The 57,671-nt window shown below is 36.0% G+C and carries 67 protein-coding genes and 1 riboswitch (1 of these 68 running past the window's edge); of the genes, 63 read left to right on the top strand and 4 right to left on the bottom strand.

What is annotated here, in order from left to right; genetic code table 11:
- The 21 genes from rplX to rplQ form a co-directional block, all read left to right on the top strand.
- Positions 1 to 18 carry the final stretch of a 50S ribosomal protein L24 gene (rplX, locus tag KBF89_04245; GenBank protein MBP9115533.1) on the top strand. Its footprint begins 297 nt before the window's first position, so only the last 18 of its 315 coding nucleotides appear in the window; its start codon lies beyond the left edge, outside the window; it ends in the stop codon at positions 16 to 18.
- Complete coding sequence (rplE, locus tag KBF89_04240) at positions 18 to 575, top strand: 50S ribosomal protein L5 (protein ID MBP9115532.1); 558 nt, start codon at positions 18 to 20, stop codon at positions 573 to 575. The genes rplX and rplE overlap by 1 nt, the downstream gene beginning before the upstream one ends.
- A 16-nt stretch (positions 576 to 591) precedes the next feature.
- Entirely contained in the window at positions 592 to 777 is a 186-nt protein-coding gene (locus tag KBF89_04235; GenBank protein MBP9115531.1) for a type Z 30S ribosomal protein S14, read from the top strand.
- Between the two features lie 12 nt (positions 778 to 789).
- Positions 790 to 1,194 (top strand): 30S ribosomal protein S8, encoded by a 405-nt coding sequence (gene rpsH / locus KBF89_04230; GenBank protein ID MBP9115530.1) that lies wholly within the window; start codon positions 790 to 792, stop codon positions 1,192 to 1,194.
- A gap of 2 nt (positions 1,195 to 1,196) precedes the next feature.
- Positions 1,197 to 1,736: a 50S ribosomal protein L6 gene (rplF, locus tag KBF89_04225; protein ID MBP9115529.1), complete on the top strand. Its 540-nt coding sequence runs from the start codon at positions 1,197 to 1,199 to the stop codon at positions 1,734 to 1,736.
- Positions 1,737 to 1,795: 59 nt separating this feature from the next.
- Positions 1,796 to 2,149 carry a 50S ribosomal protein L18 gene (gene rplR / locus KBF89_04220; GenBank protein MBP9115528.1) on the top strand — a complete coding sequence of 118 codons (354 nt, stop codon included), beginning with the start codon at positions 1,796 to 1,798 and terminating at the stop codon, positions 2,147 to 2,149.
- Between the two features lie 32 nt (positions 2,150 to 2,181).
- Entirely contained in the window at positions 2,182 to 2,895 is a 714-nt protein-coding gene (rpsE, locus tag KBF89_04215) for a 30S ribosomal protein S5 (GenBank protein ID MBP9115527.1), read from the top strand.
- A 31-nt stretch (positions 2,896 to 2,926) separates the two neighbouring features.
- A complete protein-coding gene (rpmD, locus tag KBF89_04210; GenBank protein ID MBP9115526.1) occupies positions 2,927 to 3,166 on the top strand; it encodes a 50S ribosomal protein L30 in 240 nt (79 codons plus the stop codon).
- Positions 3,167 to 3,229: 63 nt separating this feature from the next.
- Positions 3,230 to 3,724: a 50S ribosomal protein L15 gene (gene rplO / locus KBF89_04205; GenBank protein MBP9115525.1), complete on the top strand. Its 495-nt coding sequence runs from the start codon at positions 3,230 to 3,232 to the stop codon at positions 3,722 to 3,724.
- A 39-nt stretch (positions 3,725 to 3,763) separates the two neighbouring features.
- Positions 3,764 to 4,423, top strand: a complete 660-nt coding sequence (locus KBF89_04200; GenBank protein MBP9115524.1) for a hypothetical protein — start codon at positions 3,764 to 3,766, stop codon at positions 4,421 to 4,423.
- Between the two features lie 9 nt (positions 4,424 to 4,432).
- Positions 4,433 to 4,542, top strand: a riboswitch (TPP riboswitch).
- A complete protein-coding gene (locus KBF89_04195) occupies positions 4,530 to 5,312 on the top strand; it encodes an HAD hydrolase-like protein (protein ID MBP9115523.1) in 783 nt (260 codons plus the stop codon). (Overlaps the previous riboswitch by 13 nt.)
- 132 nt (positions 5,313 to 5,444) lie before the next feature.
- On the top strand, positions 5,445 to 6,755 hold the full coding sequence (secY, locus tag KBF89_04190) for a preprotein translocase subunit SecY (protein MBP9115522.1): 1,311 nt from the start codon (positions 5,445 to 5,447) through the stop codon (positions 6,753 to 6,755).
- A gap of 18 nt (positions 6,756 to 6,773) precedes the next feature.
- Entirely contained in the window at positions 6,774 to 7,439 is a 666-nt protein-coding gene (locus KBF89_04185) for an adenylate kinase (GenBank protein MBP9115521.1), read from the top strand.
- Positions 7,440 to 7,506: 67 nt separating this feature from the next.
- Positions 7,507 to 8,730, top strand: a complete 1,224-nt coding sequence (locus tag KBF89_04180; protein MBP9115520.1) for a hypothetical protein — start codon at positions 7,507 to 7,509, stop codon at positions 8,728 to 8,730.
- A 138-nt stretch (positions 8,731 to 8,868) separates the two neighbouring features.
- The gene (gene infA, locus KBF89_04175) at positions 8,869 to 9,093 is read left to right on the top strand and encodes a translation initiation factor IF-1 (protein ID MBP9115519.1); all 225 of its coding nucleotides are present in this window, start codon (positions 8,869 to 8,871) and stop codon (positions 9,091 to 9,093) included.
- A gap of 41 nt (positions 9,094 to 9,134) precedes the next feature.
- Positions 9,135 to 9,248 carry a 50S ribosomal protein L36 gene (gene rpmJ / locus KBF89_04170; GenBank protein ID MBP9115518.1) on the top strand — a complete coding sequence of 38 codons (114 nt, stop codon included), beginning with the start codon at positions 9,135 to 9,137 and terminating at the stop codon, positions 9,246 to 9,248.
- A 37-nt stretch (positions 9,249 to 9,285) separates the two neighbouring features.
- On the top strand, positions 9,286 to 9,663 hold the full coding sequence (gene rpsM / locus KBF89_04165) for a 30S ribosomal protein S13 (GenBank protein MBP9115517.1): 378 nt from the start codon (positions 9,286 to 9,288) through the stop codon (positions 9,661 to 9,663).
- Positions 9,663 to 10,058 carry a 30S ribosomal protein S11 gene (gene rpsK / locus KBF89_04160; protein ID MBP9115516.1) on the top strand — a complete coding sequence of 132 codons (396 nt, stop codon included), beginning with the start codon at positions 9,663 to 9,665 and terminating at the stop codon, positions 10,056 to 10,058. The genes rpsM and rpsK overlap by 1 nt, the downstream gene beginning before the upstream one ends.
- Positions 10,059 to 10,061: 3 nt before the next feature.
- Positions 10,062 to 10,685, top strand: a complete 624-nt coding sequence (gene rpsD / locus KBF89_04155; GenBank protein MBP9115515.1) for a 30S ribosomal protein S4 — start codon at positions 10,062 to 10,064, stop codon at positions 10,683 to 10,685.
- Positions 10,686 to 10,720: 35 nt separating this feature from the next.
- Positions 10,721 to 11,656, top strand: coding sequence for a DNA-directed RNA polymerase subunit alpha (locus KBF89_04150; GenBank protein MBP9115514.1), 936 nt, complete (start codon positions 10,721 to 10,723; stop codon positions 11,654 to 11,656).
- 92 nt (positions 11,657 to 11,748) lie between these two features.
- Positions 11,749 to 12,102, top strand: a complete 354-nt coding sequence (gene rplQ, locus KBF89_04145; GenBank protein ID MBP9115513.1) for a 50S ribosomal protein L17 — start codon at positions 11,749 to 11,751, stop codon at positions 12,100 to 12,102.
- A gap of 252 nt (positions 12,103 to 12,354) precedes the next feature.
- On the opposite strand, the gene KBF89_04140 is transcribed toward rplQ, so the two are convergent.
- Positions 12,355 to 12,939, bottom strand: a complete 585-nt coding sequence (locus KBF89_04140) for a GNAT family N-acetyltransferase (GenBank protein MBP9115512.1) — start codon at positions 12,937 to 12,939, stop codon at positions 12,355 to 12,357.
- 141 nt (positions 12,940 to 13,080) lie between these two features.
- On the opposite strand from KBF89_04140, the gene KBF89_04135 reads away from it, so the two are divergent.
- The 31 genes from KBF89_04135 to KBF89_03985 all read left to right on the top strand — a co-directional run bounded on the left by KBF89_04135 (position 13,081) and on the right by KBF89_03985 (position 47,131).
- Positions 13,081 to 14,205, top strand: a complete 1,125-nt coding sequence (locus KBF89_04135; protein MBP9115511.1) for a 6-bladed beta-propeller — start codon at positions 13,081 to 13,083, stop codon at positions 14,203 to 14,205.
- 114 nt (positions 14,206 to 14,319) lie between these two features.
- The gene (locus KBF89_04130) at positions 14,320 to 17,055 is read left to right on the top strand and encodes a 6-bladed beta-propeller (protein MBP9115510.1); all 2,736 of its coding nucleotides are present in this window, start codon (positions 14,320 to 14,322) and stop codon (positions 17,053 to 17,055) included.
- Between the two features lie 70 nt (positions 17,056 to 17,125).
- Positions 17,126 to 19,234, top strand: a complete 2,109-nt coding sequence (locus KBF89_04125; protein ID MBP9115509.1) for a glycosyltransferase family 39 protein — start codon at positions 17,126 to 17,128, stop codon at positions 19,232 to 19,234.
- 59 nt (positions 19,235 to 19,293) lie between these two features.
- Complete coding sequence (locus KBF89_04120) at positions 19,294 to 19,737, top strand: hypothetical protein (GenBank protein ID MBP9115508.1); 444 nt, start codon at positions 19,294 to 19,296, stop codon at positions 19,735 to 19,737.
- Between the two features lie 116 nt (positions 19,738 to 19,853).
- Positions 19,854 to 20,645 (top strand): tRNA pseudouridine(38-40) synthase TruA, encoded by a 792-nt coding sequence (gene truA, locus KBF89_04115; GenBank protein ID MBP9115507.1) that lies wholly within the window; start codon positions 19,854 to 19,856, stop codon positions 20,643 to 20,645.
- Positions 20,646 to 20,700: 55 nt separating this feature from the next.
- The gene (locus KBF89_04110) at positions 20,701 to 21,411 is read left to right on the top strand and encodes a hypothetical protein (GenBank protein MBP9115506.1); all 711 of its coding nucleotides are present in this window, start codon (positions 20,701 to 20,703) and stop codon (positions 21,409 to 21,411) included.
- 292 nt (positions 21,412 to 21,703) lie between these two features.
- Positions 21,704 to 22,168 carry a 50S ribosomal protein L13 gene (gene rplM, locus KBF89_04105; GenBank protein ID MBP9115505.1) on the top strand — a complete coding sequence of 155 codons (465 nt, stop codon included), beginning with the start codon at positions 21,704 to 21,706 and terminating at the stop codon, positions 22,166 to 22,168.
- Between the two features lie 22 nt (positions 22,169 to 22,190).
- Positions 22,191 to 22,586, top strand: coding sequence for a 30S ribosomal protein S9 (gene rpsI / locus KBF89_04100; GenBank protein ID MBP9115504.1), 396 nt, complete (start codon positions 22,191 to 22,193; stop codon positions 22,584 to 22,586).
- An 85-nt stretch (positions 22,587 to 22,671) separates the two neighbouring features.
- On the top strand, positions 22,672 to 24,045 hold the full coding sequence (locus KBF89_04095) for a hypothetical protein (GenBank protein ID MBP9115503.1): 1,374 nt from the start codon (positions 22,672 to 22,674) through the stop codon (positions 24,043 to 24,045).
- Between the two features lies 1 nt (position 24,046).
- Positions 24,047 to 27,457 carry an SIS domain-containing protein gene (locus KBF89_04090; GenBank protein MBP9115502.1) on the top strand — a complete coding sequence of 1,137 codons (3,411 nt, stop codon included), beginning with the start codon at positions 24,047 to 24,049 and terminating at the stop codon, positions 27,455 to 27,457.
- Positions 27,442 to 27,855: a holo-ACP synthase gene (gene acpS, locus KBF89_04085; protein ID MBP9115501.1), complete on the top strand. Its 414-nt coding sequence runs from the start codon at positions 27,442 to 27,444 to the stop codon at positions 27,853 to 27,855. Before KBF89_04090 ends, acpS begins: the two co-directional genes overlap by 16 nt.
- A gap of 15 nt (positions 27,856 to 27,870) precedes the next feature.
- On the top strand, positions 27,871 to 28,977 hold the full coding sequence (gene alr / locus KBF89_04080; protein MBP9115500.1) for an alanine racemase: 1,107 nt from the start codon (positions 27,871 to 27,873) through the stop codon (positions 28,975 to 28,977).
- A 14-nt stretch (positions 28,978 to 28,991) separates the two neighbouring features.
- Entirely contained in the window at positions 28,992 to 29,984 is a 993-nt protein-coding gene (locus KBF89_04075; GenBank protein MBP9115499.1) for an alpha/beta hydrolase, read from the top strand.
- A gap of 3 nt (positions 29,985 to 29,987) precedes the next feature.
- Positions 29,988 to 30,578: a uracil-DNA glycosylase gene (locus tag KBF89_04070; GenBank protein ID MBP9115498.1), complete on the top strand. Its 591-nt coding sequence runs from the start codon at positions 29,988 to 29,990 to the stop codon at positions 30,576 to 30,578.
- A complete protein-coding gene (tsaE, locus tag KBF89_04065) occupies positions 30,575 to 31,024 on the top strand; it encodes a tRNA (adenosine(37)-N6)-threonylcarbamoyltransferase complex ATPase subunit type 1 TsaE (GenBank protein MBP9115497.1) in 450 nt (149 codons plus the stop codon). The genes KBF89_04070 and tsaE overlap by 4 nt, the downstream gene beginning before the upstream one ends.
- Positions 31,021 to 31,695, top strand: a complete 675-nt coding sequence (gene tsaB / locus KBF89_04060) for a tRNA (adenosine(37)-N6)-threonylcarbamoyltransferase complex dimerization subunit type 1 TsaB (protein ID MBP9115496.1) — start codon at positions 31,021 to 31,023, stop codon at positions 31,693 to 31,695. Before tsaE ends, tsaB begins: the two co-directional genes overlap by 4 nt.
- Positions 31,696 to 31,700: 5 nt before the next feature.
- The gene (gene rimI, locus KBF89_04055; GenBank protein MBP9115495.1) at positions 31,701 to 32,198 is read left to right on the top strand and encodes a ribosomal protein S18-alanine N-acetyltransferase; all 498 of its coding nucleotides are present in this window, start codon (positions 31,701 to 31,703) and stop codon (positions 32,196 to 32,198) included.
- Positions 32,185 to 33,219, top strand: coding sequence for a tRNA (adenosine(37)-N6)-threonylcarbamoyltransferase complex transferase subunit TsaD (tsaD, locus tag KBF89_04050; protein ID MBP9115494.1), 1,035 nt, complete (start codon positions 32,185 to 32,187; stop codon positions 33,217 to 33,219). Before rimI ends, tsaD begins: the two co-directional genes overlap by 14 nt.
- A gap of 143 nt (positions 33,220 to 33,362) precedes the next feature.
- Positions 33,363 to 33,653 (top strand): co-chaperone GroES, encoded by a 291-nt coding sequence (groES, locus tag KBF89_04045; protein ID MBP9115493.1) that lies wholly within the window; start codon positions 33,363 to 33,365, stop codon positions 33,651 to 33,653.
- Positions 33,654 to 33,765: 112 nt separating this feature from the next.
- Entirely contained in the window at positions 33,766 to 34,482 is a 717-nt protein-coding gene (locus KBF89_04040; GenBank protein ID MBP9115492.1) for a CoA pyrophosphatase, read from the top strand.
- A gap of 118 nt (positions 34,483 to 34,600) precedes the next feature.
- Positions 34,601 to 35,764, top strand: a complete 1,164-nt coding sequence (locus tag KBF89_04035) for a GuaB3 family IMP dehydrogenase-related protein (GenBank protein ID MBP9115491.1) — start codon at positions 34,601 to 34,603, stop codon at positions 35,762 to 35,764.
- Between the two features lie 18 nt (positions 35,765 to 35,782).
- On the top strand, positions 35,783 to 37,327 hold the full coding sequence (gene guaA, locus KBF89_04030; protein MBP9115490.1) for a glutamine-hydrolyzing GMP synthase: 1,545 nt from the start codon (positions 35,783 to 35,785) through the stop codon (positions 37,325 to 37,327).
- Between the two features lie 24 nt (positions 37,328 to 37,351).
- On the top strand, positions 37,352 to 37,927 hold the full coding sequence (locus KBF89_04025) for a hypothetical protein (protein ID MBP9115489.1): 576 nt from the start codon (positions 37,352 to 37,354) through the stop codon (positions 37,925 to 37,927).
- A gap of 54 nt (positions 37,928 to 37,981) precedes the next feature.
- Positions 37,982 to 40,519, top strand: coding sequence for a UvrD-helicase domain-containing protein (locus KBF89_04020; GenBank protein ID MBP9115488.1), 2,538 nt, complete (start codon positions 37,982 to 37,984; stop codon positions 40,517 to 40,519).
- 13 nt (positions 40,520 to 40,532) lie between these two features.
- Positions 40,533 to 41,036 (top strand): hypothetical protein, encoded by a 504-nt coding sequence (locus KBF89_04015; protein ID MBP9115487.1) that lies wholly within the window; start codon positions 40,533 to 40,535, stop codon positions 41,034 to 41,036.
- A 122-nt stretch (positions 41,037 to 41,158) separates the two neighbouring features.
- Positions 41,159 to 42,301, top strand: a complete 1,143-nt coding sequence (sucC, locus tag KBF89_04010) for an ADP-forming succinate--CoA ligase subunit beta (protein MBP9115486.1) — start codon at positions 41,159 to 41,161, stop codon at positions 42,299 to 42,301.
- Between the two features lie 73 nt (positions 42,302 to 42,374).
- Positions 42,375 to 43,256, top strand: a complete 882-nt coding sequence (sucD, locus tag KBF89_04005) for a succinate--CoA ligase subunit alpha (protein MBP9115485.1) — start codon at positions 42,375 to 42,377, stop codon at positions 43,254 to 43,256.
- Between the two features lie 144 nt (positions 43,257 to 43,400).
- Entirely contained in the window at positions 43,401 to 43,943 is a 543-nt protein-coding gene (locus tag KBF89_04000) for a DUF4190 domain-containing protein (GenBank protein ID MBP9115484.1), read from the top strand.
- A gap of 120 nt (positions 43,944 to 44,063) precedes the next feature.
- A complete protein-coding gene (locus KBF89_03995) occupies positions 44,064 to 44,612 on the top strand; it encodes a phosphoribosylglycinamide formyltransferase (protein MBP9115483.1) in 549 nt (182 codons plus the stop codon).
- Between the two features lie 67 nt (positions 44,613 to 44,679).
- Entirely contained in the window at positions 44,680 to 46,209 is a 1,530-nt protein-coding gene (gene purH, locus KBF89_03990) for a bifunctional phosphoribosylaminoimidazolecarboxamide formyltransferase/IMP cyclohydrolase (protein ID MBP9115482.1), read from the top strand.
- Between the two features lie 67 nt (positions 46,210 to 46,276).
- The gene (locus tag KBF89_03985; protein ID MBP9115481.1) at positions 46,277 to 47,131 is read left to right on the top strand and encodes a bifunctional 5,10-methylenetetrahydrofolate dehydrogenase/5,10-methenyltetrahydrofolate cyclohydrolase; all 855 of its coding nucleotides are present in this window, start codon (positions 46,277 to 46,279) and stop codon (positions 47,129 to 47,131) included.
- Here KBF89_03985 and KBF89_03980 read toward each other — a convergent pair.
- A complete protein-coding gene (locus KBF89_03980; GenBank protein ID MBP9115480.1) occupies positions 47,128 to 47,697 on the bottom strand; it encodes a hypothetical protein in 570 nt (189 codons plus the stop codon). The genes KBF89_03985 and KBF89_03980 overlap by 4 nt on opposite strands.
- Before the next feature lie 149 nt (positions 47,698 to 47,846).
- Here KBF89_03980 and KBF89_03975 point away from each other — a divergent pair, with 149 nt between their 5' ends.
- The 5 genes from KBF89_03975 (at position 47,847) to KBF89_03955 (ending at position 51,434) form a co-directional block, all read left to right on the top strand.
- Entirely contained in the window at positions 47,847 to 48,101 is a 255-nt protein-coding gene (locus KBF89_03975; GenBank protein MBP9115479.1) for a hypothetical protein, read from the top strand.
- Between the two features lie 38 nt (positions 48,102 to 48,139).
- A complete protein-coding gene (gene icd / locus KBF89_03970; protein ID MBP9115478.1) occupies positions 48,140 to 49,345 on the top strand; it encodes an NADP-dependent isocitrate dehydrogenase in 1,206 nt (401 codons plus the stop codon).
- A gap of 83 nt (positions 49,346 to 49,428) precedes the next feature.
- Positions 49,429 to 49,944 carry a hypothetical protein gene (locus KBF89_03965; protein MBP9115477.1) on the top strand — a complete coding sequence of 172 codons (516 nt, stop codon included), beginning with the start codon at positions 49,429 to 49,431 and terminating at the stop codon, positions 49,942 to 49,944.
- 35 nt (positions 49,945 to 49,979) lie between these two features.
- Complete coding sequence (gene mdh / locus KBF89_03960; protein MBP9115476.1) at positions 49,980 to 50,909, top strand: malate dehydrogenase; 930 nt, start codon at positions 49,980 to 49,982, stop codon at positions 50,907 to 50,909.
- Positions 50,910 to 50,987: 78 nt separating this feature from the next.
- Positions 50,988 to 51,434, top strand: a complete 447-nt coding sequence (locus tag KBF89_03955; protein ID MBP9115475.1) for an MGMT family protein — start codon at positions 50,988 to 50,990, stop codon at positions 51,432 to 51,434.
- A gap of 17 nt (positions 51,435 to 51,451) precedes the next feature.
- On the opposite strand, the gene KBF89_03950 is transcribed toward KBF89_03955, so the two are convergent.
- Positions 51,452 to 51,805: a rhodanese-like domain-containing protein gene (locus KBF89_03950; GenBank protein ID MBP9115474.1), complete on the bottom strand. Its 354-nt coding sequence runs from the start codon at positions 51,803 to 51,805 to the stop codon at positions 51,452 to 51,454.
- Between the two features lie 22 nt (positions 51,806 to 51,827).
- A complete protein-coding gene (locus tag KBF89_03945) occupies positions 51,828 to 52,592 on the bottom strand; it encodes a PIG-L family deacetylase (GenBank protein ID MBP9115473.1) in 765 nt (254 codons plus the stop codon).
- Positions 52,593 to 52,651: 59 nt separating this feature from the next.
- Between KBF89_03945 and xseA the strand changes: the two genes are divergently transcribed.
- From xseA to KBF89_03915, 6 genes are read left to right on the top strand one after another with little or no spacing between them, the layout of a single operon-like run.
- A complete protein-coding gene (xseA, locus tag KBF89_03940) occupies positions 52,652 to 53,932 on the top strand; it encodes an exodeoxyribonuclease VII large subunit (GenBank protein ID MBP9115472.1) in 1,281 nt (426 codons plus the stop codon).
- Positions 53,932 to 54,219 (top strand): exodeoxyribonuclease VII small subunit, encoded by a 288-nt coding sequence (gene xseB / locus KBF89_03935; protein ID MBP9115471.1) that lies wholly within the window; start codon positions 53,932 to 53,934, stop codon positions 54,217 to 54,219. The genes xseA and xseB overlap by 1 nt, the downstream gene beginning before the upstream one ends.
- 12 nt (positions 54,220 to 54,231) lie before the next feature.
- Entirely contained in the window at positions 54,232 to 54,612 is a 381-nt protein-coding gene (locus KBF89_03930) for a tRNA-binding protein (GenBank protein MBP9115470.1), read from the top strand.
- 23 nt (positions 54,613 to 54,635) lie between these two features.
- Positions 54,636 to 55,814, top strand: a complete 1,179-nt coding sequence (locus KBF89_03925) for an MFS transporter (GenBank protein MBP9115469.1) — start codon at positions 54,636 to 54,638, stop codon at positions 55,812 to 55,814.
- 37 nt (positions 55,815 to 55,851) lie between these two features.
- Positions 55,852 to 56,793, top strand: a complete 942-nt coding sequence (locus tag KBF89_03920; GenBank protein ID MBP9115468.1) for a hypothetical protein — start codon at positions 55,852 to 55,854, stop codon at positions 56,791 to 56,793.
- A gap of 4 nt (positions 56,794 to 56,797) precedes the next feature.
- Complete coding sequence (locus tag KBF89_03915) at positions 56,798 to 57,610, top strand: GNAT family N-acetyltransferase (protein ID MBP9115467.1); 813 nt, start codon at positions 56,798 to 56,800, stop codon at positions 57,608 to 57,610.
- Positions 57,611 to 57,671: the final 61 nt, after the last annotated feature.

Here is a 57,671-nt window from a genome sequence, read left to right as displayed (position 1 = left end):
ACGGGGAGCGCACTATAATGGCACCACGATTAAAAGAAAAATATACAAAAGAAATTGCCTCAAAGCTTCAAAACGATTTATCTTTGAAGAACAAAATGCAAATTCCACAATTACAAAAAATTGTTATTAACTCTGGTGTAGGTAAAGCTACACAACAAGGTAACTTGATAGAAGGAGCTGTTAAAGACTTAACTGCTATTTCTGGTCAAAAAGCTATGATCACTCGTGCTCGCAAATCAATTGCTGGTTTTAAGCTTCGCGAAGGTCAAGCTATTGGTGCAAAAGTAACTTTGCGTGGAGATCAAATGTGGGAATTCTTCGATAGGCTAGTTACATTGTCGATACCTCGTATCCGGGACTTTCGTGGACTGAGCCCTAAGAGTTTTGATGGAAGAGGAAATTATACTTTTGGTATTAATGATCAATTAATTTTCCCTGAAATTCAATATGATGATATTGATACTGCTCGCGGTATGGATATCACTATATGTACATCCGCAAAAACAGACGACGAAGGTCGTGCACTTTTGGCAGCGTTCGGTTTTCCGTTCAGACAACCACAACAGAGCGCGTAAGGTTAGGGAAATATAGATGGCAAAAAAAGCTTTAGTAAACAAACAACAACGTGAACCAAAATTTGCGGTACGAAAATATACTCGTTGCCGTAAATGTGGAAGAGCGCGTTCGGTTTATCGTAAATTCGGCGTTTGTCGTATGTGTTTACGACAAATGGCTCACAATGGTGAGTTGCCGGGCGTTACAAAGAGTTCATGGTAGAGGTGTATTGATATGAATATGACAGATCCAATTGCAGACATGCTTACACGCATAAGAAATGCAAACATTGCTATGCACGATACATTAACAATGCCTTCTTCAAAAATGAAAGAAGCTATTGCGAATATATTAGTTCGAGAAGGTTACATTACTGATTTCGAAGTTGCTGATATTGAAGGCAAAGCATATAAAAATTTAAAGATAACAATGAAATATTCCGAAGAGCGCGAAAAGGTTATAACTGGTATTAAGCGTATTTCGAAGCCTGGACTTCGTATATACAAAGCTTCTACTACTGTACCTCGTGTTCTTGGTGGTATGGGTATTGCTATTTTGTCAACATCAAAAGGTGTTATAACCGATCGCGAAGCACGTGCAAAGCATGTGGGTGGCGAAGTCCTATGTGAGGTTTGGTAGTTATGTCAAGAATCGGATTAAAACCAATTACAGTTCCATCTGGAGTTACTATTTCAATGACTGGTTCAACTTGTCTTGTAAAAGGACCTAAAGGTGAACTTAGTAATGAAATTCCAGATGTTATAAAAATTGATGTCAGTGAAGGTGTTATCAATGTTGTTCGCGATAGTGACGAACGACAAGCAAAAGCATTACATGGTTTAACACGTGCACTTGTTGCTAATAATGTTGAAGGCGTTGAAAAAGGTTATACAAAAGCACTAGAAATTATTGGTGTTGGTTATAGAGCTGCAGCAACTACTCCACAGAAATTAGATATGGCACTTGGCTTTTCTCACCCTGTAGTATTTAATGCACCTGAAGGTATTAGTTTTGTTACACCAACTCAGACTCGTATTGAAATTACTGGTATTGATAAACAACTTGTAGGTCAGGTTGCTGCCAATATTCGAAAATTGAAGAAACCTGAACCATATAAGGGTAAAGGTATTCGTTATGAAGGCGAACATGTAAGACGTAAAGCTGGTAAATCAGCTAAATAGTTGCACTACGAGGTCCGTACCTCCAAGAGGTCGGCCCTCCACGTAACAAAGGAAACAAAATGATTAAAACATCAAAGAATGCAAGAACAAGAAGACATATTCGTGTTCGTAAACTAATATCGGGAACTCCAACGACTCCTCGTTTAGCGATTTTCCGTTCAAATAAAAATATTGTCGCACAACTAATAGACGATCTAAATGGTGTAACAATTGCACAAGCATCAACATTGGAAAAAGAATTTACAGCTAAATCAGTAAATGTAGCTGCAGCTTCTAAAGTTGGAGAACTTGTTGCAACTCGTGCACAAGAAAAAGGTATTGAAAAAATAGTATTCGATCGTGGTGGTTATAAATATCACGGTCGCGTCGCAGCTGTTGCTGACGGTGCACGTAAAAAAGGACTTAAATTCTAAGTACGCAGTAATTGCGTAAGAAAAGTAGAGCTATGACAGATTCAACAAATGAAGAAGTAAAAACTGAAACACCAGTAGCAGCAACAGCTGCTAAAGCACCTGAGGTACAAAAAGAAGATAAGAAAAAATCTTCTAATAATAACTCATACGGTGGCGGTCAAGGTCGCGATAATCGTAACGATCGTAGTGACGAACCAAAACCAGAGGGTTATTTGGAAGAAAAAGTTATTGCAATCAACCGTGTTGCTAAAGTTGTTAAAGGTGGTCGTCGGTTCTCTTTCACTGCACTAGTTGTTGTCGGTGATGGTAATGGCAATGTTGGTCTTGGTTACGGTAAAGCTAAAGAAGTTCCTTTGGCTATACAAAAAGGAATCGATGAAGCAAAGAAAGCTGTTTTCGCTGTTCCATTAGCTGGACGAAGTCTCACTCACGAAATATTGGGAGTTCATGATGCTGCACGTGTACTGCTAAAGCCTGCCGCTCCTGGTACTGGTGTTATTGCTGGTGGTACAGTTCGTACTATTTTAGAATCTGCTGGAATCCGAGACATTTTGGCAAAATCACTAGGTAGTGCAAACGCGATAAATGTTTCTAGAGCAACTATTAACGGTCTTAAAAACTTGAAGCGTCCAGAAGATGTAGCTCGACTTCGTGGAAAATCAATGGAAGAAGTTACAACTAAAGGTATGTTGGCTTCATATAAAGAAACACAACGTGAACTTAAAGATAAAGTTAAAGCACATTAACTCTAAAAGTAAAAATTAAGAAGGTATGCTCATGGCACAAATACAGATTAAACAAATTAAAAGTAAGATTGGTACTAAACCAAATCATCGCGGTACTTTGCGCGCATTGGGTCTAACTCGTATTAGCCGTGTACGTATTCATGAAGATAACGAAATTATTCGTGGAATGATTGCTCGTGTTCCTCATCTTATTGAGGTAAGTGCTTACGACCCAAAATCAGATACAGGCAAAATGGCTAAGCCAGTTCCGAAGAAATCAAACAAGAAATAGTACTTGGAGGTAAGACCTCCAACGGGCTTAACCCCAAAAACCTCCAATAAAGGAAACATAATGATTAAGATAAACGATTTAGCTCCTAACCCGGGTGAGAAAAAAACTGCAAAGCGTGTAGGTCGTGGTATTTCAGGTAAAGGTGGAAAAACTGCTGGTCGTGGTTCTAAAGGACAACACGCTCGTAACACTGTGTTTGCTGGTTTCGAAGGTGGACAAGTCCCTACTTACCGTCGCTCACCAAAGGCTAAAGGTTTCAATAACCCTTTCCGTGTTGAATATCTTTCATTGAATCTAGACACTCTTAGCGATAATTTTAAAGATGGTGAAACAGCTGATCCTGGTATCATGCGTACTCGTGGTATTTTGAAGAAACAAGGTTTTGTAAAAATTCTTGGACGTGGAACTATTGACAAAGCAGTAACTGTGCATGCGCATGGATTTTCTGGCTCTGCCAAAACTGCAATTGAAGCTGCTGGTGGATCATGCGTGATTGTACCTCTTCCATGGGGTGACTCTCGTCGACCTGCTCTTGGTAACCAACATATGAACAGATAGTTTTTATTGTTTTAAAATGTTAAATATTTAAGGATGAATATGGAACTGTCGGGAAAATCATTAGCACAGAATCTTACAGATGAGTGTGAAAAAGCTTTTCTTCAAGCGTATCTAAATCAAATAGATTCCAGCGCTCTATTTAGTAATCTATTTCATACAAGCAATGGTCAAAAATCAAAAATCCCTAATGTCGATCTAACAGTAGTTGTTAAAGCTGAAGATGTCATCTGCGTTATTGAAAATTTTTTAGAAGCTCAAAAAAGATCAAACGTAAATCCTGATTTGGTAAATGGTAATATGATTCGCTTTTTGGCTTATCAGATATATCAAGAATATGTTCGTATTTTTACTCAAAAAGTTACAGAGATATCACATGAGAAACTTGAAAAGCTCCAAAATTATGACATTGAAAAAGCCATCAGAGAATTTGATGATGATTTCAATATTTTAGTTGACGATATGATTGAAATTTATGAACTACTAAATAATCCTATAGCTGATGCCCTTATTAGATTTAGAGAAAGTCTTGATGAAGGGTTAACACGTACCGACAAAAATAATATATTAGATGAATTTGAAGCTATAGCAGAAAAGTTAAATAGGAACGAAAATTTAGATGATCATTCAGCTGCTGTCCTTTTATGTTTAAGTACCGTTTTGGAAAAGTTGCCAGGATTTGATATGGTAGTTCCTGGATAATTTTAAATTAATATAAAGCCGGGGAGCCCGCAACCAAGCGAGCTGAGAGTGTAGATATTTCTACTGACCCATAACCTGATCTGGATAATGCCAGCGGAGGGAAGTCATGAACGAATCTAACTTATATAGTGGTTTTCAAACTCTTATAAATAGACCAAAACAAAAATCAAAACCAATTATTATATGGGATTTAGACGGTACAATCATTGATGATTCACTCTACCGTACATGTGCTCAAAATGTTTTCCAAAAAATATTTGGTATAAAGATAACTGATGAAGAATATAATATTTATTTTGAGAATCAAAATTATTGTCACCATACGACTAAACAATTCCTGCTTAACAATAATATTGATCCAAAAGATATACCTGCACTTGAAGAAGTTTTTGATGCTATTGATCAACACTTTCGAGATCTTCTTACGAGTGGATTAATTCAAACTTTAGGCAATGCGGTTGAACTCATATCAGAACTACATAGACAAGGTTATAGGCAATGTTTAGTTACTGGATCTTGTCGCGAAACAGTTGATGAAGTACTTTTAAAGCTCGTCCCGAATTTTTTTGAGCTAATCATTGCAAGAAAAGACACATTTTGGCAAAAACCAAATAGTCAACCATACGAAAAATGTTATAAGTCTATAAATGCAGATCCATCTGATTGTGTAATTATTGAGAATTCGCAACAAGGAGTCAGTTCAGCGAGAAATTCAGGTGCATATGTTATTGCTTGTTCTGACAATCAAGAAATGGGCGAAACTCTAAGGACTTTTGGTGCACATTGTGTTACATCGTTATCTCAACTTACACCAGAGTTAATTTCATTGTTTTGGGAAACTTTTGATCATAATAGGCAATCTATCGCGCCTGTTATGCATACTTTATAATATTAAGGTAATTTTTCGTCAAAACGATAAATACTTTACGTTTAATCATGTAATGATAAGCGTTATCAAGCTAGAATTACCCAATAATATTTATAATAATTGCGCAAAAGTTTCGCAACCCAAGGAGTCCAAGTGATTGATCGTTTAGCGTCAATGTTTAGAATTGAAGATCTTAGAAAAAAGATCTTATTTACCCTACTAGTAGTTGTCATCTATCGCGTTGGCTCATTTATTATTTTACCCTACGTAGATTATGCAGCTGTTCAAAAGTCATTAACACAAGAAAATAGTGGTTTACTAAGTTATTTTGCACTTCTTGCAGGTGGTGGGCTACGTAACCTAGCGCTTTTTGCTCTAGGTATTATGCCTTATATTACTGCTTCAATTATTATGCAGTTATTGGGTGAGATTGTTCCAAAACTTAAAGCTTGGAAAGACGAAGGTCAGGACGGCCAAAAGAAAACTACACAGTTAACTCGTTATGTGACAATATTTCTAGCTTTACTCCAAGCTGCTGTATTAGTTAGCCAACTTAACCAAGGTCGACTATTCAACCAAAATTTCGATCAAGGAAGCTCAGCAATAACTACTTTCTTATTACCAAATATGAACACTTGGAAATTTTTGATGATTATAATTACTTTGGTAGCTGGTACTGCAATGATAATGTGGTTGGGCGAGCTTATAACCCAACGTGGTATAGGTAATGGTATGTCAATTATTATTTTTGCTTCTGTGGCAAGTTCTGTACCATTCCAGTTCCAAGCTGTATGGACACAAGGTGGAACTTTTAAATTTTTCGTAATCACTATTATTGGTATTGGTATGATTGCTGGTGTTGTATTTATTGAATCTGGTCAACGTCGTATTCCAGTGCAATTTGCAAAAAGGGTAGTTGGAAGAAAAATGATGGGTGGTCAGTCGAGCTATATACCTATCAAGGTTAATACTGCTGGAGTTGTACCAGTTATTTTTGCTCAATCATTATTAGTCTTTCCTGCACTATTAGCTGGGCTTATTGGTAATCAAGGCATTAGTAAATTCATTGAGAGAAATTTCATTAACGGACAGTCTTGGTGGTATATGTTGGCTGAAGTTGGGCTTATCATGGCATTTGCTTATTTTTATACATACATAACTTTCAACCCGGCTCAGCAAGCAGATATTATTCGCAAACAAGGTGGTTATATTCCTGGTATAAAACCTGGTTTAGAAACAGAGAAATATTTTGCACGTATTCTAAATAGGATAACTCTACCCGGTGCAATGACTATTGCATTCATAGCTGGTTTGCCGATCGCTGTAACTATTTTGTGGAAAATTCAACAATTCCCATTTGGTGGTGTGTCAATGCTCATCTTGGTTAGCGTTGCATTAGAAACTATGAAACAAATTGATTCACAGATGTCTCTTCGTAATTACGAAGGTTTCTTAAGTAAATAAAGAAAAGACTTTTGATTTATGTCAGTACCGCGTTTAATACTTTTTGGAAAGCAAGGTGCTGGAAAAGGTACGCAAGCACAGTTGTTAGTTAAAGAATATTCATTAGTTCATCTTTCAACTGGCGACATATTTCGTCTAGCCATAAAGCAGAGTACGCCTGCTGGAAAAGAAGCGAAAAGTTATTTAGATCAAGGTCAATTGGTTCCAGATGATGTTGTTATAAAAGTTGTAAATGAAAAATTTGAAAATGATGAAGATTTATTAAAGTGTGGTTTTGTATTAGATGGCTTCCCCAGAACTAATTCTCAAGCTATAGCTTTAGAAGAATTATTAAGACGAAAGAAGGCTCCTTTATCATGTGCCATTAATATAGCAGTTGATAACGATATAGTTATGTCGCGTATAACTGGTAGACGCATTTGTGTCGAGTGTGGGTCTATCTATAATTTGAGTAATCCTCCAAAAAATGGTTGGATATGTGATCAGTGTGGAGGCGATGTTCGACAACGCGCTGATGATACTGAACTTGCTATTAAAACCCGACTTGCTTTGTATGAAAGAGAAACTTCGCCGCTTTTAGAATTTTATGGGAATTGTAATCTACTTGAAGAAGTCGATGGCTTGGGCACAACTGAAGAAGTTTCTATTAGAATAAAAAATGTAGTAGAAAAACGAGTTGATTAATTTAGTCTTTTTATATCTATAACACAGTAGACAATAGTGCATATTCGTAGTTAAAATATAAACGTATATGCCAAATAAATATGAACTTCAATTACAAATTTTAAAGCAACATCCAAGTCTCATTGGCGTGATCCCGCCAGTATTAAGATTTGATGCCATAAAATATTTAAATGTTCCTGATCTTCGTGCATATAGAGCTAGATACAGGCTTGACCGTGCTTATCAATTGATTAAAGAATTTCAAGATCATTTTGCTTATGAAGGTAAGTATCATGTACCTATTCATTTTTTAGATGTAGAAGCACGACTATTAGACGATATAGAAAACCTAAGGATAATAGGTATTAAATTTAGTTTAGAGAAAATAGCATTAGCAAAAATATTTTCACGTACACATGATATTGTTCATAATGCAGGCAAAGAAATACCATATTTTTTAACAGTAAAAAAAATTGCAAACCTATATGGATTTGATAGTAATTGTAATAAAGTATTACAAGAAATAATGTGTGCGATAAATTTTGGTATAGAGCAAGACAATATATATTCTTTAGCAGAACATAATTCTGATTCAAATTCTGATTCAAAATTTGAGCCAAGAGAATTAATTGATACATATCATGATCATATAAAATTAAGTGATGAAGAAATGTCTGGCATTGTTGCAGATTCGATTTTATATAAGTGTGGATTTTCAGACAAAGAAAGACGTATACTATCCGGTTTGATTCAAGCTACAGAATTTCGAAGATCATTTACTGTGGTTGGAAAGCCGGGAATTAAATTTCCTAGAACACAATTTGAATTACTAGCCAAGCTCGCAGATATAGGTAGTTTTTATGGTTCTACTGAAAAATGGTTAAAACTGAGTTTAGATCTCATTCAAGAAACTTTTGCTGGAAAAAAGATGTCTCCTTTGGATTTTGTAGATTTTGAATTAGAATTTTTTAATAGTTTCGTCAAACTGGTACTTAAGGATGAAAATCTGCCGATTGTTCGTTCCTCTAACGGTCAGCTTCAAAAAGCAATTGTTCCACAAACATTTGTGAGGGAAGTTAGAGCTAAACTAGAATATTTAGAGGATCTACGTCAAGAATTAGTAAAACTTCCAGAAGATATAACTACAGGAATTATAGATTTAACCAAGGAAACACTGAGCAATATAAGAGCTATCGCGAGTGATAAGTTAAATGGATTCTTAGATCTTGTACTTCCAGCACTTAATGTAACTAACTGTGACACTACTAGTACTGTCACTGACACAAGCTCATCTGTAATAATTATTGAATAATTTCTTCTAAAATACCGCTCACTTGGCGCGAAGTGCTCAACATAGTCTAAAATATTGCCTCGTCAAAAAAATATCGAGGCATTCACTCTGCGGCAATTTAGTGAATCTCTCAAGTAGTAATAAGTAAGGTGAATATTAGTGGCACAAGGTAAAGAAGACGTTATTGTTTTAGATGGTAATGTTCTCGAAGCCCTAGGCAATGCAATGTTTCGAGTAGAACTCGAAAATAAGCACACTATCATTGCACAAATTTCTGGAAAAATGAGAATGCATAACATTCGTATTTTGCCTGGAGATAAAGTCCAAGTTGAGCTCACAACATATGATCTCAATCAGGGCAGAATTACTTACAGATATAAATAAGACATTCACTTTAAATTATTCATTAAATCGAAAAGGCAAGCATGAAAGTTCGTCCCTCTGTAAAAAAGATGTGTGAAAAATGTCACGTTATTAAAAGACGTGGTGTTGTTCGCGTGATTTGCGAAAATCCTAGACATAAACAACGTCAAGGCTAACCAAGAACTTAAGGCACAAAGAAAGGCCCAATAAAATATGGCACGTATTGCTGGAGTTGACATACCGCGCGAAAAGCGAGTTGACATTTCATTAAGTTATATATTCGGTGTAGGTCGTAAAACCGCACTTGACATTTGTGAGGCAATTAATTTGCCTGGTCAAACGAAAGTACGCGATCTATCTGAAGATGAGATCGCAAAAATCCGTCAGTTTATTGACGGTAATCTAAAGGTAGAAGGTGACCTTCGTCGTGATGTTTCACAAAATATCAAACGTAAGATGGAAATCGGATGCTATGTAGGTATTCGTCATCGTCGCGGACTTCCTGTTCGTGGTCAACGTACTTCAACAAATGCTCGTACTCGTAAGGGTCCAAAGAAAACTGTAGCTGGTAAGAAAAAGGTAACTAAGTAATGGCAACTTCTACGAAAACTCGCCGCCCCAAAAAGAAGGAACGTAAAGACGTCTTTTATGGTGTGGCTCATATCAAATCAACATTTAATAACACAATTGTTTCAATAACAGATCAGCAGGGCAATGTAATTGCGTGGTGTTCTTCTGGAATGGTTGGATTTAAAGGTTCAAGAAAATCAACTCCTTATGCTGCTCAAATGAGTGCTGAACATGTTGCTAAAAGAGCAATGGAACATGGTGTTAAAAAAGTAGACGTATTAGTTAAAGGTCCAGGTTCTGGTCGTGAAACTGCAATACGTTCACTTCAAAGCGCTGGTATTGAAGTTGTAGGTATAAAAGATGTAACTCCGCTTCCACACAACGGTTGTCGTCTTACTAAAAGAAAGAGGGCATAAGAAATGGCTCGTTATACAGGTCCTGTATGTCGTTTGTGTCGTCGCGAACGAATGAAATTATTCCTAAAGGGTGCAAAATGTGACTCTATGAAATGCCCTATTGAGCGTCGTCCTTATCCTCCCGGCCAACACGGTCGAGGTAGAATTCGCGAAACTGAATACTTGCTACAATTGCGTGAAAAGCAAAAGGCTCGTCGTATCTATGGTGTTCTCGAAAAACAATTCCGTTTAACTTATGCACGTGCTTCACGTCTACAAGGTAAATCTGGTGACAACTTATTGCGTCTATTAGAAACACGTTTAGACAATGTAGTTTTTAGAGCTGGTTTTTCTGCATCACGTTCACAAGGTCGTCAATTTTTACGTCATGGTCACGTGTTAGTAAATGGTAAGCGTGTCGATATTCCTAGTTACCAACTTAAAAAAGGAGACGTTGTTTCTTTAACTGAAAAAGCTAAGGCAATGATTATTATCCGTCACTCTTTAGAAGTACTTGATCATACTCCTCCAGTTTGGTTAGAAGTAAATAAGAGCGAAGCGAAAGTTACTGTTAGTGATTTACCAATTCGTGAACAAATCGACATTCCAGTACGTGAACAACTCATCGTTGAGTTGTATAACAAATAATCTTTTAAACATAAGTGAAATCAAGGAGCTAACAAATGTTAATTATTCAAAGACCAGAGGTAGAAGCCGGCGAAGAGATCGGCAACCTTTGTCGTTTTACAATTTCACCTTTAGAGCCAGGTTTTGGTCAGACTCTTGGAAACTCAATACGTCGTACTTTGCTTTCATCTATCCCGGGTGCAGCAATTACTTCTATTCGTTTCGAAGCTACTCTTCATGAATTTGATGTTATTCCTGGTGTTAAAGAAGACGTTACCGATATTGTTCTTAACATGAAAGATGTAGTTATTACTTCTAACTCTGACGAACAATTACTAGGACGTATCGAAAAAACTGGCCCTGGAATTGTTACTGCTGGTGATATACAAATTAGTTCTGAAGTTGAAATTATTAACCCTGAATTAGTTATTGCAACTCTTGGTGAAAAAGCAGAATTTATTTGCGAAGTAACTGTTGAACAAGGACGTGGATACTTAAGTATCGACAAATCAAAAACGAATGCAACTATTGGTATTATTCCTATCGATGCGATCTTCACGCCAGTAAGACGTGTTAGCTATGAAGTTTCACCTACACGTGTTGAACAAGCAACTAACTTTGATGAGTTAAGTATTGAAATTGAAACTGATGGATCTTTAACACCTCGCGAGGCATTAGCATCAGCTTCAAAAACTCTTGCTAACCTAATGGAACTTATTTCTGAACTTAGCGAAAAGCCGCAAGGTCTTGAACTTGGTGAAATAGCACCTCAGAGCTCAACTTCACCTGACTTAGAACTTAGCGTTGATGAACTTGATCTTAGTGAACGTCCAAGAAATTGCTTACGCCGTGCACGTCTAGAAACAATTGGTCAATTAATGTCAATGAGTGCAGAAGAACTTCTTGCACTAACAAACTTCGGTCAAAAGTCGCTTGATGAAATCATTGAGAAACTAGATGAACGCGGTTTAGCACTTCCACACAAACACTAACAATATACAATTAACCTCGTGAATGCGGGGAAGGGCCAGACCTTGTGAGCAAGCTTGCATAGTTATAAGCCCTAAAAGTAAAGGATATCAAAATGGCTACTCCAAAAAAAGGACAACGTTTCGGTCGTGACCCTAAACACCAACGTTTAATTGTTGCGACTATGGCAAATCAATTTTTTACAACTGGAGCAATCGAAACAACTATTGCAAAAGCAAAATTCATGCGTCCTATCCTCGAACAGCTTATAACTAAAGCTGGCAAAGGAAATACACAACATATTCAACGCCAGCTAGTGGCTACACTGCATGACAAAACTGTTGTACATAAGCTGGTTAGTGAAATTGGGCCTAAATATACTTCTCGTCCTGGTGGATATATACGCATCTTGAAACTCGGTGTTCGTCCTGGTGACATGGCTATGATGGCAAGAATAGAACTCGTTTAATATACTATTAATACTTTAAATTATCCATCACCATATCTTTCACATACAATTCAGGATCATTCAAACTCTCTGTCTAGCGATTATGGTTATCCAGTTAAGCATTTAGATTCAATAGTCTCATGGTCAGAACGTACAACGAAACGAACAAGGTGTCTTTAGCATATATGTGTCGTCAACCATTGGAAAGATACTTACTGATATTGACATAACGCCAGAACAATTGAGGTTAGCATATGGATCGGGCTTGGAATGTTAAAATTTATCTTTCCACTGTTTTCTTGTTAGTCGATAGAGCGGTCCTTCTATTTCAAAAGTTGGTCTAGAAAGAATTTGGCGTTTCCCATGATTAATCATTTCAAAACCGAGACGCTCCGGAATTTTTTGGCTAATCAAGTTATCTTTGTCACAACCTATATCAATTCCTGCAGCATTTGTTGCCTCAAGGCAGACTTCGGTCAGCTTTTTAACAGCATTAGTTGCGATACCTTTGCCGTTAACTTTTTCACTCAACCAGTAGCCAATTTCTAGAAATTCGCCTGTCTCTTCACGTTTATGTATACCAATGCTGCCAACTATTATATTTTGATAAATAATATAGTATTGGCAAGAGATATTATTAATTTTATTAGATATAGATTCATTTATATGTTCACGAGAATTTTGTGCCACATTTTCTACACGTGCCCAAGGCATCCATACTTTTAGAAAATCTATATTATTTAATATGACTTTAATAAATTTATCTAGATCTTTTTTGTTTGATGCCCGTAATACTATTTTTTCATCTACTTCTATTTCATCTGGTAGATTTGAGATTTTTATTTTACTGTAGTCCATAATTCATTATACAGATAGCAATATAAGCAATCCAGCTGTTATTAGTAAAATCCTTGAGTGAGTAATTGTGATTTATAGGCAATTTGGCCTATTTTGTCGAGATTAACTAAAGAAATATCGGATCGTGTCGTAGAAATTACTATGATCAAAACATTAGGCCTTAAATTCGTATTAATTATTTCGATGCTTTCACTCCCTGCGGTCTCTTATGCATTACCAAGTGATCCACCAGTCGCTAATACAAGTAGCGCAAATGTTTCAGGCATGTTCCCGATTTTACAAGGTTTTACGAATAGGGATGGTGTAATAGAACACGGTTTTCAATATGGGCCTACAAGTAGTTATGGTTCCCAAGTTAAAGAGACAAAAGAATTAGAGAGATACAGTTATGTTTCTGAATTCATGTCTCGTGGTTCTGGAGATGGACAACTTCAAGCTGCCCAAGATATTGCATATGATGCTAGCGGTAATATTTATGTTGCGGATACTAATAATAATCGTATTCAGAAGTTTGATAGTAGTGGAAATCTTTTGTTGAAGTTTGGAACAAATGGCACTGCTAATGGTCAAATGAATGGTCCGAGTGGTATTGCTATAGATGCAAATGGCAATATTTATATAACTGATACTGATAATTATCGTGTTCAGAAATTTGATAGTGATGGAAATTTTGTTTCTAAATTTGGTACTATTGGTTCAATTGATGGACGTTTTTTGTTTCCTCGAGCAATTGCTATAGACAGTGCAGGCAATATCTATGTTGGAGATCAAAGCACTCGTATTCAAAAGTTTAATAGTTCAGGTGTTTTTGTTTCTAAATTCGGTGCTACTGGCACTGGCGATGGACAATTAGATGGTTCCGGTGTTCGTGGAATAGCTATTGATTCAAATGAAAATGTTTTCGTGACTGATAGTGGCAACAATCGTGTACAGAAGTTTGATAGTGATGGAAATTTTGTTTCTAAATTTGGTACTATTGGTTCAGAAACTGGACAATTTAAATATCCTATTGGCATAGATGTTGATTCTGACAACAATCTTTTTGTTGTCGATACACAAAACTCTCGAGTCCAAGTTTTTGATAGTTCGGGTGTGTTTGTTTCTACATTCGGTACTAATGGTTCGAAAGTTGGAGAGTTCAATAGTCCAAATGGAATAGATGTAGATCCTAATGGCAATATTATTATTGTAGATACATCTAACAGTCGAGTGATACGCTATGTAAAGAACGATCCTGCAAACACACCGTTTTTATTGGAAGCATAAGTATATTGTGGTAACGAATTCCATTATCGTGCCTTTGTCACAAATGAGAATGGCACAACATATGGTGATGATGCAATTGCTACGACTCCTGACTGTTTAGATGGGCCATTCAATTTGACTGGTACTGCTACTGCTAGAACAATAAATTTAAACTGGAATGGTGGACCGAATGATTTTATTGGTTATGCACGCATTGCCTATCGTAAACAGGGCTCACAAACTTGGATAAATAATGATAATAATGGTATGGGCGAAGGTCTAATATCAGAAGGTATAGAGCCAGGTACGACTTATTCTATACGAGTAACAGTAATGACTATTGATTGGAATGACCCTAACGAGACTGAACAATATACAGCGTGGTCAAATGAATTCGAAATTACTACACTTCCTGAAGGTACGTTTACCATATCGTCTTGTCGTGACTTACAAGCAATTGGTTACGACCCTTCTACTGGACTTACAGGGGACCTCGAAGGTCATTATGTTTTAGATCGAGATATCGATTGTGCAGATTCTGTTAATTGGGTTTGGGGAACAAATGTAGATGCTCCGGGTGTTGGTATAATGACTGGCGCGGGTTTCTTCCCTATTTTCGATACAGAAAATGGAACTTCTACTGGGCCAGAAGGTTTTAGAGGCGTACTTGACGGTCAAGGCCACAGTGTCTCTAACCTATATCAAAAATCTAGTTTATTAGCTGGTATTTTTGGCACTTTGGATGGTGCTACAATTGCTAACACTAGTTTTGAAAATCTAACAATTGAAGCTGATAGTGATGCTAAATATGTTGGTGGTATATCTTCAATAGCTTATAACGGTGCAAGCATACAAAACGTTAGTGTTAATGGTTCAATTGACTCTATTACTGATAGCGATATGCGTGTTGCTTCAAACCGAAACGGTGGCCTTAGTAGTTTTACCGTAGGTCCTAACGACAAGACCTATTTTTCGATATATGGAAATATTGTTGTGGCTAATAGTGATGGTGAACAACAATCTACATTTGGGGGCAACGAAATTGTCTATGGAAGCGGAGTTACAGTTGACTCCAGCGGAAACACATTTGTAACTGATAACAGTTTAGATAAAATGTTCAAGTTCGATCAACAGGGAAATGAAATAGAACAATTTAGTACAACAATTCAAGCCGCCAAAAAAACTTGGCTTGGAACCACTAATGGTATTGATTCTCTTGGTAATCTCTACAATGTAAAAGCTTATAGTGAAGGTTTTCAAAAGTTTGATAATGACGGTAATTTCATTTCAGAGTTTGGATCAAGAGGTTCTGGTGATGGACAATTCGAAGGACCTACTGGTATTGCTTTTGATACTAACAACAATATTTATGTAGCCGACTCTCAAAATGATCGTATCCAAAAATTAGATTCGAATGGAAACTTTATTTCAAAATTTGGTTCATATGGTCAAAGCGATCTTCAATATCCCGAAAATGATGATATCGATGGTAATTTTAATAGTCCATCAGATGTTGCTGTCGATTCTGCTGGCAATATCTATGTTTCGGATAGCTACAACTGTCGAGTACAAAAGTTTGATAGTAATGGGAATTACATAAGCCAATTTGGTCGATACGGTGATGGTGAAGGAGAGTTTGTCTATACTGGAGATTTATCACTTGATACAGCGGGTAATATTTATGTTTTAGACCAGACACGACGAGTACAAAAGTTTGATAGTAACGGAAACTTTATAGCTACTATAACTAAAACAGGTGCTCCACAGCCTCGAATTGGTGCACTCGTTGGTGGTACTTCAAGTCATAGGGGTGGCGGTAATGTTGCTTCTCTTGTAGTTGCTCAATCATCAACTAATGTTGCTATTAGCCGTGATGTATTCTCAGATGTTAGCCAAACTGTAGTTATCGGCGGTGTTCTAGGTTATGGAAATGCTCATATTTCTGATGTCTATTCTGTTGGGCCAATTAGTTTACACGATGAACGAACAAGTAGCACTGCTACTTCTATGCTTGGTGGAATTATAGGTTATGGCGTGAACTCTATTGTTGAGCGTTCATATTCTACTTCTGCTCTTTCAACTGATGGAACAACAAATTCAAACCTTGGTGGAATAATTGCCTTTAACTCTGGAAGTACCATAATTGATTCCTATGCCTCTGGTCTAAATACTGGTGCCGCAATATCTGGCGGTGTTGTTGGTCTTGGTGAGACTGATGATGACGGTAACCGTCCAGAATTTGAAAATACATCTTTTGATCAATCTGCTACCACTCAAAACAATTGTGCTTCGCTAGCTTCAAATGCGCAAGGTGATCCAATAACAATTATTGATGAGATGTGTAAACCTATAAACACTGATGGTTTATCTCCTAACTATTATTTTGGAGATAGTCCAGCACCTGTATTTCAAAGTTGGAATTTCGATGATGTATGGCTCAAAAATGATTCAGCGAATCCAACTTTGCGTCCTTATGTTCTAGGTATAGAAGAAACAAATAACTCTGATGGGCCTGGTGATTCTGCTGAGTCTGGTGGTGTTAATGGTACTAATGAAAACAGTTTTAATGACGAAATTGACAGCAAAAAAGTTGCCAAGAAATTCGCAGCAGCTAAAAATGTTAATGCTGTATCTGAAGAGACTGGCACTGGAAACTCTGAATCGAGCACTAACTATGACTCAAGCATAAACTATGACAGTTTTAAAGCAAGTCCAAAATTAGGGGATACCGCTACCATAAATTCTCAATCACTCAAAACGAATGATCTTTCAACAATTTTCTGGTTTGCTTCTTTGATAGTGCTAATACTCTCTGTAGGTTTTGCTAGCTGGTGGATGATTTTTCGAAAACGAAATACTAACAATACGTAGTTTGGACATAAAATTACACTATAAACATTGTAGAATAAACTGCTTATGGCAATTATCTTAAGTTTATATTTTGGCTAAGAATGAAATGTTGTTAAAAGATACGCCGCTAGCAACAATTGACATGAAAATTGTCGACGTTACGATACCCATCCATAATGAAAATATTGAAAATCTATTGGCTTCATTAAAAAAAGTCGACAAGTATCTTAAAACACTAAGCACAGAATTGGCTTTTAACTATAACTTGACTATTGCATGTAGTGCTGTCCCAAAAGCTACAAATAATGCTATATATAAATTTGTTAAAAACCAGACACACATGCGTTTTGTTCGAACTGAAAAGAAAGGCCGAGGTCGTGTATTAAAAGAAGCATGGCTTAGTTCAAACTCAGATATCGTAATGTATATGGATGTTGATCTTGCTACAGATTTATCATCTGTTCAAGCGCTTTTAGACCCACTTCTTTCTGGATATACCGGTATTGTTATTGGTAATCGTAGGCTGAAAAAATCTAGAGTTAAACGTAAAGCAATGCGCTCAATTTCCTCTGCAATGTATCATAGAGCTAGCAGACTATTTGTTGGTACAAAATTTATAGATATGCAATGTGGATTTAAAGCTATGCCAACAGTTTTAGCAAAAAAGCTTATACCAAAAGTTAAAAATAATAAATGGCTGTTCGATTCCGAACTTCTCATTAATGCAAAAAATCAAAAGGTTAAAATTAAATCGGTGCCCATCACTTGGAACGAATCTCCTTCAACTACTGTCAAATTTTTAAAACTCGCATCAGAAATGATGAAATTTATTAATAGAATGTCCGTTACACAAAAACGTATCATCACGCCTGAACGTCTTTTGTTGGTGGGGTTAATGTTAATAGCTTCATTAATATTTCTTGTAAATCTAACAGATAATCAATGGGCGAATCTCTATTATTCGGCTGCTACACAATCGGCGTCAACAAGTTGGAAAGCATTTTTATTTGGTGGGTTTGATGCACAAGGTTTTATTACTATAGATAAATTCCCGATTGTTTTATGGCCGTCGGTCTTTTCTGTCAAACTTTTTGGTTTTAGTCAGTTCGCAGTTTTGTTGCCACATGCTCTAACCGGCATATTTTCTAGTCTTGCCATATATAAAATAGTGCGTCGACATTTCGATATTACTAGTGGTTTAGCTGCTGGTCTTATATTCATTTTTTCGCCTTTGAGTACCATCATGTTTCGATTTAATAATCCTGATAGTTTTTTGGTGTTAGCAAGTATTTTATTGTTAGCTTGTGTTTTAAAGGCCATGAGTACTGAAAGCTGGAAATACTTTCTGATGACTGGTGTGGTGCTTGGTCTAATGTTCCAAATTAAAACTTTACAAGCATTAATTTTTTTACCTATATTATTCGTAATAGTTCTATGGGATTTTCGTGTAAGCAAATCTTTACACAGTTTTGTGAAGAAATTGATTCTCGGTGGTGTAGTTTTTCTATTAACAGCTTTGTCGTGGCCTATTTTTGTTTCCTTAACGTCGCCAAATAGCAGGCCAATTATTGGTGGCTCAGCAAGTAATAATGTTTGGGATCTGGTTTTTGGCTATAACGGTCTATCGCGCTTGACTGGAGATGGTCCAGCGAAAGTCTCTGGTGGACCATCGGCAATATTCGGCGGGAATTCAGGATTTTTTAGGATGTTTAATTCATCTTTCTTCTCTAATATCGGATGGTTTTTACTACCTGCAATAGTTTGTGCATGCTTTGGAATTTGGTATTGTTTTAAAAATAATAATGAGCAAAGTAGAAGCCAAAAAAGACAACTTCTCTTTTGGTCACTAGTACTTCTATTTTACGTATTTGTTTTCAGTATTGCTAAAGGCAAAATACACGGTTATTATAGTTTGATTCTTATCCCGGCAATTTCTGCTCTATTAGGGATCAGTTTGCAATTAGCTCGAAAGCACAAATCTTATGGACGCGGTTTGCTATATTGGCTAACAGGAAGCACTGTTATCTCAGTTGGGGTTGTAATTCCATTTTTATTACGGAGTATAGACCCAAAATGGTTCCCAGTGCTTTTCTTTTCACTTATTATCACTGGTGTCTTATTGGCTTTTATATCAATTTTTGCTATTTATAATAATAAAGATACTTTAGTAAAATTAGTTTTCTTTTTGGGGTTATCGTAATTTTTGCTGTCTCGACAATTTCTGCATATGAAACACGCAATAGCGCATATATTGGCTATGTGCCATCGGCAATGCCTAAAGACAAAATATTTACACAGATTCCACCAGTAGCAAAACCAGATAGAAAACTATTTAATGACTTAGTTAGACTTAGTGTTTCTAAAAAATGGATTGCTATCACCGAGAATAGTTTTGATGCTTCAGTAATTGAACTATCTACCGGGCGTTCCGTAATGTCACTTGGTGGGTTCGATGGTAGAAAAAGTCTCATAAGCGACAAGAAACTTCAGTCATATATTGAAAGTGGCCAAGTTGCATATTATTTGACGAGTACGAGGGCTAATACAAATTTGTATCGTAGTCCATACGATACATCTAAAGATTTGATAGGCAAAGACAGTGACACACCATCAATAATTGCCAAGTATGCAAATAGATGTGTCGTAAACTCTGAGTGGTCGTTGTATGCTTTAGACGGAAATCCCTGCCCTAAAGAATACTAAAACTAGCGCTTTTACAAGTAGCTCCTCTGGTATTGATCCAGCAGTTAATTTCTTTACACATCTTGAATATTATTTCGTTTATTGAATCGGTTGATTTAGCAACTAAAATTATCACTATGGTCAACTTGAAATGTATTTTTTCATACTTAGGAACATATTTTCATGGTAGCGCAGAACAAGTTGGTATTCCAATAGAAATTGTGCCTACTGTAGTCGGGAAAATTCGCGAAGTAATAGAAATGGTTACACAATCTAAAGTTCGAATTAATTTAGCGGGACGTACCGACAGAGGAGTCCACGCTCGCGCTCAAGTAGCAAATTTTTTTGTTGATGAAAGTGTTGATCAATCGAGTTTATTTCGAACTTTGAATGCAAGGCTTTCTCCACAAATAACTTTTCACTCTTTGGAAAAAGTAGACGATGATTTTCATGCGAGGTTTTCGGCTAAGGCTAGAACCTATCGTTACTATATTTATAATGGAGAAAACCCCCACCCATTTTATTCAGATTTTACGTGGCACATTTATAATAATTTAAATTTTAAAAATATGGTTTTAGCAGCTAAGCATTTTGTTGGTGAACATGATTTCACTACTTTTTGTCGAACAAATACAGACGTAAAGCATAATATAAGAAAAGTTGTCAACGCAGAACTCTCAATAGTAGATAAAGATTTATTTAGCATCTGCGATGTATCACGTAAAGAAACACGGCTTATATGTTTTGAAATAAAAGCAAATGCTTTCTGTTGGCAAATGGTTCGATCAATAATGGGTACTCTTGTTGATGTCGGAAGGGACAAAGTTAATCCTGATGATATCCCCGCAATGATAAAAGCAAAAGATAGATCTATTACGAAACAATTGGCTCTTCCGCACGGTTTAACGCTATTTTCAATAGAGTACTGATGTTGCTTTTAATTCGTATTTGTGATGTTATTGTGATTTATAGTACGATAATGTAATGGGAACATGTAATAGGCCATCAAGTGGAAGTTTTTTTATCAAGATAGTTCCATCAGTTGGAAGAAACATTAAGCTAGCTTCTTTTGCAAATAGAAACTTATTAGCATTTTATGCTGAAATCTGTCAAGATCGATCTTTGTTTGATAGGTTTAGAAATATACCCATATTAACTAAAACCATACCGCCTAAAATGGCGACAATAGTTTTAGATCCAAAACGACTTGAAGGGTATGGGAAAATTGGTTCTGACTCCAGAAAAAATTTGATTGAGCAGGTTGAGAAACTTTGGCATGAAATTAATGAAGCAATTCAATATGGTGGACCTATTAAGAGCTTTCAGATGGAAATGCCAGATGACTTAATGAAAATAGTTGCTAGGACGTATCTAGCATCCTTATCGATGAGCTCTAGAATGGGCACTACGAGCGGGAAAGCTCGTGTGCTGCCGAACGAGCTTTTAGTTACATTAGAAGCATTGCACTGTATGTTGACTGGAGACAAAGACAGTAAAGTATTAAGTGATGCTGCGGTTAGAGTAACATCGCAAGATACTGATTGTATTGAATTCGTAGTTAGTTCAAAAGGAATTGGCACAAAAGGTGTGTCTGCGGACTTCTCGAAAAGGTTGGGTACCGCAATTTTAGGAGATTTAGGCTCTGTAGCACCCAAAGGTCCTATTCCACTCGCTCAAAGCCAAGGCATTGGCTGACCTCGCAGTAACCAGCATCTGCTGATATAGGCTATTTAGTATTTCGAACTTTAGGGCATGCATCAGTCAAGCTGCTAATGTGGCTTATGCAAGCGCAATTACTATATAGTTAACTCAAATCTAGTTACACAACAAGCAAATATTTATAAAATAGGTATCATTGTCTTCACTTTGCTTTGAGTCCACTAAAAATAGTAACCTTGTATGTTCTTAACTACGATTTTTCCATTACAGTTGCAAAGTTGCATATCGAAGTTCAAGAATAGATAATAAATAGATTTTAAGGAAACAAATGGGAACTTACCAACCGAAAGCAAGTGAAATCCAACGCGAATGGCTAGTCATCGACGCTGCAGATCATGTACTTGGACGCATTGCAACTCAAGCTGCACATTTACTTAGAGGTAAGCACAAAGCTACTTGGGTACCACATATGGATTGTGGTGACAATATTATTATCATCAACTCAGATAAAATAGATTTCTCTGTTCGTAAAGGTTTAGATAAAAAATATAATTTTCACTCTGGTTACCCAGGTGGTCTTCGCACATTATCTTTAGATCAAATGATGGAAAAAGATTCTAGAAAAGTTATTGAACTTGCAATCACAGGTATGTTGCCTCATGGTCGTTTAGGTAGAACTATGATCGAAAAATTACATGTTTATAAAGGTAGCGAACATCCACATATTGCACAAGATCCAAAACCTTTTGTGATTGAATCTCAAAAACCAGCCGACAAAAAAGTTAAAGCTTAGAAATTAGAAAAAGGGAAATAAATTGGCAACTAAACCATTAATCCAAACAGTAGGTCGTCGTAAACGTGCTATTGCTCGTGTAAATCTTCGTCCAGGTACAGGTCAAATTATTGTTAACAAACAAGAACTCGATCAATACTTTGGTAACCCTCTTTTGTCACGACACGCTAGCGAAGCATTACGAGTAGCAAATGTTGCAGAAGTATATGATGTTGTTGCTACTATCACAGGTGGGGGTATCTCGGGTCAATCAGGAGCTTTAAGACTGGGCATCGCACGTGCGGTTGAAGGTTTAGATCCTGAGCAACGCACTGCATTAAAAGCAGCAGGTTTGATGACACGTGACCCACGTGAAAAAGAACGTCGCAAATACGGTTTGAAAAAAGCTCGTAAAGCTTCACAATTCTCTAAGCGATAAATTTTTAAGGGTCTGTCCTTGCCGGCTAGTTATTCCAAATGTGGATAACTCGTCTTTGAGGCTCAGACCATTCTAAAATAGAAAGATGTCGATCACTCAACGCCCTCATTTTGGTACGGATGGTATTAGAGGAAATGCAGAGCAAGAATTAACAAATCATTTTGTCTATGCGCTTGGTAAAGCAATAGGATCTGCCATCATCGATGAGCATCCTGATGATATTGAATTTATAGAAATCATTATTGGTAGAGATACAAGACCATCTGGAGAGAGAATATTATATTCTTTAGCATCGGGTCTTAGTTCTCTAGGTATTAATGTTGTAAACATTGGTATTTTACCAACGCCAGGCATCTCGCTAAACGCTGAGAAACGAAACTCTTATGCTTGCGCTATAACAGCTAGCCATAATCCCGTACAGGATAACGGTATTAAAGTTTTTTCACAAGGTGGAGTAAAGACTGACGAAATATTTGAAGAAAAAATCGAATCACTTTTGAATAAATTTTTACAAGATGAATATGACACAGATAATTTTGCAACTATTAAAATAAATGACAATTCAAAACTTGCTTATGAAACATATATCAATTGGTTACATTCAGTATTTGAAACACTTTCATTAAGTGGACTAACAATTGCGCTTGATTGTGCCAATGGGGCATCGTGTAAGTCAGCGCCAGAAATATTTACAAAGTTAGACGCAAATGTCTTAGCGATTAATACGCAAGAAAATGGAATCAATATTAATAATAAATGTGGGGCAACAAATCTAGAATCATTAACAAAGTTCGTAAACACTAATCCTGTTGATATTGCGTTTGCATTTGATGGTGATGCTGACAGAATAATTGTTCTTGATGAAAATGCAAAAATATATAATGGTGATCACATACTTGCGTTATTCGCATTGAATCAAAACCTTGACCCTAAAACTGTTGTTGCTACATCAATGAGTAATGGTGGGTTAAAACAATTCCTAAATAATATTGATACAAATTTTATTGAAACTGAAGTTGGTGATAAAAATGTAACACAAGCAATGAAGGTTTCTAGTTCAAAAATTGGTGGCGAGCAATCTGGCCACATAATACATAGCGACTATGCTTTTTTTGGCGATGGGGTTCTCATAGCATTGCTAATATCTGAAATATATGCAAAAAAGAAAAAGATAATGCAAAAATATAAATCTAGTGAACTGTTGAACCTTTTTGAACCTATGGTACAAATACATGAAAAGGTTCAAGTATCAAATAAAGCATTAGCAGCTACTTCGATTAATATAGAAGAAGCCATAAAGCAACATCTATTTATGTTGGGCGAAAATGCCCGCATAGTAATTCGGCCATCAGGTACTGAAAATATTGTTCGAATAATGGTTGAGGCCGACGAAAAAGATATGGCAGAAAAATCAATTATTGAGTTGATTGACATAGTAAAAGAATCTTGTAAGGAATAATATGTGTGGAATAGTTGGGTATCTTAGAACTCCTAAACCCATAGGTAGTTTTGATCTAAATGAATTAGAAGATTTTCTTACTGAATTAGTTGCAAAAGATAGTTCTAATATTTCACAGGCTGAACAATTATCTTTAAATGGATTTGCAGGTAAGCTTATAGGAGTTGAGGGTATAGTAGCACTTGTTCGTAATGGTGAAAAATCACAAACTATAAATATTTTAAGTGAGCAATTAAAATCACGAATAGAACAATTTGAAATCGATAACGATCTTGAAGAGAGTCAAAAAGAGAATGTAGGAATTTTGTATGATGCCTTATGGCGTATATCAAAAGATGCATGTGCTAGCGCGCAACAAATTGCTGATTTATTAAGTGAACAAACGCATACTTTAGATAAATTAACAGCAAATGTAATAGCTATTTATCGTTCAATAAATATAGTTCTTCGAAGTATTGATCGTATAGAAGTCAGAGGTCGTGACAGTGCAGGAATAAGTATTGCTTTAAACTCAATAGAAGTAGATGAAGTAACTAAGAAACAAATAGCAAAAAGAAATAGTTCTAACTTTACAAATAATACAGTTAAATATTTTAAAGATGACCAAGGCATTGAACAGCTATATTTCGTTTATAAGCGCTCAGCTGAAATTGGTGAACTTGGCGATAATATCAAACATATTAGAGATTCAATAAGAAAAGATGACCTGCTTTATGATGTTATAAATAATAATCTTAAATGTACAGAAACCATTTTAGCTCATACTCGCTGGGCATCGATGGGCGTTATAAGTGAAGAAAATACACATCCACTAGATTCAAATGAGACTGATTCCGAGAGTTCACAATTTGTTGTTGGTGTGTTAAATGGAGATATAGACAATCATGCTCAACTTAGATCAAATCTCAATATAGATGTAACTATTACAACAGATGCAAAATTAATTCCTGTATTATTAAAACGCGACATTGAATCAGATCCAAAAGGCAATACATTAGAAAAATTTCGTTCTGTTGTTTCAACATTTGAAGGCTCAACAGCAATAGGGGTATTGACTTCGAAAGAACCAAATTCTATAATGCTCGCATTACGTGGAGGTGGTCAAGGTTTATATATAGGTTTAGGTAATGATGAATTTTTAATTGCCAGTGAACCATATGGAGTAGTTGAAATTGCTTCAAAATACTTGCGAATAGATGGAGAAGAGCCACATGACTCAAACCAAGCTATAAATTCGCGCGGACAAATAATGAAACTTAACTCTAATTTGGCTGGGAAACTTCCTTCTATAGAAAGAATTGCATACGACGGTAAAGTTCTAAAGATTAATGAATCGGAAATTGCCACTAGCGAAGTAACAACTAGGGACATTGATAGAGGTAAATATGGGCATTATCTATGGAAAGAAATTAATGAAGCCCCTAGATCGTTTGAATCAACTATACACGGAAAGATAATTTCAGAAAATAACAATCTGAATGTAAAATTAGGCAAAGAAATATTATCTAAATCCATAATAGAAAAAATAACTAATAATACAATAAAAAAAGTTCTAGTTATAGGCCAAGGAACAGCAGCTGTTGCTGGTCAAGCATGTGCTCATTTTTTTGATACTCTCGATTCTGCTTTAATAGTAAAATCTGTTTTAGCGACAGAAGTTTCTGGGTTTTTATTGCAAGCTGAAATGACCGATACATTAGTAATTGCTGTATCTCAGTCTGGCACTACAACAGATACAAATAGAACTGTAGATTTATTAAGAAATCGTGGCGCTAGTGTAATTGCAATCGTGAATCGTCGTGGAAGCGATCTATCAACAAAAGCAGATGGTGTTTTTTATACTTCAAGTGGTCGTGATGTAGAGATGTCAGTTGCTTCAACAAAAGCATTTTATTCCCAAGTTGCTGCAGGATCTTTACTGGCTATTGCAATAACTTCATTGTTGAATATCGAATTAATTGGACAAACACAAACTCAAGAAATTCTAAAATCATTACAAGATATACCGCAAATGATGAAAGAAACATTGAAATTGCGCGAATCAATATCGCAAATTGCAAAAAGAACTGTATTGACACGTCGCTCTTGGGCAACTGTCGGCAATGGTCCAAACTCTATTGCCTCTAGAGAAATCAGAATAAAATCATCGGAGCTTTGTTATAAAGCAATAGCTAATGATGTTACTGAAGATAAAAAACATATAGATTTATCATGTGAACCATTAATTGTTGTGTGTGCAACTGGTTTAACAGGTTCAACCGCAGATGATGTTTCAAAAGAAGTAGGGATATTTACCGCTCATAAAGCTATACCTGTAGTTATAACAGATGATGCTAGCGAAAGATTTGATTCTTGTAAAAACGTAATTGTTATTCCTAAGACCGACCCAAATTTGAGTTTTATTTTGTGCTGTGTTGCTGGACACGTTTTTGGATATGAATCAGCATTGGCAATTGATAGATCTGCAAAGATATTAAGGGAGGCAAGAGGACAACTCGGAGAGTTAACAGCTTTTCAACTGGATTTACCAAATGCTCTTAGCGATATTGGTGACTCATTAGAACCAATTAAACAAAAGTTTTTTGATGCACTAAAAAATAAGCAATATGATGCAATATTGGATTCAAGTGATTGTTTCGATCTAGTAAAAACCTTTGTTGCTCTAACGAGTCCTTTTCCTACAGAAATACTTATTGAAAACTCCAGTGAACTGATTACGCCATTTGCGTTACGTGAACTTGCTGTGTTGACTCTAACACGATCAATCGATCAACTAACACGACCTGTAGATGCAATTAGACACCAAGCAAAAACTGTGACTGTAGGAATTTCACGTTCTGATGATACATTATTGCAATCTGAATCATTGAGTTATCTAATCGATGCTGGATTGGAAAGAGATACATTAACATTTGGTGTTATAAGAATTTTGCTTGCGCTAGATGAGATGGTGGGTAATATTACCGGCCATACTAGGTATGCTATAGATAGTACTTCAGATAAAAGCCAACAGACTATAAATGTTGTCGAACAAGTAGGAAGTGCTAAAAATTTAGTTTCAAGAGTGAATAGTAATCATGGTCTTAGAGGTACAAAAAGTCTTGTAGCACGTGAACAAACTGTTTGGGTTGCAAAAGGCAAGAGTGATGGTCGCAATGTAATACTTATTCCTGAAATTAAGCGTTCGCATTGTGTTGGTATCACAATACTTCATATTGAAATTAATGATAATTTGGACCTGTCGGCTAGAAAAAATATCTTAGAAGGTTATAAGCAGAAATTATTCGCAATAAGAGATTCTGTGACTGAAACTGAAGAAACTTTTGATGAATTAAAATTGTTAGATACCGATATCATGGAATTACTTACCGAACCTGTTGCAATATTAAGCCAGTTATGGATATCAAAGTGATAAAAGGCATTGGAATCGATATTGTTGATATTGCACGTATGGAAAAAGCAATACGCAGGGATGCAAGAATTGTAGAAAAGATACTTTCACCTGATGAAATTTCACAGTTTATAGATCGATCAACAAATGGCCGTATTGATATCTTATCTAAAAGATTTATTGAATCTATTGCTGCTCGATTTGCCGCAAAAGAAGCACTGGCGAAATCGCTTAGTCTTTCATTATTTAATATAGGACTGCATAATATTGAAATATTAAAGGAAGAAAATAGCGATGTACCTTTGGTGAAATTGTGCGAAGAGGTGAAAAAAAAGTTCATTCTTCAAAGTGTATTATTTTATTTATCCATCTCACATTCTGATGCAAGTGCGGTTGCAACTGTATTGGCAACAAGTTAGTACTAGTATTATTTTATGATTAAAACCAGTTTTCGGCCATCGAAAATAGTTGTCGATCTCAAAGCAATCACCCATAACCTAAAACAATTCAGAAATATAACTGGTAGTTCAAAAATATCTGTAGCAGTAAAATCTAATGCTTATGGTCACGGCATAGTTATAGTAGCCAAACACCTAGAGGCAATAGGTGTCGATATGTTATTGGTCTCTAGTGCTGAAGAAGCATTAGAACTTCGAGAGAATGATATATCAATACCAATTTTGATACTTAGTGAGGTGCCAAGAGAGGCAATAGAGCAATGTTGGCAAAATAATATTACATTTACTGTATATACTGAGGAATTTATTGATCAAATTACGATGATAGCAACTTCACAAAAACCTGCACTAGTTCATCTTAAAATAAATACAGGAATGAATAGAGTTGGTTGTGAACCAAAAGACGTATTGAAACTAGCAACTCTTATAAAGAAGAAACCTAATTTAATTTTAGAAGGTGTATTCACACATTTTGCAACAGCAGAAAATCCTGATCCTTCAGGTTTCAATAAACAAAATGAACTCTTTAAAGTATTGATAGATAAATTAAAAGAAATTGATATTGAACCAGAGATTATTCATTCGTGTAACTCTGCTGCAACAATTAAATATTTAAACGCACATCATTCTATGGTTAGGATAGGTCTTGGAATATACGGTATTTATCCTAGAGAGGATTTAGCCGATATTGTCTACCTAATACCCGCGTTATCGCTAATTTCAGAAATTTCATTCATTAAACCAGCTAAAGAAGACACAGAAATCTCTTATGGCTGGCTTCATAGGTTTGAGAAAAATACTAATGTAGCAACGATACCTATAGGTTATGGTGACGGTGTCCCTAGAAATTTAGGTATAAATGGTGGATCAGTATTAATTAGTGGTGTTCGTTGTCCAATAGTTGGCGCTGTAACTATGGATCAAATTATGGTCGATATAGGTGAACTCAAGGCGAAAGTTGGCGATAAAGTTACTTTAATTGGCGGAGAAATCAAAGTAGATGAGTGGGCAGATATATGCAATACTATATCTTGGGAAATTCTTTGTAGTTTCTCTGCGCGTTTACCAAGAATTTACGACTAAAATATTATTTAATTATGGCAAATTCTCCTTTAAAAATATTCGGTATTGTAGCTAGTGCAACTATTGGCGTTGCAAGCGCAGCATATGGTGCCCAAACGATGATAATAAAATCCCTTACAAGTAACGAGGTTGATTTTGAGTTTAGGGCTTCAGAACAGATTGAAGTTATAACTCGAGATGGATCAAAAATCGTAGTATACAGAGATGTCCCTGATATTAAATCTACTCAGAGTGAGGAAATTAAAAAGCCGACAATACTATTTATGCATGGTTATGCTTTATGCAGCCCCATTTGGTCATTTCAATTCGATTTATTGCGAGATAAATATGATTTGGTATCGATAGATTTAAGGGGTCATGGTGCAAGTACAGTTGGTGACAACGGGATTAATCTAAAGTCATTTGCTGACGACGTTTACGATATTATTGAGAGTCTAAAATTAGATGATATAGTTATTGTTGGCCATTCAACTGGTGGGGTAATTGCACTTTCTTACATGAAAGAGCATAATGAACATAGCGAAAAACATATTAAAGGATTATGTTTAGTCTCAACTTTAGTCCAACCTCCTTATAACAACCAAAAAAATCTCAGTGATGCGTTGAGTGGATTCTCACTGGCTGGTAAGGCTCTTCATACTCTCAGCAGTATTCAGGCATTTGGTTATCCAATGGCTAGGTTTGCAATGGGTAAAAAAGCATCAAGTTCATCTATTGAGTTTGTAAGACGCTCAATTTCTTCAATTGATTCTGAAGTATCTAATGAAATATTAAGAATGTTGTTACATTTTTCATTTACTGAAGAGTTAGAGAACTTTAAAGGTAAGTCTTGTGTGATTGTAGGAGGGAGTGATCCAATCACTCCTAATAGTGATGCAATATTTGTTGCTGAGCTACTTGGTGGCGAAGTAGACATTATAGATGGTGTGGGTCATGTGCCAATGTTGGAAAGCCCCGATGAATTTAACGAGATTTTAGAGAACTTTTTAGACAACATAGGTGAATAGTAAATGTCAAAACTAAATAGTCTAAATCCTAAACCGTTTAAAAATTATAATGAACTTGAATCGACTGCATTGATATGTGTTAATTGTGAACTGAGTGATACACGTCAAAATGTTGTGTTTTCAAGTGGTCCGAATAATGCAGATATTATGGTTATCGGAGAAGCACCAGGAGCCCAAGAAGACATAACCGGCATTCCTTTTATCGGCCGTAGCGGGAAAGTTATGGATCAGTTATTTAGTGAGGTTGGAATTTCTAGGGATGATATTTATGTCACTAGTATTTTAAAATGTAGACCTCCTGAAAATAGAAATCCAAAGTCTATTGAGATATCAAGATGTTCTCCTTTTTTGGAATCTCAAATAGAGTTTGTCAAACCTAAAATTATTGTTACCGTCGGAAACTTCTCTGCGCGACATATTCTAAAGACAAAAGTAGGAATCAAATCATTGCGTGGAAATTTCTACCCTATTGGGGATATAAAAATTGTACCTACGCTTCATCCAGCCTATGTTTTACGCAATGGTTTACGTGGTAAAAATGAAATGTTAGATGATTTAAAGCTTGTAAGAAAATTATTGGATGAAGTATCATGACCAATGACCTACGGCATTTCGCATTAGATGAAATTGAAAATATAGCGCGTATTTTAGTAAATGAATTAGAAGCTGGATCTGTAGTAGTACTAGTTGGTGAGATGGGTTCTGGAAAAACCACTCTTGTAAGTGCTTGCGCAAAGGTTCTTGGAGTTCTTGAAAATGTCACATCACCCACATTCTCTATAATTGAAGAACATGATTGTCATATCGAAAATAGTTATATAAAGCACATTATTCACGTTGATACTTATCGAATTGAATATGAAAATGAAATATTCGATTTAGATTTTGATTCGATTTTTAGTAAGGATGCTATTACTTTTATTGAATGGGGCGAACGTATTGAAGATATGATTGTCGATCAATATTATGTCTGGACTTTAATGGAAAACGAAGATGGTACTCGAAGTATTTCAACTAAATCTAGAAATGATGCTGCATGAACTCTACTGTTCTAATAATTGATACCTCTTCAGATGCAGTGTGTGTCTGTGTTGGTAATTCTTTTGACCAAGCAACAAATATTGTTATGAATGAGAAATCTCGCCACGGAGAAAACTTGTTTGAAGCTATTTCTAAAGCACTTCTAGCTCAGTCTAAGTCCTTAAATGAGATTGACGTTATAGGAGTTGGTATTGGACCTGGAAGTTTTACAGGGTTGCGAACTGGAATCATTGCTGCACATAGTTTTGCTCACGCATTATCAATACCTATTGTATATTTTTCATCATTAGAACTTATTGCGTTGAGTGAAATGACAGGACATAGCGCTGAAGATGGACCATCAATAGGGACAAGTATCGAGGTGGTAAAAGATGCTCGCAGAAAAGAACATTACTATGCGAAATTCGAGTCTAGAAAATTTGATAAAGCTCGTCTAATAAATATAGATGGTGTTGAAATTGCAACTATATTAATAAGAATTGAATCAGAGCAACTAATCCCTCAAGGTGAAATTGAAGAAAATATATATGATCATGAACTGTGTCCCGCTGGTGCTATAGAACTTGTGCAAAAAGCATGTGTAGCAGAAATCTTTGCGAACAATTTTGCAGCTCAAGCGATTTACATTAGAAAATCAGATGCCGAACTCTCTTGGAACATTAAGAAATAATCTTTATGAATAAACACTCCCGAAATTTTAAAATCGAAAAAGCTAAAGATCAACACTTAGATATTCTTATTCAACTAGAAAAACAACAAAACGTAAAACCTCAAAGTGCAAAACAATTTCTAAAAGAGTTAAATGATTCGACTTTTATAAACTTAATTACTTGCGTCTCACCTAATGAAAAAAAACAAGTATATATGGGGTTTTGCGCAGGTCAAATAATTGGTGACGAATTGCATATATATTCATTAATTATCGATCAGAAATATAGAAGAAATGGTTTTGGTAATTTGCTTATAAGAAATCTTATAGAACAAGCAAAATTAGCAGGGGTAAATAAAGCTACTTTAGAAGTTAGGCTAAGTAATAAAGTAGCAATTTCACTTTATGAAGCACTTGGTTTTACAACAGCGGGTGTTCGCAAAAATTATTATATTGACAATCACGAAGATGCACTTATTATGTGGCTTGAAGCCATAAAGGATATTAAAAATGTTAATACTTAGTATTGAATCTTCATGTGATGAAACAGCATGTGCAATCATAAAAGCACAAAATGGTATTTTTGAACTATCGAGTTCCATTATTTCTAGCCAAATTGTTGAGCACGAAAAATACGGTGGAGTCGTTCCAGAATTAGCAGGACGTCATCATTTAGAACTTTGCACGAATGTAGTACGTTTAGCATTGGATCAAGCGGATATTACTCTAGGAGATATTGATCTTGTTGCATCAACACGTGGACCAGGTTTATCTGCTGCATTATTGGTTGGCATGACTGCTGGAAAATCTTATGCAATGGCTTTAGAAAAGCCATTTGTAGGTATACATCATCACGAGGCACATATTTTGAGTGTTTTATTAGAACATGATGATGTACAGTTTCCGTTTTTAGCTGTATTGGTTAGTGGTGGCCATACTATGTTTGTGATTGTAGATGCACCAGGTTCATATAGAGTTATGGGTGGCACTATTGACGATGCAGCAGGCGAAGCTTATGACAAAGTCTCTAGAATGCTTGGGCTCGGATACCCTGGGGGACCAATTGTTGATGATCTCGCTGAAAAAGGAGACCCCAGTATATATAAACTTCCTCGACCAATGAAAGATAATTTATATAACGTATCTTTTTCTGGTCTGAAAACTGCAACAAAATATTTAATTCGTGATAATCCAGATGCGAAAGTAGAAGATATTTGTGCGAGTTTCCAAGAAGCAGTCGTTGATACATTGTCTATTAGAATAAAAAATATTTTGAAGTTCATGTCAGCTGAAGAAAAGCCGGCAAAAGCGATTTCTTTAGGTGGTGGCGTTGCAGCAAACTCTGCACTTCGAAACGCTGTCGAAAATTTATCAATTAAAAATAAAATCAGAGCATTAATCCCTGAGAAAATAATGTGTACTGACAATGCTGCAATGATCGGTGTTTGCGCCTACTATCATTACAAACTTCGTGGTGAAGACGAGCTGAATATTGGAATTCATTCTACATGGGATTTGACTGCACTTAATATAGAGCAAATCTAGGTCAATCTCTGAATTTCGCCACATTCACGCAAGGTCCACAAATTGAATAATAGCCTTAAAACTTAGTAGTCTATTAGCACTCTCGTATCACGATTGCTAAATGTCCGATTTTTTATTAAATCATTAGAAGGAGCTCTAAGTAAATGAACTTACAACCACTAGAAGATCGAATTGTTATTCGACCAGCACAAGCCGAAGAAACAACTGTTAGCGGTTTGGTAATACCAGACACAGCTAAAGAAAAGCCACAACAGGGCGAAGTATTAGCAGTAGGACCTGGTCGTGTTGGTGATGATAACGAACTAATCCCTATGGGCATTAATGAAGGTGACACTATTATTTATTCAAAATACGGTGGCACTGAAATTGCTATCGATGGAGAAGAACTACTTATTCTTTCTGCTCGTGACGTCTTGGCTAAATTAGGCAAATAATTAACTATTAAAAGGATCCTTTGTTTCTTTAAAGAATAATTCTGTTATTCCTAAAGAAGTAGAGGATCCTTTCTATGTCTAATTATATTGAATAATTTAATACTATATTTATATGGTGACTATTAGTAAAAAATATAAAGAATTGCCAAGACCAAAGTCATATATGCCTGGTCCGGTTGCACCATGGTCAAACATCAAAATAAGCGATAGGAAAATCACAAAAGTACAACTTATTGCAGTTCTAAATAGTTACGAAGTTAAAACAATCGAACTCGAACAATTATCTGGTAACGAGCCTAAAAACCCAACTTCTGCTGTATTAGTACCAATACTATTAGAACTTTCAGGACAATTAGATTCAATGCTATTGATACAAAGACCGCATTCGATGAGTTCATTTTCTGGAGATATTGCATTTCCAGGCGGTCACCTTGATGAAATTGACCTTGACCTAAAAAACTGTGCACTTAGAGAAACTGAAGAAGAAATAGGTATTAAATCTGAGGATATAGAAATTATAGGTCGATCAAAAACCAGACGTACCAAATCTGTCGATCTGCTTATTGCCCCATACATAGGAATAATATCCAAAACTTCATTAGAAAAAATTCAACTAAATAATCATGAAGTCGAGATGCTTCATCATATTAAGATAGATGACCTCTTTTTGCCAGATAACTATTACAGCGAATTTTGGGATACGACCGATGCCTCTCATCTAATTCATATCTTTAGGCTCAAAGATTCAATTGGAAGACCTGTATTCATATGGGGTGCAACAGCACAAATATTATTTGATATTTTGAGTTCCGTCAATTCTACTAAGTGATATAGCCATCATCAATGAAAACGAGGTCTAATTGCGATTATGGTATTCTCCGTTTCACTCAGAATGACCTTTACAAACTAGAATTGACATTAAAGTTTTCGTATTGAAAGGCGTATACGTGGAGATTGAAATTGGTATTGGTAAATCTGGCAGAAGAGCTTATGGATTCGACGACATAGCAATAGTTCCTTCAAGACGAACACGTGATCCGCAAGATGTAAGTATTGATTGGGAGATTGATGCCTATAAATTTTCACTTCCTGTTATTTCCTCAGCAATGGATGGGGTAACTTCCCCACAAACAGCAATAGAAATGGGACGTCTTGGCGGACTTGGTTGTTTAAATTTAGAAGGATTATTTACCCGTTATGAAGATCCTGAAATAGTATTAGAAGAAATAGCGCAACTGCCAATAGAAAAAGCTACTATTCGAATGCAGGAAATATATGAAGAGCCAGTAAAGCCAGAATTGATTACACAACGGATTAACGAAATAAAAGCTGGCGGTGTTACAACATGTGCATCATTAACTCCTCAACAAGTTGATAAATATCTAAAATATGTTACAGATGCAGACTTAGACATTCTTGTAATCCAAGGTACGGTTGTCAGTGCACAACATGTTTCAAAAAATGGTGTGACTCTTGATTTAGCCTCTTTTATACGACAATTAGATATTCCGGTAATAGTAGGTGGCTGCGCAAGTTACTCTGGTGCACTTCACTTAATGAGAACAGGTGCTGCAGGTATACTTGTTGGAGTTGGTCCTGGCCATGCATGTACTTCTCGTGGAGTTTTAGGAATAGGTGTTCCCCAAGCAACTGCAATAGCTGATGCTGCAGGCGCACGTATTCGCCATCTTGATGAGACTGGGGTCTATGTTCAAGTTATTGCCGATGGTGGAATGGCAACAGGTGGGGATATTTCCAAAGCAATTGCATGCGGCGCAGATGCTGTAATGGTTGGGTCACCGCTTGCAAGTGCAAGTGAAGCACCAGGCAAAGGGTATCACTGGGGTATGGCAACATTTCATCCAACTCTTCCACGTGGTGCACGTGTGAAAACACAAATTAAAGGCACACTCGAAGAAATATTGGTAGGGCCTGCTCGCGAAAATGATGGTACTTTAAACCTTTGTGGTGCTTTGCGTACTTCAATGGCAACTACAGGACATGAAACCTTAAAAGAGTTTCAAAAAGCAGAAGTTATGATAGCTCCAGCGTTACAAACTGAAGGAAAAAAATTACAGAATGATCAAAATATTGGAATGGGAAATAAATAGATGAGTTCTGATGTTTCAATGTCACCAAATGACCAGAGTGTAGTTTTAGTTGTTGACTTTGGAGCACAATATGCACAATTAATTGCTAGAAGGGTTCGTGAAGCACACGTATATTCTGAAATAGTTTCACGAAAAATTACTGCCAAGGAAATAAAAGATCGTAATGTTGCTGCAATAATTCTTTCTGGTGGTCCTAAATCTGTTCATGAAGAAAATGCACCAATACTTGACCTAGAAATATATTCTTTAGGTATTCCAATATTAGGAATTTGTTACGGAGCACAATTAATTGTAAAGCAACTTGGTGGTTTGGTAGAAAAAACTGGAGTCGGTGAATACGGCCGTTCGGCCATTGAGATTATTCCCGGTACTTCTACACTATTAGGTGCTATCGAGAGAGAACATGATGTATGGATGAGCCATTTCGATTCAATCACAAAAGCTCCGCAAGGGTTTAGTGTAACTGCATCAACAAAGCAGACACCAGCTGCAGTGATTGAAAATGATGAACTTAGAATATATGGAACCCAATTCCATCCAGAAGTAAAACATTCTGATTTTGGACAAGAAATACTAAAAAACTTTTTGTACAATGGTGCAGGCTGTTTGCCTACATGGACAAATAGCTCAATTATTACTGACTCAATTGAAGCTATACGAAACCAAGTTGGAGATAGCAAAGTTATATGTGCGCTTTCTGGCGGTGTAGATTCATCTGTTGCGGCTGCACTCATGCATAAGGCTATTGGAGATCAACTAACTTGTGTTTATGTTGATACGGGAATGATGCGTTTTGGCGAATCTGAGCAGGTTGAAAAGACATTTCGTGATCAGTTCAAAATCGAATTAATTCATGTGAAAGCTCAAGACCGGTTCTTAGAATTATTAGCAGGAGTAACTGATCCTGAAAAGAAACGAAAAATCATTGGAGAGACTTTCATACGAATATTTGAAGAAGTCGAGGATGATATTAAGGATGCTAAATTCTTGGTCCAAGGTACACTATATCCAGATGTGATTGAATCTGGCACTGATGATGCTGCAAAAATAAAAAGCCATCACAATGTTGGTGGACTTCCAAAAGATATGAAGTTCGCGCTAGTTGAACCTTTACGAAATCTATTTAAAGATGAAGTACGTGCCATTGGTGCAGAACTGGGTCTACCTGAAGAAATAGTGTGGCGTCAACCATTCCCAGGGCCTGGATTAGCAGTTCGCATTGTGGGAGATATTACACGTGAACGACTAGAAATTGTTCGAGCAGCAGACCATATAGTTGTTGAAGAAGTGCGTAAAGCTGGTTTATATAGAGAAATCTGGCAAAGTTTTGCAGTACTACCCACCGTTAAAAGTGTTGGCGTGATGGGTGATGAACGCACCTATGCATATCCTATAGTGATTCGCTCTGTGACATCCGATGATGCAATGACTGCTGATTTTGCACGTATTCCATATGACGTACTTGAAAAAATGGCAAATAGAATTATCAATGAAGTCGCTGGAGTTAATAGAGTAGCTTACGATATAACATCAAAACCACCAGGAACCATTGAATGGGAATAGAATGAAACATAAAGGGAGTACCTTATGCAAAAGAAAATATTCTTATTCATTTTCTTGACGGTACTTATCCCTTCAATATTAATTTCATGTTCCTCAAAAGATAGTAAAAAAATACTAAAGACTAAACCTAGCAACATACAAAAACCGGATATTAATAATTTTCAGTCTGAAGTTGAAAAAGCTTGTAATAAAATTGAGCTATCGGTTTTTGACAACTATAAAAAAACGAATATAAATGATACTAAAGAAATTAATACGAATTTTGCTATGGTCGAAGATGAACTAGATGGTTTAATATCGAGGTTTGGTGAGATTACTCCCAGTGAGAAAGATATTGATAGTTGGGAAATTATCGTAGATGATTTGTCGCATGCGCGCGACATCTTTCCAAATTTTATTGAGCATTATCAACAGGCCATAGCAATTAGCGATGCTGGTGCTAATGTCAACGATCCTGAGCAAATTAAACTATATAATGATCAGATTTCTAAAATTCAAACAAAAATTAATAATTTGCATTCTGACCTAACACAAACATTTGACGAATATATATCAATAAGTAAGAAGCTTGGTATTAAATATTGTTTTGAGAATTTCTGATAATTACTATTGGGCAATTCATCTTGAGTCCAATATATTGTCTAAATTGTAATAGTGACTTTTCCAGCAAATATCTTCGCAAATAGTTTTAACGACTCGCTTTCGAGTGTAGTCTCTGGGCTTGGTATTGAAAATAATCATATTAAAGATAACTCAAATGATTTAATACAAAATTTGAATCCCGAACAAAAAGAAGCAGTGACACATATTGATGGTCCACTTTTAGTAGTTGCTGGAGCGGGTTCTGGAAAAACTAGAGTATTAACAAATCGTATTGCTTATCTTATTGAAGAACATGATGTTTCTCCTTACCAAATTTTGGCTATAACTTTTACGAACAAAGCTGCAGCTGAAATGGTCAGTAGAGTATCTAAAATTGTCGGCCCCGTTGCAAATAAAATGTGGGTGTCTACCTTTCACTCTGCTTGTTCTCGTATTCTTAGATACGATGGTGATGTTGTTGGTGTAAAAAATGGTTTTACGATTTACGATACGACAGATGCTGCTCGTTTAGTTGATTATGCACGTAGAGATATAGGTGCTGATCCGAAACGTTTTGGAGCCAAATCTGTTTATCGAACTATTTCATCTTTAAAAAATGAAATGATTTCGCCTGGCGTTGCATTAGAACGCGCAGAGATGGATACACAAACTACTATCGCAAAAATTTATGCTGAGTATGAACACAGACTTAGAAACGCAAATGCTGTTGATTTCGATGACTTGTTATTAAAAGTCGTTGAAATGTTCCGTACGAGTGAAGAGAAATTAGAAAAATATCAAGAAAGGTTTCAGCACGTTTTAGTCGATGAATTTCAAGATACTAACCTTGCTCAATTTGAGCTTGTCTCTAAAATTGCAACAAAACATAGAAATATAACTGTTGTTGGTGATGGAGATCAGTCGATATATAAATTTCGTGGTGCTGATCATCAGAATTTTCAACGTTTTGAAGAGACCTTTGAAGAAGCAAAAACCGTTGTTTTAAACACGAACTATCGATCCACAGAAAATATTTTGCAAGCGGCTAATAGTGTAATTTCTAATAATTCTAATCGTATAAAGAAAGAACTAATTTCAGATAAAGGTGTTGGTGAACCAATAATCGTTTTTTATGCTGCAAGTGACCGAAGTGAATCACAATATGTTATTGGTCAGCTACAAAAAGAGTCTAAAAAATATAAATTTAATGACATGGCTATTTTTTATCGTACTAATGCTCAATCACGTTTATTAGAAGAGCAATTGATTCGACAAGGCATACCATATCGAATTGTTGGTGGTACTAAGTTTTTTGAGCGAAAAGAAATTAAAGATGCTATTTCGTATTTACGAATTTTTGTTAATCCTGCTGATGAAGCATCGTGGAGAAGAATTATTAATGAACCTAAACGCGGTTTAGGGGATACTTCTGTTTCTAGGATTGCTCAATTTGCTCGCATGTATGATATTAGTTTTCGTCAAGCTTGTGAACGTCCAAATGAATATGCTCTACCTAAGCGTGCAGCGACAGCCGCACTTGGGGTATGTGCACTTTTTGATAATGCGGGAAATGGAGAGCAAGTAAAAATAGCGCAAGTTTTAGAATTTCTACTAAACGAGTCTGGTTATTATAAAGTTTTAAACGATGAAGGAAGTTTTGAGTCGGACGGTCGGCTGGAAAATTTAAGTGAGCTTTTGAATCAAGCTAAAGAGTTTGATTTGGCTCTAGAAAAGGCAGCACAGCTATCGGAAGCAGTCTTAGAAGCTCAAGTTGGTGAGGTATCAAAATTTGAGGAGAACTTTGACAAAGATAAAACTATAGATATAGATAATCCTATCGAAAGAGTTTCTGCTTTTCTAGAAGCTGTATCTTTGTTAAGTGAATCTGATAAATCTAATGAAAACGATGATGCGATAACGTTAATGACTTTACACACTGCTAAAGGTTTGGAGTATCAGGTTGTAGCAATTGTTGGCCTAGAAGAAGGACTATTTCCTCATGAAAGATCTCTGGGTGACTCTAGCGAATTAGAAGAGGAACGTCGTTTAATGTATGTGGGTGTTACTCGCGCTATGGAAAAGTTGTATTTGAGCTGTGCTTTGTCTCGCATGCTTTATGCAACACCAGAATTTTATTCTCCAAGTAGATTCCTAAAGGAAATACCTTCAGAGTTGGTAAATATTATTAAAGATAGTGAGTCTGTGAATGATTCATTTGCATCTCGCCGTGCTGGACGTAGTGAAGGATCTCATAAATCTCGTTATGGCAGTGTTTATGATGATGTTGTTTTTGATGATCTTCAAGGTCAAGAGGATGAATACTTAGATGCTGATCCGAGAACTATTGATTTTATAACTTCAAATGTTGTTAGTTCTTCAATATTCGATTTACCTGGCCGTAATAAAAATATTCAGAAGATACCAGATGATTTCGATGTTACTGGTTTTAGCATTGCTACAAAGGTTTCTCATGGTAAATATGGTGAAGGTATTATTGCGCAAGTAGAAACTCATAAAAGTGGCGATATTGCTATTACCGTGATTTTTGAAGAAGAAAATAAACAACGCACTTTTATGGCTTCATTAAACCCACCCTTAGAAATTATTTGATTAGAATAAAAATATGACTAAAAGTACTAAGTTGACTCTTAAAATATTGGGGGGCATTGTTCTTGCTGTTCTTATTATTTGTGGCGGGTTATTGGTTTATCTAAATCGCTCATCGGGAAAAACTGGCTATAGCTCAAAGCTAAATTCTGTAAAAGCTGAGGCACAAAAATTAGTTTATGATTATATTGATGATTCTTCGGTCGTTGAAACTGAAACTGAATCACACTGCCCTTTAACATTTTTTGAAGATATTGGATCTAATACTGGTCGAAAAGCAGAACTGGAATTAGAAGTCTCGTTTGATACTCAAGATGAAGCTAGAAGTTTTTATTACGATTTGAAAAATAATCTAAAAGATAATAGCTACAAATTCAAAGACGCTAGAGGAGTTAATGATATCTATGATATTAATAATAAATCCAATGGATTAAAGGCTACTTTAAAGATATACGAACGCGAAGACCAGACATCGTTGGTTGTCTTATACCTATCAGGAAGTGCATGTTATTCTGATTGATTTTAAGATCTAAGTTCATTTCGTTACTTAAATGCTCAAGATAGTAATGTATATGTCGTTCAGCCCAAGCTTAATCAGTCATACTGAGGATAGTGAAGGATACAAGAATTAAAGGAAACTAAATGGATCTACTTGAATATCAAGGTAAAGAACTCTTTGCGAAATATGACATTCCTGTCAGCGCTGGTAAAGCTACAGATAATGTTGAAGAAGCCGTAAAGATTGCAAATGAAATAGGTTATCCTGTCGTAATTAAGGCACAGGTGCTTGTTGGTGGTCGTGGAAAAGCCGGTGGAGTAAAACTTGCTAACAATGAAGATGAAGTTCGTGAGCATGCTGGCAACATTTTAGGTCTTGATATTAAAGATCATATTGTAAAAATTATATGGATAGAAGTAGCAAGCGATATTGAGAAAGAATATTATGTATCTTTTACTCTGGATCGCAGTGCAAAAAAACATTTAGGTATGTTAAGTGCGCAAGGTGGCGTAGAAATTGAAGTCATTGCGGTAGAGAATCCTGATGCTATATCTAAAATATGGATTGATCCTTCTTTAGGCCTGACTTTAGAACAATGCACACTATGGGTTAATAGCGCGAATCTTGATGAACCCGCAATACAAGGTGCAATTGACATCATTATGAAACTATACACTGCTTATGTCCAGGGTGATTGTGACTTAGCGGAAATAAACCCTTTAATTTTAAAGCCTACTGGTGAAGTTCACGCGCTAGATGCAAAAGTTACACTTGATGAAAATGCAATGTTTCGCCACGATGATTGGGAAGCATACGAAGCAACTCAAGAATTAGATTCTAGAGAAAAAATGGCAAAAGAAAAAGGTTTAAATTATATTGGTCTTGATGGCGAGATAGGTATTATCGGAAACGGTGCAGGTCTTGTTATGTCTACACTTGATGTTGTAAATCAAGTTGAAGGACGACCAGCAAACTTCTTAGACGTTGGTGGTGGAGCAAGTGCAGATCTTTTAGCTAACGCTATTGAGGTTGTTAACAGTGATGAAAAAGTTAAAGCAATAATGCTAAATATCTTTGGTGGAATTACTAAATGTGATGACGTTGCAAATGGTGTTATCGAAGCTTTAAAAAGAGTTGATTTGAAATCTCCTATTGTTGTTCGTCTAGATGGTACGAATGTAAAAGAAGGTTTAGCTATATTAAATGCTAATCCTAACGAAATGGTTGTTGCTGCAGAAACTATGTTAGATGCTGCTCGTAAAGCTGTTGAATTATCTAAACGTTAATTACTGCAAACTACAGAAACTACAGGGTCCGACCCTGTAGGAAACGGACATAAAAAAGAAAGAAATGAATAAAATGGGTATATTCGTAAATAAAGACACGAAAGTTATTTATCAAGGTCTGACTGGTAGTCAAGGATCATTCCATGGTTTGCGTAACCGTGATTATGGTACGCAAGTTGTTGCAGGTACAAATCCTAAAAAAGCTGGTGAAAACGTCGACGGAGTTCCGATATTTGCAACTGTAAAAGATGCTATGGACGCAACAGGAGCAACTGCTAGTTGTATTTTTATTCCTGCTCCTGGAGTTAAAGCTGCTGTATTAGAGGCCGCACAAGCTGGAATTGAATTTATTGTTGTAATTACAGAAGGTGTTCCGAGCCACGATGAAGCACAATTTTATAATCAAATTAAAAACGAATATCCAAACACTAAAATTCTTGGACCTAACTGTCCTGGAATTATTACACCCGGTGAATGCAATATTGGAATTATCCCCGGTGAGATAGCTATGACAGGCAACGTTGGTGTTGTTTCTCGTTCGGGTACCCTCACCTATCAAGCAGTACATGAATTAACTCAGCTTGGAATTGGCCAAACAACTTGTGTAGGTATCGGTGGCGACCCAGTACCTGGAGTTAGTCACATAGATTGTCTTGAGGCTTTTGAAGCAGACCCTGAAACTAAAGCTGTAATTATGATCGGTGAAATTGGTGGTACCGCAGAAGAAGAAGCAGCACAATATATTGCTGAGAAAATGACTAAACCGGTTGTTGCTTATGTTGCTGGTGTTACTGCGCCTGCTGGTAAAAAAATGGGACATGCTGGAGCGATAATTTCTGGTGGTAAAGGTACAGCTCAATCAAAAATGGATGCACTAACTAAAGCTGGAGCGACAGTAGTTATGAATCCAACTGAGATTGGTGCTGCTATGGCCAAAGTGCTAGAGAATATCTAAATCCTTGCAATTAATGCAAAGATATCTGTTGTTTTAATGTTTATTAGATTCTAAATGGCAATATAGAACTTTAATATTTGAACATCCACCAATAATAAATAAAAACTAGTTAAAGTTATAGTTAACTTTAAACGAAAGACTCTCATGGTAGATAACGATAATTTTGGTAATAATGAAAATCCTTGGGACAATGATCCTTCGAAAAATTCCACTCCTCCTCCGGTCCCACCTCCGCACACACCAGAACAGACTCCATCTGAGCCAACACAGCCTGTTCCTGCTGCACCTATAGCGCCTATACCACCGCAAACAGGTATGCCAACACCACCTCCGCCACCAAGTGCACCGGGTGTAGGTACATATTATGGAAATGCTCAAGGATATAATGTTTCTGGTCCGAAAAATGATGGACTATCAATTGCATCTATGATTATAGGTATTATTGGTCTTTTGGGTAGTTGCTGCTGGATCTTAGTATGGGTTCTTGATGTACTAGCAATCGTTTTGGGGCTAGTCGGCATGAAACGTATTAAGAAATCTAATGGTAGTGTTGTTGGTAAGGGCTTTGCTACTGCTGGACTTGTACTAGGTATCATTGGATTGGTTATCGCGATAATTATTGGAGTGCTTGTACTTATAAATAGTGACTCAAATGGATTTAATTATTATTATTCAACTAATAATTAAATAGTATAAATCATTTTTACTATCCAATACGTTTCGCTATTAGTCGTATAAATGTGAGAAAATGTATACATCGGAACATCGAATAATAAATCCAACTATGAAGATTTTGAATTTCCTAAAATTGCTGTGCTGATTTCAGGTTCGGGTTCAAATTTACAATCCATTATCGATGATGGTATCCCTGTTTCTTTGGTTATGTCCGATCGTCCTGATGTGTTTGGGTTAGAAAGAGCAAAAAAACTTAATATAAAAACAGTTGTAATTAATAAATCTCAATATAAGTCCAAACGTGAAGAGTTAACAAGAAAAATTGTAGAAGAACTAAAATCAAATGCTATTGAACTAATTGTATTAGCAGGGTTTATGACAATTCTTTCTAAAGATATCTTCGATGCTTATCCGAATCGTATATTAAATATTCATCCGAGTTTATTACCTAGCTTTAAAGGTGCTCATGCAGTGCAAAATGCTATCGATGAAGGAGTGCGTGTAAGCGGATGCACTGTTCATGTCGTAACAGAATTCGTTGATGATGGGCCAATACTTGCACAATCGACTGTTCCGGTTCTTGAAGATGATGATGAGGATTCGCTACATGAAAGAATCCAAAAAGAAGAACACCGTTTGTATCCTCAAACAATTCGACAATTTTGTAACTTGAATTATTAATTGGAGAATTTAAGCATAAAAAAGTGATATAAATTCAAGCATAAGACTAGAAAAGAAAGACATAATAATGACAGAAATACATGAAGTAAAACGAGCTCTAATATCTTGTTTCGATAAAACCGGAGTTGTAGATTTTGCTCGAGCTCTTAGTGATCTTGGTATAGAAATAGTTTCTAGTGGTGGAACAGCTCTCGAAATTGCTAATGCTGGTATAAAAGTTATCACTGTTGAAGATGTTACAGGTATGCCTATAATGCTAGAACATCGAGTTGTTACTTTGCATCCAAAAATTCATGGAGGTATTCTTGCTGATCTTGATAAAGAATCACACATGAATGATCTTGCTACTTTTGGTATTGAACCTTTTGGTATAGTGGTTGTAAATCTTTACCCTTTCGTAGAGAATCCTGGTATTGAAACTATCGATATAGGTGGGCCTGCAATGATTCGTGCAGCTGCTAAAAATCATGCACACGTTGGTGTTATAACTTCTCCGGATCAATATGGAGAAGTTTTAGATGAATTAAAGAATAATACAAATAAATTAAGTGATACTTTAAGAGCTAAATTAGCACGTGAAGCATTTGTTACTACTGCAAGTTTTGATGCAGCAATTGTCGAATGGATGTGTAATAACGAAACTAAAGACTCTGGTGATCTTCCCCAAAATATTGTTGTTGCTTTAGAGAAAAGAAGTACTTTGCGATACGGTGAGAATCCTCATCAAAAAGCTGCAATCTATGATCATATTAATCACGATCATTCCTGGCCACAAGAGATGGAAATACATCAAGGTAAAGCTTTGAGTTATATTAACTATCTTGATGTGCAAGCTGCATGGTCTTTAGTAAATGAATTTGAGGACATTGCTTGTGTTGTTGTTAAACACGCTAACCCATGTGGTGTTGCGACGGGTACAGATAATGACGATGCTTACAAGCGTGCATTTGCTTGTGATGATGTTTCTGCTTTTGGCGGAGTTGTTGCTTTGAATCGTGAACTTGATGCAGATACAGCTGAAACTATTGGAGGAAATTTTACAGAAGTTATTGTTGCCCCAAGTATTTCAAAAGAAGCCATGGACATTTGCGCAAAGAAAAAAAATATGCGAGTTATTTCTGCATCAAAGCCTAATAAAGTGGGTTGGGAATTAAAACATATTGATGGCGCATTTTTGTCACAAACCGCTGATGATTTTGCAGATCAAATTGATGATTGGAAAGTAGTTACAGAACGCCAACCTAGCGAAGCTGAATTAAAAGAAGCTAAGTTTGCATGGAAGGTCTGTGCAGCTACATCTTCAAATGCAATTGTAATTTCTAAAGATGGTCAAGCTGTTGGTATTGGTGCTGGACAACAAAGTAGGGTACATGCTGCAGAAATCTCTGCATGTAAAGCAGGCGTGCGAGGGCGCGGAGGAGTTTGTGCTTCTGATGCATTTTTCCCATTCCGTGATGGAATAGATGCTGCAGCTGTTAATGGTGTAGAGGTAGTTATACAGCCCGGTGGTTCAATGCGTGATGAAGAAGTAATAGCTGCTGCAAATGAGCATAATATTGCAATGATCTTTACTGGTACTCGACACTTTAGACATTAGTAGCTCGGCCTTAAGGGTCTGTTCTTGCATGGCTAGTTATCCACAGTTTAGAAGTTAGAATTAAAATATGACAGCAAAAATATTAAGCGGTAAAGATTTTTTAGAAGATGAAAAAGCGCGTTTAAAAATTCGTGTTGAAAAATTAAAAAACGATGGTATAGAGCCTGGCTTAGGAACAATACTTGTAGGTTCAGATCTTAATTCTCAAAGTTATGTTCGTAGAAAACATAAAGCGTGTGAAGAAGTTGGAATGACTTCGCATCATATTGAACTTGACGATAATGCAACTCAAGCGCAAGTTATCGCTGCAATTGAATTGATGAATGCCAACCCGAAAATTAATGCCTTTATAGTTCAGCTGCCGTTACCTAAACAATGTGACGAAGAGCAGGCTTTGTTGGCTATTGATCCAAAAAAAGATGCCGATGGTTTGCATCCTATTAATTTAGGAAAGCTAGTTATGGGAGTTAAGGCACCTCGCCCATGTACTCCTGTTGGTATCCAGTCGCTTCTGGCAGAAAATGGCGTATCGATTGCAGGCAAACACGTTGTGATTGTTGGACGCGGTTTAACAATTGGACGACCTCTTGCAAATCTCTTAACACTTAAAGAAGAAAACGCTAATGCCACTGTAACTATTGTTCATACAGGTTCGGACGATATTTCATATTATACAAAACAGGCCGATGTTATTGTCGCAGCAGTTGGAGTCCCAAATATTATTATGCCGGACATGATTAAACAAGGTGCTGTTCTTGTAAGTGCGGGGATGACGTTTGATGAGAATAGAGTACTTATCCCAGATATTAGTGAAGATTGTGCAGAAAAAGCATCATTTATGACACCACGTATTGGTGGGGTAGGACCAACAACCATCGCTATGCTGTTGCGTAATACTGTAGATGCGGCTGAAAAATCTTAAAATGGCAAACCAACAGCATCAGGTGCAATACCAGAGTTTAGAGGAATATTATCTAGTTTTGGAGGAGTCGGGAATTGTTCAGAGTCGCGATCTGACTTTAGCCATTCGGAAATACCATCTAAAAAGTTATGTACCTCGCCGTACATTTCTGTGGTAGTAGCTTTGCGTTCATAAGCCGCCATACCTTCACTAATAGTTGGACAAGACAAAAATTCCCCTGTGTGTCTTGAAGCCGTAGAAGCAATTAATTCTGTAGCAATTCCATTTTGATCTGTCATCGCTAGAATTTTAATGACCACACCTAAATTTGGATTTGAAGCTAATTCTTTAGAGTGGTTTTTAATCATCTCATTCAATACTTCTTCTAATCCTTGTGATTCTTCACGAAAATAAAGGACGCCAATAACATCTGGAAGCATAGGATCAGCAGCTAGCTCTTTACCGCGTTTCGAAGCAGTAACACGCAAAAGTTCTAACGCTTGTGCACCTTTAAGAAGGTGTGCTAAACAGCTGATTTCTGCGATAATTTCCGTAGTTGTATGCTGATTAATATCTTGAACGTCCATGTATTTTTAATTGTCACATAGTCTGACTAATAAGTAAAGCTACTATTTTGACTCTTTTGTATATATAGTATTGAAACATAATTATATAGAATAAAATTTCTTGAGATTATTCTGATATCAGCTCCAGAATGTGTAATAATATTTCTATAATGACGCAGGCTATTCCGACGACACCAGATTTACCCTTAACGGTAGAATTGATCACATGTGATCTCTGCAATCACGAATTTTCATATGACTCTAACATCATAGAAGTTAAAAATACCGCTTCTATCAAATGTCCTAGATGCGCATATAATCAAACAACAGTTTCTAAACCGCGAGTTCAAGATATTGTTACATTTATTGTTCCTGTAGCTTTGGTCTATATTTTTACAATTTCTCTTTTACTAATTAACCGATAGTGTACATTGGCAATATGTTGTTGCGCTAAACTTAAAGCATGCCTAATTCTTTAACTCTAAATGACGACCTAACTCTAAATGTACCTGATGATCCGATCATCCCATATATTGAAGGCGATGGTATTGGTATTGATATTTGGCCTGCTGCTCAAGCTGTGTTTGACGCTGCTATAAAAAAATGTTTTGGTGATACGAAAAAAGTTGAGTGGCTAAAAGTATTAGCAGGACAAAAAGCATTTGATGAAACTGGTGAATGGTTGCCTGGCAGTACTATTGAGGCATTTGAAAAATATTTAGTAGGAATTAAAGGACCGCTCACAACTCCTGTAGGTGGTGGCATAAGATCGCTCAATGTTGCAATACGACAAATTTTAGATCTATATGTTTGTCTTCGACCTGTTAAGTATTTCGAAGGTGTTCCTAGCCCTGTTAAGAAACCGCAAGATGTCGATATGGTTATTTTTCGTGAGAACACAGAAGATATTTATGCAGGTTTAGAACTTGAAGCCAATACTCCACAAGCTGTCAAGCTTATTGAATATTTACATGATACTTTTAATTGGGATATACGGGATGGTTCTGGTGTAGGGGTAAAACCTATTAGCGAATTTGGTTCTAAACGTTTAATTCGAGCTGCATATCAATATAGTATTGCTCGTGGTCGCAAAAATGTTGCACTAGTTCATAAAGGTAATATTCAAAAATTTACAGAAGGCGCATTTATGCGTTGGGGCTATGACCTACTCAAAGAAGAATTTAGTGATACTCACGTTTCTTGGGAGGATTGTGGGGGCGATCCTGGAGATAAAATTCTTGTACAGGATGTCATTGCTGATAATTGTTTTCAACAAACTTTATTGAACCCTAAACAATTTGATGTTTTGGCTACCTGTAATTTAAATGGCGATTATCTATCTGATGCTTTGGCTGCTCAAGTTGGCGGTATTGGTATTGCTCCTGGTGGAAATATAAACTACACAACTGGTCATGGGGTATTTGAGGCTACTCATGGTACTGCTCCTAAGTATGCCGGACAAAATAAGGTTAATCCTGGTTCTGTAATTTTGTCAGGTGTAATGATGTTCGAACATTTAGGATGGGATGATGTGGCTAGTACTATAACAACGGCTCTAGAGCGAACTATTGTCGATAGGGTAGTTACATATGATTTTGCGCGCGCAATGGATGAAGCTAGCGAAGTAGGCACATATGAGTTTGGTCAAGCTATGATTGAAAGAATGTAACTGAACATTAATAAATTTGATTAAACAATATATCCTAATTAGAATAAAGCTATCGAAACGGTCAATTAAGGGTTATAGTGTTAATGCAAGATGAAAAAAGGCATATAATCACCTATGGCGACGATGAAGTTAAACTTCTAAATTGTATCAAGGAAAAAATGGGTTCTTTTAGCAATAAAGAATTGATAGAACTCTCGAGATTAATCCAAACTATAGGGAAGCCAAACGATAATTTACTCCGCAATATAATAGCAATTGCAGGTCTTCAAGTTTTGCTGGAAAGAAGTGTTGGTTTTGAAGAAGGTATTGAGGTTTATTTAAATAATTTATTAAGAAATAGGTTTGAGTTTGATGAAAACTTGGAAACAGTTTTTAAAGATCCCTTAGGCGAATTAGGACTTGTAGTCGCTAATAGCATAACAGGTGCTGGAATTGAAACAGATTTTCAAACAAATATATTCGGTATAGAAGTTGATTGCTTTATTGATATGCGTGATTTAACAGTATCGCCACGTTTAGATGATACACCTTTGGGAGGAACTCTATTTGATGGAAACCTAGTGGACACACAAATAGTATTAGATGGATTGTTCCATTAGAATTTATTTATAAATAATTCTATATAGGAGATAAAATGAAAATTACAGTTGTTGGTGCGGGTTTTTATGGTTCTACAACAGTTCAAAGAATTGCTGAAGCAAATTATGCACAAGAAGTGGTGATGGTTGATATCCTCGAAGGTAAACCACAAGGTTTAGCTTTAGATATGAATCAAGCACAATCAATTGAAGGCTTTCAAACAAATATTATTGGTACAAATTCATATGAAGAGACTGCCGATTCTGACATATGTGTGATTACAGCTGGAATGCCTCGCAAGCCAGGGATGAGTCGTATGGATCTACTTGAAGTAAATGCAGGTATTGTTTCCGATGTTACCGAGAAACTATCTGGTGTATCACCAAATGCTGTTTTAATTGTTGTCTCTAATCCACTTGATGAAATGACAGCACTTGCATCAGCTGTTTCTGGTTTTGATAAATCAAAAGTTATGGGTCAAGCTGGAATGTTAGATACTGCGCGTTTTAAATATTTTGTTGCACAAAAATGTGGAGTGCCGGCAAATAAAATTGAGGCAATGACTTTGGGTAGCCACGGTGACACTATGGTTCCTGTTCCTTCATTAGTAAAAGTAGATGGCAAAGCATTAACTGATGTTTTAAGCAATGAAGAAATCGATCAACTAGTTCAACGTACACGCGACGGTGGCGCTGAAATTGTTGGATTACTAAAAACTGGTTCTGCTTATTATGCACCAAGTGCTGCTGCTGCGAGAATGGTTCAAGCAGTTGCGCAAGATACTAAAGAACAAATGCCTGTATGCGCTTACATGAATGGTGAATACGGAATAAACGATGTTTATCTAGGTGTTCCTGCAGTAATTGGTCGTAGTGGTGTAGAAAAAGTTGTTGAACTTGATTTAGCTGAAGATGAAAAGCAAGATCTATTAAATGCTGCTAAAGCTGTTGGTGAGAAACAAGCTGACATTAAGCAATTCGTTTAGTAAATGTCATTTTTTGCAAATACTCCAATAGGCTCAATTGAGATTGTTACACAAAATGGCCGTGTTGTTGAATTTGTTATGCCAGGTTGGCAAGGCTCTTATCGCAGAGAAGAAGATGATATCTCTCTAAAAAGACAACAAGATATTATTGATTCAGTTATGGATTATTTTTCTGGTGGTTCAAAAAAAGAAGTTGAAATCGCATGGAAAAATATGATCAAAGTTTGTGGTATCGATCTAAAAGATGTTGCGGGCAATGGTACATTTACTTACAGAGTCTATGACACGCTATTAAAAGATGTACCAAGCGGAACAACTATCTCGTATCAAGAACTTGCTGCATTGGCTGGTAACGAAAAGGCAGCGCGTGCAGTTGGAACAGCAATGCGCAAGAATCCTTTGCCTCTATTGATCCCCTGTCATCGCGTGGTGCGAGCTAGTGGTGAATTGGGTGGATATATGGGTATGGATGAAACTGGCCTTAAAGTCAAGCGCTGGCTTCTCGATAACGAAAGCGCCCGTTAGCATCAACGACACTAAAATTATAAGACAGTTGGTTCTTCGCCGTTTTCAGATATGAAGGGAAGTTCTTCGCTATACCAATCCAGTGAACCACCTGAAACATTTCTTACATTATAACCAGCACTAGCCAAAAATTCGGTTGCTTGACCTGAACGGCCTCCACTTTTACATATAATATGTATTTCATCATTTTTGTCTAATTCAATATATCTTTCGTTGAGTTCACTCAAGGGAATATTAATAGCACCTTGTACATGTCCCGCTTCGAACTCTTCGATCTCGCGTACGTCGAGCAAAAGCGCTCCAGTTAATAAGGCTACATAAGTTTCTTTAACACCTACTGCGCTATTTTTACGATTATTAATAATACTCATATGTTTTCCTTTAATATAATTATCAAATACAATATTTCAAAAGTGAGTTCGATCTCGAATCCTCATTGAAACCGATGAACCACTCATAACCGTATACCGCTCTAAATTGATCGTTATTTAGAATTAAAGCTGACGAAGTATCGTCAATCTGGCTCGCATGTGCTTTCATTGCTTTTCTTTTCTCGGCTAGTGCATCGTTAACTGATATCGTGTGAGCAATTTCAACACTAGACATTCCCAAAGTCGTTCTGGCTAAATCTAATGTAGAGGCATGTGCAATATTTGCCTCTTCTACTAAATGAGTTTCAACAAAATGTAAATATTCTCGATCGACAGTTGTATTATAAAATTCTTTAACCAAGATTGATGATGCAACCCCTACTAAATGGGCTTGAAGATGATCAGGATGTCCATAAATGCCATACTCATCATCACAAATAAAAACGTCTATAGATTTACTTTCTATAAAAAAATTAAGCTTTTTAGATGCTTCATCTATATCGCACTTAGCAAAAGCATTTTCTGGGAAATCATCTTTATCTAAACCTGAATCATGATATCCCAAAAATTCAAATGAGCTTACGTTTAAAATCTTACACGCATTTTGAGATTCTTCAAATCTTGTATCTAGAATATTCTGTTCACTATTTAATTTTTTCCCTAGCTCACCTCCAGTTGCAAAAACAACGTGCACATTATGTCCGTCATTAGCTAGTTTTTTGATTGTTCCACCAGTAAAAATAGCTTCATCATCAGGGTGTGCATGTAAAAAAAGGAAATTCGTCATATTGGGTACTTGATTCTAGCTGGCTTTAAAATCTACTTATCTCTAAGTATAATGTTTTAATGCCTTTTAGTACAGAAATTGATCGATTTGTAGACGATGATTCTATTGCAGTGAATGATCGCACTTTTTCTGTAAAAGAAATCAACGAAGCAATCTCATTAGCAGTATCTACTTCTTTTCCAGATGAAGTTTGGGTTAAAGGTGATGTTCAAAAACTACGTTTCCATACTAGCGGACATATATATTTTGATCTAGTCGATTCTGGTACTAAGGCCTCAAGCCCTAGTGTAATTCCTTGTACCTTACTGAAATGGCAAGCACAAAAGATCAAAGCTAATTTGCGTGAAATATTAGCTGAAGATCGTGAAGTTCGTATAAAAGTACGTCCAGATTTTTATGCACCGTTCGGCAAAATGTCATTACATGTTAGTGATGTAGATACACAATTTTCTTTAGGCCAAATTGCTATAGCTCGCCGGGAACTCTTGATGAAACTTCACAACGAAGGTATATTAAAAGCAAATACTCAACTTGAGCTTAGTGGATTTCCTTTGAAGCTTATACTGATCACTTCTGTGGGTTCTGCTGCTCATGCTGATGTATTAGATCAGTTAAAACAAAGTGAAATTGGCTTTAATGTTAAAGTTATAAATGCTTTGATGCAGGGTAGTGAAGCGCCAGACTCTGTTGCACGTGCATTTGAACTGGCAAATAAAATAGATGGAGATATTATTTTACTGTGTCGAGGTGGTGGATCAAAAGCTGATTTAGCTACATTCGATACTGAGAAGGTTGCACGTTCAATTATTGCTGCGAACAAGCCGGTACTCACAGGCTTGGGTCATCAAATAGATATTTCAGTAGCCGACGAAACTGCATTTATCCATTTAAAAACACCTACAGCATGTGCACAATATATTATTGAAATGATACAAACTTCAATTTCTAATATGCTTTCGCTAAAGGAATCTATCGATACGACTTCACTAGATAGAATATTTACTAGCGAGACAAGGCTTGCAAATATTTCTCAAAAGTTAGGTGAGGTAAATTATCTTCTAGATAAATCATCAGAAGGGTTAAAATCTATAGCACTTTTAATTAAAGACAAAGTTTCTAATATATTTGATAGAGATACACAAAACTTACTTGCATTAAAGAAACTTATACATGCACATGATCCTATGCGAGTTGTAGAACGAGGTTATTCTTTAACGCTAAATGATAAAGGTAAGGTTATATCAAGTATTGATGATATTGAAAACAACGAAAATATAACAACAAGATTAAGTGATGGAGAAATCATTTCAACTGTTAAAGAAAAGAAAGAAAATAAGTAATGACACCAACAAAAACAAAACAAAACAAAGATATTTCTTATAAAGATGCGATGGCTGAATTAGAAACCATTGTTTCGAAGGTTGAAGATAGAGGTGTTGATATAGATGAGCTTGCACAAAATGTTAAGCGCGCACATGAGCTAATTACACTATGTCAAAAAAGAATTGAGGCAGTACGTTTTGAAGTTGAAAATGTTATGGAAAATAGTCAAAGTAAAGCATCTAATGGCATTGTAAACGAAGTCGAAGAATCCAACGATAGCAATACTAGCAACGAACTATTTTAAGAGGGTAATTTCATGATTGAGTCAGATTTAATATCTTATGAAGATTTTGAAAAGGTAAAAATTTGTGTAGGAAAAATACTAGAAGCTAATGAATTTCCACAAGCTAAAAAACCGGCCTATAAATTAGCCATAGATTTTGGATCAGAAATTGGTGTAAAAAAATCTTCTGCACAAATAACAGATTTGTATACTCCTGAAACGTTAATTGGTAAATATGTATTAGCTGTTGTTAACTTTCCACCACGCCAAATTGGCCCATTCATATCAGAAGTATTAACTCTTGGTTTAGCAACGACCAAACCAGGCAATGTGAATCAGGGTATTTCGGGTGGAGGCTTATTAACACTAGTATCTCCAGAACATGAACCAGTATTAGGCGCACAACTATATTAAAAAGTCTAGGATCTTAGTTAGCTATGGTAAAAACAAGAATTAAATTTGCTGCATATATTGCAAATACTTTCGACAGCCCAAGTTTTCATATTCCAATTATATTATTTTATGGAAATCAATATTTGGGATTAACAATAACGACTACTTTACTTGCATTTTACGGAGTAAATTTTCTCACTGCCTTTTTCGAGATCCCTGCGGGAGCCTTTGGCGATAGATATGGAAGAAAAATATCTTATATTTTAGGGATAATTTTATTATTAGTTGGGTATGGTATTTGGCTATTGCGCATTCCAACTTATTGGTATTTTATTGGTTCAGCAATTGCTGGTCTGGGAAATGCTTTCAGGTCGGGTTCTATTGACGCAATGGTATATGAGGAAAGCCACTTAGCTAATGCTATGGATTTATATGATGGATTTCGTTCTAAATCAAAAGCTTGGTACTATGTATTTCGAATTGTAGCAATGCCGTTAGGATCTTATTTATTTACGGTATCGCCAACTTTGCCAATGCTCTTAACCATAATTACCATCTTTTGTTCTGGATTAAGTGTCATATTTATTCCTGACAATAATGTTACTCCAGAAGAAAAAAGTGCATTCTTGTTAATGTTTGCTACATTTAAAAAAATCTTATCTAATAAAGAGTCTGTGCTTTTTATCTTAGTGATTTTTTCTATGGGTGCGATCGGTGATTTTGCTTGGAGATTATTTCAAGTTATATATAAAACTAGTAATCTCAATATTGCTTATATCGGTATCTTTTATGGGGTTACTTCAATATTTAGTACCTATGGTTCTTTAAAATTTGGTAAACGTTCAAAACGTGATGATGTAATTAAACTATCAATACTCACATATTTTATTACTACCTGCACTGTAACGGTCTTGGCGGTATTCTTAAACATCTGGGTAGCTTTAGTAGTTGTAATCATTCAATCCATTTCATTTGCATTGCCTGAGACTTCAATACAAACATATTTACAAACCAAATCTGAAAGATTTGAACAAGCAACTATTTTGTCAATAACTTCATTTGTATTCTTTTTCGGTCTATCGGTTAGTGATGTTTTGGCAGGAATTTCTATTTCCATATTTGGTCTTCAAGGAGCATTTATCTTTAACGCGACATTATGTTTAGTTATTACAATGATTTTTGTTCCAAAATTATTTAAAACCTTGAAAGTAGATTCGCACTAGGCTGTTGCTCGAATTAAATTTACACTAAAGTGTAATCATGAAACTTTTTGCTTTAGACCCACTTTGGAATGAACTATTTAATGATACTCACGGAGAATTACTCAAGAATGCGGGTTTAGAGCTAGAGGTAATTTCTGAAATAGTGCCTATGCAGGAAATTGAATCTCTATATGAAGGTGACCAAGATCGCATTTTGTTAATTAATCCAGATTTTGTTGGCTGGAGTATAACTACTGATGATTATAAAAATATACCTAATTTGAAAGGAATTGTCTTAGAATCTACATCATTTAGTTATGTTGATACATCATATGCCGATGAAAAAGGAATCCCTGTAGCTAACATTCGTAATTTTGTCACAGAGTCAGTTGCTGAATGGACAATGATGATGATGCTAGCGACTGCTAGAAAAATCCCTCTAATGTTAAAGGCTGGTTTCCCACTGAATTTTGGTTCTGACTTTATTACTTATAAGGGTTTTGATCTAAAAGACAAAACTATTGGAATAATAGGTCTTGGAAATATAGGAAGTGCCCTTGGAGCTTTGGCTCAGGGTATTGGCATGAATGTTAAATATTGGTCAAAGTCAACTCGAAGTGCTTCATATCAATATTGTGAACTTGATGAGATCTTTAGTTCTTGTGATGTAGTTGTTCCTGTGATGGCTTCAAATGATGATACAAATAAACTGATCAGCGATAAGCACATATTGTCTATGAAAAATGATGCTATTTTTATAGCAGTAACTCATAGAGATTATAATCATGATCTACTTTTAAAGCGTGTTGCTAATAATGAATTATTTGGTTATGCCTTCGAAGATGAAACTCCAGAAAATTTTAATAAGTATGATGGAAATGTTTGGGCAGCACCACAATATGCTTGGACAACTGATAATTCACTAAGAAATAGTATGGATAAATCAATTGAAGCAGTGGTATCAATGGCTAAAGGCGATATTCCAAATAAAGTTAATTAAATAAATGGAGTATCTAAAACTAATCAGGGTTGACAGTCCTGATGATCCATTAGTAATACAATTTGCAAGATTAGATAAGCAGATTTTTGAAGCTACAGTGACTCCATTTAGTACTGATGATTTTATTTCATTTTTAAAAACCGGAGCTGTACTTTTTGGCCATGTTAATATAAATAATAAACTGGTTAGCGAATCAACCATTTTATTTAATCACACTGATATTTTAGGTACTAAGTTTCACAGTAACTTTCCGCTTGAGTACGCTTTACTCGAAGCAGATGCAGTGGATGAAGGCTATAGAGGCAGTGGTCTACAAAAAGAACTTTTACACAAACGTATCGAAATGGCCAAAGAGCACGATACTGCAGTTTTGTGTTCAACAATTAAACACCAAAACCTGCCAAGTATTAAAAGCTATTTGTCTTGTGGTTTTATACTGGCTGTTGATGCACCAGGGTTTTTTGGAGATGGCATTAAAAATGACAGGTTACTATATGTTAATGATCTAAATTTTCCGAACGATTTTAATAAATATATAAGTTCAAATGATGATGAGGTTAAATATGATGACAGCCAAATTGATGAATTGATATCAAGAAATAATACTAATTTCTTACTAAAAGTAGAATACAGCGATGATCCTAATGAAAATTTTAATCGTCAAATATCAAAATTAATTCAAAACAATTATATTGGTATTGGATTTGTGTCATCTGCCAATACATATGCAGTTCGTTTTATCCATCTAGATATATTGCCAAAACATATTGCAGATGCAATTAAATTCCGGCAAACACAAATTAAAAACCTGCTCTAATTTAACTTTGGCTAGCTTTTGCCCTATTCTTTAATTGTGCTTTTGCATAATCTTTATTCAT

The sequence above is a fragment of the Acidimicrobiia bacterium genome (assembly GCA_018057765.1).
Classification (GTDB): domain Bacteria; phylum Actinomycetota; class Acidimicrobiia; order IMCC26256; family JAGPDB01; genus JAGPDB01.
Note: the sequence above shows the minus strand (reverse complement) of the source record. Positions and strands in the feature narration are given on the sequence as shown.

Bases quoted from the DNA above. Each gene is read 5' to 3' on its own strand.
- rplF (MBP9115529.1), top strand. From the start codon at position 1,197: ATGTCAAGAATCGGATTAAAACCAATTACAGTTCCATCTGGAGTTACT.
- mdh (MBP9115476.1), top strand. From the start codon at position 49,980: ATGAAAATTACAGTTGTTGGTGCGGGTTTTTATGGTTCTACAACAGTT.
- rplQ (MBP9115513.1), top strand. From the start codon at position 11,749: ATGGCTACTCCAAAAAAAGGACAACGTTTCGGTCGTGACCCTAAACAC.
- KBF89_04075 (MBP9115499.1), top strand. From the start codon at position 28,992: ATGGCAAATTCTCCTTTAAAAATATTCGGTATTGTAGCTAGTGCAACT.
- KBF89_04140 (MBP9115512.1), bottom strand. From the start codon at position 12,939: ATGGACTACAGTAAAATAAAAATCTCAAATCTACCAGATGAAATAGAA.
- KBF89_03985 (MBP9115481.1), top strand. From the start codon at position 46,277: ATGACAGCAAAAATATTAAGCGGTAAAGATTTTTTAGAAGATGAAAAA.
- rpsE (MBP9115527.1), top strand. From the start codon at position 2,182: ATGACAGATTCAACAAATGAAGAAGTAAAAACTGAAACACCAGTAGCA.
- KBF89_03945 (MBP9115473.1), bottom strand. From the start codon at position 52,592: ATGACGAATTTCCTTTTTTTACATGCACACCCTGATGATGAAGCTATT.
- KBF89_03965 (MBP9115477.1), top strand. From the start codon at position 49,429: ATGCAAGATGAAAAAAGGCATATAATCACCTATGGCGACGATGAAGTT.
- rpsM (MBP9115517.1), top strand. From the start codon at position 9,286: ATGGCACGTATTGCTGGAGTTGACATACCGCGCGAAAAGCGAGTTGAC.
- rplM (MBP9115505.1), top strand. From the start codon at position 21,704: ATGGGAACTTACCAACCGAAAGCAAGTGAAATCCAACGCGAATGGCTA.
- KBF89_04200 (MBP9115524.1), top strand. From the start codon at position 3,764: ATGGAACTGTCGGGAAAATCATTAGCACAGAATCTTACAGATGAGTGT.
- guaA (MBP9115490.1), top strand. From the start codon at position 35,783: ATGTCACCAAATGACCAGAGTGTAGTTTTAGTTGTTGACTTTGGAGCA.
- KBF89_03955 (MBP9115475.1), top strand. From the start codon at position 50,988: ATGCCAGGTTGGCAAGGCTCTTATCGCAGAGAAGAAGATGATATCTCT.
- tsaB (MBP9115496.1), top strand. From the start codon at position 31,021: ATGAACTCTACTGTTCTAATAATTGATACCTCTTCAGATGCAGTGTGT.
- sucD (MBP9115485.1), top strand. From the start codon at position 42,375: ATGGGTATATTCGTAAATAAAGACACGAAAGTTATTTATCAAGGTCTG.
- KBF89_04025 (MBP9115489.1), top strand. From the start codon at position 37,352: ATGCAAAAGAAAATATTCTTATTCATTTTCTTGACGGTACTTATCCCT.
- KBF89_03930 (MBP9115470.1), top strand. From the start codon at position 54,232: ATGATTGAGTCAGATTTAATATCTTATGAAGATTTTGAAAAGGTAAAA.
- groES (MBP9115493.1), top strand. From the start codon at position 33,363: ATGAACTTACAACCACTAGAAGATCGAATTGTTATTCGACCAGCACAA.
- KBF89_04070 (MBP9115498.1), top strand. From the start codon at position 29,988: ATGTCAAAACTAAATAGTCTAAATCCTAAACCGTTTAAAAATTATAAT.
- KBF89_04090 (MBP9115502.1), top strand. From the start codon at position 24,047: ATGTGTGGAATAGTTGGGTATCTTAGAACTCCTAAACCCATAGGTAGT.
- KBF89_04185 (MBP9115521.1), top strand. From the start codon at position 6,774: ATGTCAGTACCGCGTTTAATACTTTTTGGAAAGCAAGGTGCTGGAAAA.
- rpsH (MBP9115530.1), top strand. From the start codon at position 790: ATGAATATGACAGATCCAATTGCAGACATGCTTACACGCATAAGAAAT.
- tsaD (MBP9115494.1), top strand. From the start codon at position 32,185: ATGTTAATACTTAGTATTGAATCTTCATGTGATGAAACAGCATGTGCA.
- purH (MBP9115482.1), top strand. From the start codon at position 44,680: ATGACAGAAATACATGAAGTAAAACGAGCTCTAATATCTTGTTTCGAT.
- rpsK (MBP9115516.1), top strand. From the start codon at position 9,663: ATGGCAACTTCTACGAAAACTCGCCGCCCCAAAAAGAAGGAACGTAAA.
- KBF89_03925 (MBP9115469.1), top strand. From the start codon at position 54,636: ATGGTAAAAACAAGAATTAAATTTGCTGCATATATTGCAAATACTTTC.
- rplR (MBP9115528.1), top strand. From the start codon at position 1,796: ATGATTAAAACATCAAAGAATGCAAGAACAAGAAGACATATTCGTGTT.
- acpS (MBP9115501.1), top strand. From the start codon at position 27,442: ATGGATATCAAAGTGATAAAAGGCATTGGAATCGATATTGTTGATATT.
- KBF89_04135 (MBP9115511.1), top strand. From the start codon at position 13,081: ATGATCAAAACATTAGGCCTTAAATTCGTATTAATTATTTCGATGCTT.
- KBF89_04015 (MBP9115487.1), top strand. From the start codon at position 40,533: ATGACTAAAAGTACTAAGTTGACTCTTAAAATATTGGGGGGCATTGTT.
- rplE (MBP9115532.1), top strand. From the start codon at position 18: ATGGCACCACGATTAAAAGAAAAATATACAAAAGAAATTGCCTCAAAG.
- KBF89_04195 (MBP9115523.1), top strand. From the start codon at position 4,530: ATGAACGAATCTAACTTATATAGTGGTTTTCAAACTCTTATAAATAGA.
- KBF89_03975 (MBP9115479.1), top strand. From the start codon at position 47,847: ATGACGCAGGCTATTCCGACGACACCAGATTTACCCTTAACGGTAGAA.
- KBF89_04150 (MBP9115514.1), top strand. From the start codon at position 10,721: ATGTTAATTATTCAAAGACCAGAGGTAGAAGCCGGCGAAGAGATCGGC.
- alr (MBP9115500.1), top strand. From the start codon at position 27,871: ATGATTAAAACCAGTTTTCGGCCATCGAAAATAGTTGTCGATCTCAAA.
- KBF89_04095 (MBP9115503.1), top strand. From the start codon at position 22,672: ATGTCGATCACTCAACGCCCTCATTTTGGTACGGATGGTATTAGAGGA.
- rpmJ (MBP9115518.1), top strand. From the start codon at position 9,135: ATGAAAGTTCGTCCCTCTGTAAAAAAGATGTGTGAAAAATGTCACGTT.
- KBF89_04180 (MBP9115520.1), top strand. From the start codon at position 7,507: ATGCCAAATAAATATGAACTTCAATTACAAATTTTAAAGCAACATCCA.
- KBF89_03920 (MBP9115468.1), top strand. From the start codon at position 55,852: ATGAAACTTTTTGCTTTAGACCCACTTTGGAATGAACTATTTAATGAT.
- sucC (MBP9115486.1), top strand. From the start codon at position 41,159: ATGGATCTACTTGAATATCAAGGTAAAGAACTCTTTGCGAAATATGAC.
- KBF89_03950 (MBP9115474.1), bottom strand. From the start codon at position 51,805: ATGAGTATTATTAATAATCGTAAAAATAGCGCAGTAGGTGTTAAAGAA.
- KBF89_04040 (MBP9115492.1), top strand. From the start codon at position 33,766: ATGGTGACTATTAGTAAAAAATATAAAGAATTGCCAAGACCAAAGTCA.
- KBF89_03980 (MBP9115480.1), bottom strand. From the start codon at position 47,697: ATGGACGTTCAAGATATTAATCAGCATACAACTACGGAAATTATCGCA.
- xseB (MBP9115471.1), top strand. From the start codon at position 53,932: ATGACACCAACAAAAACAAAACAAAACAAAGATATTTCTTATAAAGAT.
- rpmD (MBP9115526.1), top strand. From the start codon at position 2,927: ATGGCACAAATACAGATTAAACAAATTAAAAGTAAGATTGGTACTAAA.
- rpsD (MBP9115515.1), top strand. From the start codon at position 10,062: ATGGCTCGTTATACAGGTCCTGTATGTCGTTTGTGTCGTCGCGAACGA.
- truA (MBP9115507.1), top strand. From the start codon at position 19,854: ATGGTCAACTTGAAATGTATTTTTTCATACTTAGGAACATATTTTCAT.
- KBF89_04110 (MBP9115506.1), top strand. From the start codon at position 20,701: ATGGGAACATGTAATAGGCCATCAAGTGGAAGTTTTTTTATCAAGATA.
- icd (MBP9115478.1), top strand. From the start codon at position 48,140: ATGCCTAATTCTTTAACTCTAAATGACGACCTAACTCTAAATGTACCT.
- KBF89_03915 (MBP9115467.1), top strand. From the start codon at position 56,798: ATGGAGTATCTAAAACTAATCAGGGTTGACAGTCCTGATGATCCATTA.
- KBF89_04000 (MBP9115484.1), top strand. From the start codon at position 43,401: ATGGTAGATAACGATAATTTTGGTAATAATGAAAATCCTTGGGACAAT.
- rimI (MBP9115495.1), top strand. From the start codon at position 31,701: ATGAATAAACACTCCCGAAATTTTAAAATCGAAAAAGCTAAAGATCAA.
- tsaE (MBP9115497.1), top strand. From the start codon at position 30,575: ATGACCAATGACCTACGGCATTTCGCATTAGATGAAATTGAAAATATA.
- KBF89_04235 (MBP9115531.1), top strand. From the start codon at position 592: ATGGCAAAAAAAGCTTTAGTAAACAAACAACAACGTGAACCAAAATTT.
- xseA (MBP9115472.1), top strand. From the start codon at position 52,652: ATGCCTTTTAGTACAGAAATTGATCGATTTGTAGACGATGATTCTATT.